Source organism: Helicobacter sp. WB40, from assembly GCF_027859275.1.
Classification (GTDB): domain Bacteria; phylum Campylobacterota; class Campylobacteria; order Campylobacterales; family Helicobacteraceae; genus Helicobacter_D; species Helicobacter_D ibis.
Window position 1 is genome coordinate 1 of sequence record NZ_JAQHXS010000001.1, and the last position, 56,789, is coordinate 56,789.

Consider the following 56,789-nt stretch of genomic DNA (forward strand, 5'->3'; position numbering starts at 1 on the left):
TTTCTTATAAGCTATAAATGCCTATTTAATAGAGTTTCTTTCCAAATTATTAATTATTCCTTAAAAAAGTATATAATATTTGTATATTTTATTTGTTAAGGAGTTAATATGCTTTTAGATTCTAATTTACAAGAAGCAAAAGAAGGTAAGAGAATAAGTGCTAAAGGCTATGCAGTTGCACATAAGAGTGATACTTTTAAGCCTTTTTCTTTCTCACGCCACGCAATGGGGGAGAGTGATATTTTAATTGAAATTTTATATGCTGGAATCTGCCATAGTGATATCCACTCTGCTAGAAGTGAGTGGAGAGAGGGAATCTATCCAATGGTGCCAGGGCATGAGATAGCAGGAAGAGTAGTTGCAGTGGGTAAAAAGGTAAGCAAGTTTAAAGTGGGGGATTATGCAGGAGTTGGTTGCATGGTGAATTCTTGTGGAGAATGCGAGGCATGCAAGGCTAGTAATGAGCAATTTTGCGAAAATGGCAAGGTAGTTTTTACTTATGATTGCAAAGATTGCTTCCATAATAATGAGCCTACTTTTGGAGGGTATTCTAATAATATCGTGGTGAGTGAAAAGTTTGCTATTAATGTCCCACAAGATGCACCGCTTGATAAAGTTGCACCTCTTCTTTGTGCTGGGATTACAACTTATTCTCCGCTTAAATTTAGTGGGGTCAAAAAGGGAGATAAAGTCGCAGTAGCTGGATTTGGCGGACTTGGTGTAATGGCTGTAAAATATGCTTTGCAAATGGGTGCAGAAGTTTATGTCTTTGCAAGAAATAAAAACAAAGAAGAAGAAGCAAGAGAACTTGGAGTAGCAAAGCTTTATGATTCTACACAAAATGTAAGTGAGAGATTTGATCTAATTATCTCAACTATTCCTACAAGATACGATCCTATGGAATATGTAAATTTACTAAAAAATGGCGGTGAGTTAGCAATAGTTGGGCTTCCACCTGTTGGAGAGACAATTCCAACTGATCTTACAAGACTTGTATTTGCTGCAAATAAGAAGGTATATGGCTCACTAATTGGCGGAATCAAAGAAACACAAGAGATGATGGATTTTTCTTTGAAACATAAAATATATCCAGAGACAGAAATTATAAACATTACGCAAATCAATGAAGCTTATGAAAACTTAACAAATGGCAAGGCGAAATTTCGCTATGTCATTGATATGAAGAGTTTGGAGGGCTAAAGTTTTGTTATAATCAATAAAAATAAATTTAACAAAGGAAGTATTATGCCACTATTAGATAGTTTTAAAGTTGATCATAAAAAAATGCCAGCTCCTGCAGTTAGGCTAGGGAAGGTTATGCACACTCCAAAAGGAGATGAGATTAGTGTATTTGATTTGAGATTTTGTAAGCCAAATGTTGAAATTTTAAGTCAAGAGGGGATACATACATTAGAGCATTTATTTGCAGGGTTTATGAGAGATCATTTAAATAGCGATAGTGTCGAGATTATCGATATTTCTCCTATGGGTTGTAGAACAGGATTTTATATGAGCTTAATAGGTAAGCCAACAGCAGAATCTGTAAAAAAAGCATGGGAAGATAGTATGAGAGATATTTTGAAGGTAAATGAGATTCCAGAGGCAAATGAATTACAATGTGGAACTTATAAAATGCATTCACTGCAAGCTGCAAAAGATATTGCACAAGATACGCTAAATAAAGGAATAGGGATTATGGATAATGAAGCCCTAAAATTAAACATCGCATAAGCGGTGTTTAAAAATATTTTTTAGATATATTTTTTATTTTTAAAAACACTTCTTCAAAATCTACTCCATAAGCTCTTGAATCTGCAATTGTTGTAAAAAAGTTAGTATCACTACCAAACCTTGGAACTAGATGCAAATGTATGTGTTCTGGGATTCCAGCACCGCCCTCTTTGTTTAGATTCATGCCAATATTAATTCCACTAGCACCAAATTCTTTTAATACACTAATACCTTTTTTGGCAAATAGATTCATAGCAATCCAAATATCTTCATCTATTGTTTCAGGTGAGTTTGTATGTGCATGTGGGATTATTAAAAAATGTCCTGGAGAATATGGGTATTTATTCATTACGCAAAATATTTGTTTATTTCTAAAGAAGACATGATTTTTATCATCTTGTTCAGAATCTTTGGAAATATTACAAAATACACAACTGCATTCTTTTTTGGAGAAATAATCACTTCTCCAAGGTGCATATACATATTCCATATCGCTTCCTAGATATAGCTTGGTGCATCATTTGCAAATAATATCAAATCACCAGCTTTCGTTGTTGATTTTAATATATTTTCAATATGGTTTTTATCTTTTATTATTATTTTTTGTGCTTTTGTTATGTTTTCTTTTAGTATTTGGGAGTTTAACTCCCCAGTAATAATTGCTACATCAAATACATCATTAATTGCTTGTGCTAGTTTTATATTTGATTCTTCATTGCTCTCTATCAAGCCCGGTGTTACTATTATTTTTTTGTTATCGTGTAATGAAGATAGTCTAATTGCCTCTAACATACCATCTAGATTTCCATTGTAACTATCATCTAATATTAGCTTGTCATTAACCATGATTTTGCTAAGTCTGTGGTTAATTGCTTCTAGTTTTTGCACTTTTTTGATTATTTTTTCATCGCTTAGACCAAAGTCATGTGCAATAGCAATTGCAGCACCTATATTTATTATATTAAACTCCCCAAGAATCCTGGTTTCAAAGTTTAGTTTATTGTATCCTACATCTAGGCTAAATTTTGTCCCATTTAGCGTAGCTTCTACATTTGTAGGATTGTTTGGGAAATTTATTATATTGTGTAATTCTATTTCTGGTTGTATATTGCCACTATATATGTAGGCTTTTTCTAATCTTTTGCTTGTCAATATTTCATATTTTGTTTTATAGATTGTTTCTATATTTTTAAAATACTCAATATGTGCTTCTCCAACTTTGCCAACCACTACTATTTGTGGTTCTATTAAATCTACTATTTCTTTTATATCACCAACTCCTCTAGCACCAGCTTCAACTATGTATATATCTGTTAGAGGGGATAGGTTTTGGTTTATATCAGCTATGATTCCTGTTAGAGTATTTACACTCCTTGGTGTTGCATATACTTTAAAGTCATCATGTAATAGTTGTGCTATGTAATTTTTTAGACTAGTTTTACCATAGCTACCTGTTATTGCTATTATTTTTAGATTCTGCATATTTTTTAGAGTATCTTGTGCTAATTTTTTATATCTATTAAGCAGAATCTTTTCTACTAGAGATGATAGGAATATTGATATAAAAAGCGGTAAAAGATAGACTACTTGTATTAATTTAGAGTTTTCATTAATGCTTAATAATAATAATTCATTAAACATAATAAAAGCTATGTATATCCCAAAGAATCTTAAGATTCTAGCAGTTACAATTAGCTTTTTACTTAAGTTGAAAGCCCAAATGATTAATGCTACTACATACACATAAAGTGCTACATAATAGTAAATATCATTTGGGATTAATACAAAAAATATAATTGGTATTATAAAATAAAATAAATGCCATCTTTGCTTATGGTGCTTAAATAAAACTCTAAGAATCTTGTAGTGATACCATTGTAGATTTGTTATTACATAATAACCAAGAGCAATTAGAAATACCCATCTAGTAGCCATAATGAAAAAATCAATGCTATTCAAAATATAACCTTAAAACTCAAAAATAAATAAAGATTCTATCAAAAAATAAATTACTAAGAGATTAACAATCTAGCACTTTTTGTATTTTGTTAGCTTGTTGTAAAAAGAAGAAATGATCGCCATCTAGCTCAATAAATTTAGAATCTTTTATTTTAGAATGTATTATCTTGCCTGAAGTTAGTGGTGTTATTAAGTCATCTCTGCCCCAAAAGATAAAGGTCTTATTTGTAAAATTTTCAAAAATATCGCTAAAGTCCTCATCTACTACATTTTTAAATGTTTGGTATAAATTTTCATCTGCATTATAGACATCTTTTGAGCGGAGAGAATTTTTAAAGATTTTAGCTAGATTTGGTGCAATTTTATTTAGTATTTTTGTAACTGCTATTTTACTTCTTACTTTTATGCTTTTTTGTGTCTTTATTCCTGCACTACTTAGCAATACTAGAATCTTTGGGTTTAAGAGTGTGGCTACTTTACCACCAAAGCTATGACCTATTATCATATTTGGGGTTATTTCTAGCGAGTTTAGTAGTTCTTGTATTATTGTTGCATATTGTATTGTGTGTAGCGATATTGGTAAGTTTGACTTCCCAAAGCCCGGCATATCTACATATAAATGGCAATAATCATTTAAAGTATTTTTAAAAGCTTGTTTCATTATGTCCTTATTTGAGCCCCAACCATGCAAAAATATTATAGTATTTGATTTGTTGTTTATGTTTGTAAGTTCGTATGAGATTTCAAACTCTGCTTGTAATGCTTTTATAACTTTTTGTGCCACTATTTACCTTTTGCAACTTTGATTTCATTTAAAAATTTATATGTTGCTTTTATGTTATTTGGTTTTGGTAGGCTTGTTGAGATTTTATTTAGTGTTGTAGGGAAGTCAGCAAAAAGATAGTTTGCTAGGCTTCCGGGTATTGGATTTATTTCATTTAGATAGCATGTATTGTTGTGTATAAAAAAATCACATCTAATAACAGCGCCTTCAAATAAATTAGTATATATCTTAGAGAAATTATCCTTTAGCATATTTTCTACTTCGGTAGTTATGTCGGCTTGTTGTGTATTTGTGGTTCGTGAAAAGTCTAGATATTTTTTATTGAAGTCCAAAAATTCATCTTTTTTTGGTTCTTCTACAAATGAAAAGTGTAACTCTTTATTTGCGAAAAATCCCGCTAGATTATATTCTTTAATATTTGGTATAAAAGATTCAATTATGACTTTTTTGTCATATTCAAATGCCTTATCAAGTGAGTATTCTAATTCTTCTTTATTTTTTACAATAGAGATTCCTAGAGAGCTACCAAGTCTAGCCGGTTTTATTATGACTGGGAAATTTTCTACTTCTATTTTAGAATCTTGAAATACAACTTGGTAATCAAGTACATTTACACCTCTGTGATTTGCTAACATTTTTGTTAATTCTTTATCATAGCTTAAAATACAAGCTTCTTTTCTTGGGCCTATGTATGGGATTTCATAAAAGTCTAATAATGAAGCAATTGCACCATCTTCTCCATCGCCACCGTGTATTAAGTTTATAATTGTTGGTATTTGAATTTGTTTTTCACCAAAAAGTGTTCTTGTGAAGAATCCATTTTTTTTAGGATAAATTTTTGGCTCTTTTAAGTAGCTTTTGCTACTAAAAAATACTGATTTCATATTTTCTTTTTTAATTAAATAAAATTCATGGTTATCATCTAAAAATATAAAAATATCAGTATTTGCCAATATTTTTTTTAGAGCTATTGCACTGACAATACTTATTTCGTGTTCAAACGATTTGCCACCAAATAAAATAGAAAACTTCATCTTAGATCCCTTAAGCAAAAATAAAGTCTAAATTATACGATTTTTTTTGGAATATTTGCGTGTAAGTGGGATAAAATTTCATAAGGAATTGTTGAAAATGCACTAGTCCATGTTGTTGCATCATCAAAAATACATACTTCATCTAGCGTGGATTCTATGCTTATACAATCCATTGACGCTACTTGAAATATAGAAAATCCTTCTTTTGTTGTTAGATTGATGTCTTTTTTTATCCTAAATAGCCCATCTCCATAGCCTATATCATAGGTGCTAATTGTTAAATCTCTATCTAGCTTTGATACACCGCCATAGCCTATGGTAGAACCTTTTTTTAATGTTTTGCTTGATATTTTCTTAGCCCAAAGAGATGCGACTGGTTTTAATTTTATATTGTAGATTTCACTTGTGCAGTAGCCATAAAGTGCAATACCGATTCTAAAGATTGAATCTTGTAGTTCTTGTGGCAGGGAGCTATTTAGACTAGCACCTCTAAAAGCACCAGATGAGGCTAGTGAGTGGAATCTTGGAATTTGTATTTGATTGTCTTTGCATAGTTTTATAATTTCTTTTTTGATTTCTGTAAAATAATGGAATTGTCCATAAAATTCACTTCCAATTTCATCGGCAAATCCATTATGTGTAAATACGCCAAATAAACGCAGATTTTTGGATTTTATTATTTTTATTGCTTCTTTTATCTCATCTTTTGATATTCCATTTCTATGCATACCACTATCTATTTTTAATTCTATTGTCTTGTTATTTTGCGTTTTTTTTAATGTCTCTAAACTTGTAATTGAAATATACATATTATCTTCTGTTGCATTATCAAAATTTGGGTATAAGATTGTTATATGCTTAAATAGATGTTTTATTGAGTGTGCTTCTACTTCACTCTTTACAAAACAAGAAGTAATCCCATATTTATTTGCTAGTGTAGCCATTTCTATTAATCCATGACCATAAGCATTGTCTTTTAGGACTATGGCTATATTGTTTATTGTAGAATTAGTTTGACTAACTATTGTGTGTAAATTATGAGAAAAACTTTTTGAATCTAATTTTATATAAGGCATTGTGGTAACCCCCAAAGAGTGTTTAGGGGGTAGAAATTATTTTTTAGGTAATTTTGAAATATAATCTGCTACTGCCTCGATGTCCGCTTCAGTAAAACCTTTCACTTGAGCATACATAATAGCTTTAGCTCCGCCGTTATCAGCAGTTCCAGCTACATACCCTTTTAGTTGTGTTACTAATTCAGCTTTATCCATACCACCAATAGTAACATTGCCTTTTGAGCCCGGAGCTACTTTTTCACCATTTACACCATGACAAGCGATACATTTTTTATAAATTGCAGCACCATCAGCAGCCATCATACAGCCAGTTGCTAAAACGAAACCTAACAAAATCTTTTTCATATTCAAACTCCTTGATTAGAATTTAGTGTCTTAAGTTTAAAAACTCGAATATAATACACTTTGTATTATAAAACAACAATTAATTTTATGATTGTTAGAATGCTAGTTTTTAAAATTATTTTTTATGGTTAGATAAATGGAAAAAACGAGAATATTTAGCACACTTGGAGCAAAGACAAGAATCTTAGTTTTTAATATCGCTTCTGGTTTATTGTCTTTAGCCGGGATTTCTTATATATTTTATTCAAGCTTGACATATGATTATAATGCTTTTTTTACTCAATATAATCAGTCTATTTTGTATTTAGAAAAAATAAGAAGAATAACAAAAACGCAACAATATTATTTTCATCAAAAAACAGAAGAAGAGTTATCAGCAGTATATGATGAGGTACACAATTTGTGGAATAAGTATGCAAATTTACAAAGTGATTTAATGGATCAAAATAAAATTGCAAAACTAACTTTGGGGATTTATGAGCATTTAGTTGGTATTGATAGGAATTTAGAGAATTTAGAGATATTGGAAAATAGCCAACATAATTTTTATGCCATAGAATCCAAAGTTAATGAATTTTTAATTGAACTAGATAGAATCGCAAATGGTGGGTTTAATCATGATAGGCTAAATGACATTATTGATTTGCTTGATGAACAAATATATTTATCAATAGATAGCACATTGCAACTTATAGAAATAAGGCATGATAGAAGCAGTTATGTATATGATGCATTGCATAAAATAGTGATTGTTATTATGTGCTTAATTATGATTCTTACCTTAATGCTTAGTTTTTTGATATTACGAAACATAAAATCATTACATAATGCCTTAGAATTAAAAGTAGCAGAAAAGACACAAGAACTTCAAAGATTAAACGAATCTCTAAAAGAAATGGTAGAAAAAGAGGTGCTAGATAGCAGAAAAAAAGATCAAATCATGTATCAGCAATCAAGACTTGCAAGCATGGGTGAAATGATAGGAAATATAGCACATCAATGGAGGCAACCACTAAATGCACTAACATTACTGATACAGACATTTAAAGTTAAAGTAAATAATGGAAAGCTAACAAAAGAATTTGTTGAATCTCAAGTAGAAGAGGGCTTAAAAATTGCTAAAAGCATGTCTAGGACGATAGATGATTTTAGAGGATTCTTTTATGCATCATATCAAAAGGAAAGATTTAATTTAAAATCATCTATTAATGAATCTGTATCGCTGATTTCTACATTTTTAAAGCAAAAAGAAATAGATTTGCAAGTTATTTGTGATGATAGTATAGAAATTTATGGTTATAAAAGTGCTTTTTCACAAGTTGTGCTAAATTTTATAAAAAACTCTGAAGATGTATTTAGCGAGAGAGATATAAAAAACTCACATATAAGAATAATGGCTAAACTTGATAAAAGTGATGTTTTTGTGGGTGAAGATGTAGAATGTGTTAAAATATCGTTTGTAGATAATGGTGGTGGAATTAGGCTAGATGATATAAATAAAGTGTTTGAGCCTTATTTTACAACCAAGCATAAATCTGTTGGGACTGGGATTGGACTTTATATGTCAAAGCAAATAATAGAAAAGCAAATGCATGGGATAATTGAAGTTAGAAATGTAAATTGGGTTGACGATTTTGATTTTGAAAGTATTGCATGTGGCATTTCTATACCGCTAGATTTCGTAAATGGTGCGGAATTTATAGTCACAATCCCATTAAAAAGCGAATAGGAGAGGTTAGTGATTCCAAAAAGTAGTGAAAAAATGCTAAAAAAATTAAGAGTGTTATATGTCGAGGATGAGGAAGATATACTAAAGTTTGCTTCCATGGTTTTGGAAGATTATGTGGAGCATTTATATGTAGCACGAAATGGTAGAGAAGCATTAGAGATTCTAGGAAAAGTACCTATAGACTTGGTGGTGACAGATATTTTGATGCCAAAAATGAATGGAATAGAGCTAATTAGGGAGATTAAGAAAAACAGCAATTGGGACATTTCAGTAATAGTGGCTACGGCACATACAGAAACTAACTATCTGCTAGAGTGTATAGAGCTTAGAGTTGATGGATATATACTAAAACCAATTGATGTTGAAGAGTTATTAAAATGTATTTTAAGATCTGTTTTGGTGAAGATTCAAGCAAGCGAAATTGAATCTAAAAATATTTTATTTAATGCTATTTCTGTGTTTGTCGGTGGCAAAAAGATAGAAATAATAAAATATCTAATGGAAAATAGCAATGAAGATAATATTTTTTATGGCTCATATGAAGATATAGTACAAGATGTTGGGGTGAGCAAGCCAACCGTTGTTAAAACATTTAAGCAGTTAATTGATACTGGATTGTTAGTTAGATTGAAAAACAAGGTTTATAAGTTTCAGCCAAATATCTCAAAGTATAAAGACAATCAGAAGTAAAATCTTTAGGGTTTCATATGGAAGATACACAAACACAAGCTTTAGCACTGCGATATAGACCTATTAACTTTGATGAGTTAGTAGGGCAAGAATCTGTTAGCAGAACTCTATCTTTAGCTTTAGGGGGAAAGAGGCTTTCTCATGCTTATTTATTTTCTGGATTAAGAGGTAGTGGTAAGACTTCTAGTGCAAGAATCTTTGCTAGATGTTTGGAATGCGATAATGGTCCTACCTCAAAACCATGTGGAGTGTGTAAAAATTGTGAAGCAGCAAATCCTCATAAAATGCGACATATAGATATAATAGAACTAGATGGTGCTTCAAATAGAAAAATAGATGACATTAGAGATCTAATAGAACAGACAAAATACCATCCAGCAATGGGGAGATTTAAAATATTTATCATAGATGAAGTGCATATGCTAACTAAAGAGGCATTTAATGCACTATTGAAAACCCTAGAAGAGCCACCACCTTATGTGAAATTTATACTTGCTACAACTGATCCATTAAAGTTACCAGCCACTATTTTAAGCAGGACACAACACTTTAGATTCAAAAGAATCTCTGATAGAAGCATTTTGGAGCATTTAAGATTCATATTACACAAAGAAAATATAGAATATGAAGAAGAAGCACTCTTAATGTTAATAAGAAGTGGTGCAGGATCACTTAGAGATACTCTAACACTACTAGATCAAGTAATAATATATTCAAACTATAACATAACAATAAATGCCTGTGCTAGTATGCTAGGACTTATTAATCCGCAAAGCTTAAGCGAATTATTTGATTTGATTTTTCAAGCAAATAAAGAAGAGGTATTACAAAGACTAAGTGGATTTTTTGATTATGAAACTGAAATGTTGCTTGATGAGATGAGTGTGTTCATAAAAGATAAGTTGATAAAAGGTGATGATAGTAGGTATAGTGTAATTATTGTTGATAGATTCTTTAGAATCATTTCTCAAGCTAAGCAATTATTGTTTTTAGGCAGTGATGATAGTTTTGTTCTAACTTTGGTTGTTTTTAAAATGATTGAATCTCTAAAGATTCAAGAAATAGATAAGGCAATAGAAAGTCTAGAAAATAGTGTGTTGTTAAAACAAGAAACAAAAGTGTCATCAAAACAAGAATCTAACCATGAGCTACAAGATACTACACATATGCAACATATGCAAATAACCTCTAATGATTTGTTTGTGCTTTTAGTTGAGAAAATTTATGAAAGAAATTATGACTTAGGTGAGATCTTTGAAAAAAATATTAAGTTTGTTAGTTTTGAAAATGGAATCTTAGAGTGGGCAAGTAGTGCAATAGATGATGATAAAGATAGACTATCTAAGAGTTATGGAGCTGTAATTAAGCCGCTTATCTTGGAAATCTTTGGAGAAAATACAACTTTAAAAGTTGCCAAAGAAGAAATAAAACAAGAAGAAAATAAGGTGGTGCAAGATACAAAAACAACAATAAAAGAAGAAATAGAAAAAGAGGTTAAAGATATTTTAAATACGCCACTTCTTAAGGATATGCAAGACATCTTTGGCGTAACTACAATCAATGTAAATCCTCTTCCAAATAAGGAATGAAATGATTCTTAATGAAAATGAGTTAAGTATTTTGTGTGATGAGCTTAGGCTAAAAGATAGCAGAGGGATTTACTTGCTTAGTGGTGATTTGGCAAGTGGAAAGACGACTTTGGTTAAAGAAATGGTGAAATATCTTGGAAGTTCAAATTTAGTTACTTCTCCGACATATCTCCTATCTCATGTTTATGGAGATTGTATTTTTCACTATGATATTTATATGCGAGATGTTTTAGAGCTTTTGGAGCTTGGATTTTTAGAAGAGCTAGAAAAAGATGGTTGGCACTTTGTAGAGTGGGGAGATAAAAAATTAGCTACAATACTAACTAAAGTTGGGATTAAATACATAAGCATAGAAATAAAACCAAAAGAATGTGGTAGGGAATATATAGTATGCACAAATTAGAAGCAAAGAAACTAACAAAAATAATCAAAAAGACAAATATCATACAAAATATATCTTTAGAGGTAAAAAGTGGTGAAGTTGTAGGGTTACTTGGACCAAATGGTGCCGGGAAGACAACCAGTTTTTATATTATTTGTGGTCTTTTGTTTCCTACAAAAGGGAAAGTTTGTTTTGATAATAAGGATATAACAAAGCTTAGTTTGCATAAAAGAGCAAGACTTGGAATAGGATATTTGCCACAGGAATCTAGTGTATTTAAGGATTTGAGTGTTGAGGATAATTTACTTCTTGCTGCTGAAGTGTGTATAGAAAAAGAAAAAGATAGAATAAAAGTTGTAGATGATTTATTAGAAGAATTTAATATAAATCCTATACGTCATAGAAAGGGAGTTAGTCTAAGTGGTGGGGAGCGAAGAAGGGTTGAGATAGCAAGAGTGCTAGTTAAAAAGCCAAAGTTTATATTGCTTGATGAGCCTTTTGCTGGGGTTGATCCTATCGCTGTTATAGATATTCAAAATATTATTAAAAAGCTACTAAGCTTTAATATTGGAGTGCTAATTACAGACCATAATGTAAGAGAGACATTGAGTGTATGTGATAGAGCATATGTTATAAATAAAGGTGAGCTTCTAGCGAGTGGATATTCGCAAGAAATATACAATAATGATCTAGTTAGGAAGCATTATTTGGGAGAGAATTTTAAAGTATGAAGCTAAAAACTCAAAATACCACTTCATTAAAAACAAAGTTATCATCAACGCTAAAGAGTTGGTTACCTTTGTTACAAAGTGGTATTAATGAGCTAGAAGAAACACTGGATTCTATTTCAAAAGATAATCCATATTTTGATGTGAGATCAAATATAGCTACAAACTTCTCGTCTCATAAAAGAAAAAGAGAGGTAGCTAGGGGTAATAGAGGGTTTGATGGTGATGTTTTAGAGAATTTTTGTATCGCAGAATGTGGGCTAGAGGAGGTGTTATTAGAACAAATTGTGCCACCATTATTCCCAACACAAAAATCACAAGAAATAGCAAAAGCAATAATAGAAAATTTAGATGAATATGGATATTTTGAAGGTGATTGTGAGAGTTTGGCAAAGTCTTTAGAATGCAGTATTAGTGAAGTAGAAAAAATACGAAAGCGATTTGCATATTTAGAGCCAGCAGGTATTGGAGCTAGAGATTTGCTTGAATCATTTTACTTTCAGCTTGATAATTTAGATGTAGATGATGGTGTATATGACTTGTGTTGTGAGATTTTAGATGATTTAGAAAAGCATGGCAAATATAAAAATGAGCCACTATATAAAGATGCAATGAGAGTTATATCAAGCTTTAAAAATCCACCTGCTATTGATTATTTAGAAGAAGAAAATGTAATAATACCTGATATTTTAGTCTTACAAGATTCTAGTAGTATTCAAGTGCAAATTAATGATAAATATTATCCAAGCATAGAAATAAACACTGATAAAAAATCCACTAAAGATGAATTTATAAAAACAAAAATCAAAGAAGCTAGGGATTTAGTTGATGCATTAGAGATGAGGAAGGCTACATTATATAAAATAGGGCTTATGCTTGTTGAGTATCAATATGAATTCTTTCAAGGTGGAGAGATAAAGCCTATGAAATTAAGAGATTTAGCTGAAGAATTTGGGCATGCACAAAGCACAATTTCTAGAGCTATACAAAACAAATATCTAGAGTGTAATAGAGGAATCTTTCCTTTAAAAAATTTCTTTGCTACTGCTATTGATGAGGATACTTCAAATGCAGCAATAAAAGAATTTGTAGCTGATTTAGTAAAGAATGAAAATAAGCAAAAACCACTAAGTGATAATAAAATTTTGGAGTTAATAGAAGAAAAATTTAATATAAAAATAGTTCGACGAACAATTACAAAATATCGCACACAGCTAAATATAGCTAGTTCAAGTGAGAGAAAGAAGTTGTATAAAATTTCTATAAATTAACATTTAATTCACATTTAATTTATAATATTTTTATCACATTTAGAATAAGGAGCAAGTTGTGAATAGGCTATTTAATATTCTGCTTATAAGTGGAGTTATGGTTTCAGTGGTATTGGCTAATGATTTTTCTAAAATTAGTGATAGAGAGTTAATCAATATAGCATGAAAAATTAAAGCAAGTGAAGTGCAAGGTTATAGAATTACAGTTCATAGTAAAATGAATAATATGAAAATGAAAGATGCTAGAGAGTTTAGAGAAAAAATATGCAAAAATAAAAGATTAGCTATGGATAATATGACTATGAAAGAATATAGAGCATATAGGCTTCAAGCAAGAGAGGCTGGATCGTTTGGCTATGGTGGTTACAAGCATGCTAGTGCTTTAGACATTAATTGTAATTCTAATTATAGACAAAGATTGATAAGTAGTGTGTTATGGCTAAAATAATGCTTTTAGAAGATGATATTACACTACAAGAGATAATATCAGAATCTCTAGTTGAAGAAGGCTATGAAGTTACGTGTTGTAGCGATGGCTTGGAGGCTACTAGCATGATTTATGAAAATCATTTTGATGTTTTGCTGCTTGATGTTATGGTGCCAAATATGAGTGGTTTTGAGGCTTTAAAATATATAAGAGATTCTGGTGATATGACGCCAGCAATTTTTATTACTTCATTGCAAAGTATTGAAGATTTGGAAGTTGGCTTTAATAGCGGTTGTGATGATTATATAAAAAAACCATTTGAGATTAAGGAATTGTTGCTTAGGATTCAATGTATTTTGAAGCGAACAAATAGTTCTTGTGTTGTTGATTTCCATAATGGATATAGCTTTGATATGTCAGATGGAATCTTGTATCTAAATGGAAATGCACAAAAAATGCCTCTAAAAGAGAGAGAGCTTTTAAAGTTACTTTTGCAACATAAGCAACATTTTGTATCACTAAATGATATCTATGAGACGCTTTGGGGAGATGATGAGCCAAGTGAGCTTAGCTTAAGGGTTTATATTAAGAATCTAAGACAAATAGTTGGCAAAGAAAGAATAGTTACATATAGAGGCGAAGGGTATTGTTATAGCAATGAATGAGGTAAAGAAAGTCGCTTTAAATATTAGTCTTTTATATGCTTTGACAAGTTTTGTTTTTTTGCTGTTAGTGTTTTATATATTTTATGAACAACAAGAAAGGGATTTACTTGAGCGTAGGACACTAGAAGTGAGAGATGTATTGCGTGAGCTTGAGGGTTCTTTACATGATAATTATGAAAACTTTACAGAGATTATTGATTTGTTTTCAAAAGAAAATAATATAAAAGTTGCAATCACTAGAGAAGACGGCAAGATTGTTTATAATAATACATTTTTAGCTAGAGAAAAGATTCAAGACTTTATTTATAAAGATACTGGAAATTTAGTGCTATACAAAGGTAGAAGTAAGCTGGTTATAAGTGGTGATAATGCACTTTTGATAACTCATAGATTCGAAAAAGGGTTTAATGAATATTTAAAGATGCACTATGGTATAAATAAAAATGGCAACTTTTTTATAGTTGTTGTAAGTGGTGGAATAAAAAGTGAGTTTATACAATTATTTAGTGTGCTTTTAGTTTCTTTTCTTATATCTCTTGTGATGATAGGATTCGTGGCGTATTTGTTGGTTAAATTTAGCTTAAAACCACTTGGAGATAAAATAGAGACATTAAATAAGTTCATAAGAGACTCAACGCATGAACTAAATACGCCTCTTAGTGCTATATTAATGAGTGTAGAAAGGATTAAAGTAGATAAGCTAGATAAGCAAGATTTAATAAAGCTAGAGAGAATAAAGACGGCTGCTAAGAGCCTTGAGAATATGTATCAAGATTTGATTTTTTATAGTTTTCCGCATTTGCAAGATAAGAATCTTGAAGACATAAACATGGAGATTCTAATAAAAGAGAGAGTGGAGTATTTTAGGGTATTTTTTGAAAAGAAAAATATAAACCTTTCTTTAGAGGCTTCACAAAGTTTTCTAAAGGCACATAAAAGTGGCATAGTAAGAGTGATTGATAATTTGCTTGATAATGCTTTAAAATATACCTCAAGTGGTGGGAATGTTAGTGTAAAACTAGCAAATAATACTTTAGAAATTAGTGATAATGGTTGTGGGATTGATGAAGAGTTGATACCTAGAATCTTTGAGAGATATTATAGGGCAAATGGTCATCAAGGTGGATTTGGAATTGGACTATCTTTGGTTATGGATATTTGCAACAAATATAATATAAAAATAATCTGTAATAGCATTAAGGGAAATGGCACTACTTTTAAGCTAAATTGGAACGCTTTTTAGATATAATTTAGGGCTTTTTATTAATTTTGTGGGGAAATTATGATTCAGGTTATTAAAGACGCGTTTATACAGACTTTTGAGGATACTCTAGGAAAGACACCGAAGTTTGTTTCGGGCAAGATGCTAGAGGGGTATCTCTCAAGTATAGATATAGTTTTAGAAGATGGTAGCACAAATACTATTACATTTGTGAGTTCAAAGGGATTTTTAGAGACTTTTGGAGAGGGTATGTTGGGAGAAGATTCTTTTGATGATTTAGCGTTAATTGATCTCTCGCAAGAGTTAGCAAATCTAACAATTGGTCTAGCAAAAGTGCAAGCAATACATAGAGGGCTAAACTTTAAAATAAAAACACCAAATACCTATGGTTTTGGTGATTTTAAAGATGATGGATATGTTGCGTTGCAGTTTGATTTAGAAGGGAATTTGTGTTCGCTATTTATACATAACTAAATAAGGATAAAAATGCCAGCAGATGAATTTACATTAGCTAGAATTCAAGCACCAAGACAAGAGGATTTAGCAAGATACCTTGAAGGTATTATGAATAATTATAGTGGTCTTTTGGATATGGAGGTTGTGTTTAAGTCAGAATTAGGTGCAGCCAAGATTCCATTAAATGAGATTTTGAAATTTGAAAAAGGCTCTATTATTGATTTACAAAAGCCTGCTGGTGAGAGTGTAGAGATTTTTATTAATGGCAGAATCATAGGTAAAGGTGAGGTTATGGTATATGAGAAGAATCTCGCAATTCGTGTTAATGAAATATTAGATTCAAATGCTATTATTTATTATCTAACTAGAGAAAGTATTAGCGTTGTATGAAGCTTGTTGTTTTATTTTGTCTATTTTGTAGCTTATTGTTTGGAGAGAGTAATAGCACAAAAGAATTTCCATTTGAAATGGCAAAATCACCATTAGAATCCATAAATTTATTTCAGTATTTTGGCGTTATTTTAGTTTTAGTTGGATTGTTGGTATTTTTGGTATATATTAAACGCAGGATAAATAATGAGAATTCTTTTAGATTCTTTAAGCCACAGGATAAAGAAGAAGTAAAGGTAATATCTACAACGCAACTTTGCATAGGTAGCAAGTTGGTTATTTTTGAGAGTAACAATACTAGATATTTGGTTGTATTTTCTCAAAATGGTGCATTGCTTGTAGATAAGTATGATGTGAGTCATTTTGGAGATATGTTGCAACAACAACAAAATGAAAAATAATTTAATATCGCTTTTTCTATCTCTCTTATTACACATTATTATATTTCTGCTTATTTTTGTTCAGTTTAGAGATACTTTGTATATACCGCCTAAGGCAGGAAGTAAAGATGGCACAACTAGAATCTCAATTAAGGATTTTAAATTCATTCCAAGTGAAGTTAAGCAAACTAAAAACCAGCTTGTAGAAAATAATATAAATACTCCAAAACCACAAAAACTAGCAAAGCAAGATAGCAAACAAGAAGTAGAAAAAAAGGAGATAAAACAAGAAAAAAAGGCTATAAAAGATTCTAAAATAAAAAAACAATCAGAGCCACAAAAAGAGCAAGAAAGACAAATCAAACAAGCACAAAAACAACCAGCAAATAATGAGCTATCTAAAAGTCTAGCACAAGTGCAAAAACCAACACAACATAGAGAATCCCCATCTATTTATAGCTTTGGAACTAATACTAAAAAAGAGGTTTTAGAATTATATGGAGATGAAATATATTCTCTAAACCTTGATGAGCGAAAGTTTATAGAGGATAATTTAAGTAGTATAGGCAGGATTACACAGAGGTATTTACGATATCCTCAAGTAGCGGGTAGAATGGGGCAGAGTGGATATAATGTAGTTGAGTTTTATTTATACCCAAATGGTGATATTAGTGATTTAAAGATACTAAAAGATAGTGGATATACTATGCTTGATGAAAATAGTATCCACACAATTCAGATTGCTTATAAAGACTACCCATATCCAAAGGTCAAAACAAAAATAAGAATAAGGGTTATGTATAGATTGTATTAGCCTTTGTGTTTTAAGATTCTCTAAATTCTTTGTATTCTAGCGGTATTAAACAATCGTTCACATCTAATGGTGTATTGTAAAATCCAAAGTCATATCCAATTTTAAATAGTGTATTTATCGAATCTAGTTGAATATTATTTAGTGTTATTGAATTATTGTTTGCGTATAAATTCAAATAATGCTCCAACTTTTTATCGTCAACTCTTACAAGATTCCTATCTAGTAGCATTTTTGATAGAATCTTTTTTCCATCTATTGCTATTTGGACTGCTTTTGTTAGTGCTTCTTCGCATTTTATTGCACTATTTAGTGGAATTGATCTTCTAATTGACATTCCACCAAGCGGAAGAGGTAAGTTGTTTTTGTTTAAATCTTGCCAAATATCCCATATCTCACACTCAACTTCTAAACTATCATCAAAGTCTAAAATAGATTCATGTATTAACACTCCTGCATGTGCCTCACCGCTTAAGACGGCACTCTCTATATCTAGGAAGTTTTTATATATTATTCTTGCATTTTTGTATTTTGTCTTGAATATTAGAGCATTTGTCGTGTGTGCCCCGCTTAGTGCTACTATGAAGTTATCTTTTAGTTTTGTTCCCTTTTTTTTAATTAGCTTTGGTCCATATCCTTCGCCAAAGCTAACTCCAGTTCTTAGCAGACATTGTTCTTTTGCTATTAGAGGATATAGGGCAAATGATATTGCTGATATATCTAGTTCATTTTTTAGTGCCATTTCGTTTAGCTTTTGTATATCAAATGCGTAATTTTCAAAAACAAATTCACTGCTTATCCAGCCAAATTTAATAGCATAATACATAAAAATATCATCAGCATCAGGAGAATGTCCCACTTTTATTGTTCTTTTTAGCACTTTTTACCCTTATGTTTTTGTGATTGATTTTATTTTTTCTATTATAAATTTTGGCTTTAAATCCCTCATGCAAGAGTGATAGTTTAAATCTTTTAATGGGCAGATTCTTTTTTTACATGGTTGGCATTCTAGTTTATATCCTAGTGTTTTTAGTGAGATTATGTGCGAGTTTTGTGAAAATGGAAAAGTCTCTCTATCATTTGTGGGACCAAAAATTGCAACACTTGGGATATTAAATGCAGCTGCAATGTGCATAGGACCACTATCATTTGTGATAAATAAATCTAGCTTTGAAATATATGTTATTAGCTCTTCTAGCGTTGTTTGCCCTGCTAGGTTTAGGATTTTATCTTTGCACATGGATTCTATATTATTTGCTATATTTATTTCATTATTTGAGCCAAAGAGCAAGATACTATAATTATTGTCTAAAAGATAGTTTGCAACCTCTGCAAAATAAGATTCTTCCCATCGCTTCGCACTGCCAAAGGCTGCACCAGCATTTATACCAGCTAACTTTCCTTGTGGTAGGTTTATAGGTTTATTTGGGTTTTGTAAATATAGTTTTGGTTGTATATTCTCTACCATATCTTTTACTAGATCATAATAGACAAAGACCTCATGAATTCCTTTTTGCTTGATTTTTGCATGTGTTAGGAGGAATTGTCTTAGTTCATTTTTATAGCCTATTTTTATTTTTGCATTATTGAAGCTTAAAAATAATGCTGATAGAAAATTATTTTGAAAAGTTATGGCAATATCGCTTCTTGGGATACTTTTGGCAATTTTATATAGTTTTAGGATTCTGCATTTAGAATCTTTACTATCATCTTCTATTAATGTTGTATTTTTGTGGTTTTTAAATATTTGTATCGAGACTTTAGAGCCAACAAGAAAGAAGTTTGAATCTTTATATGTTTTATATAAGGATTCTATGGCAAAGGTTGCCATTATCACATCTCCTAGCCAGTTTGGAAGCCGTATTAGTATATTCATATTTTTAAAATTACCTCTAAAGTTTTGTTTATATGAGTGTCCATATCCAAGTTTTGCACGGAATTAAAGCATGATTGTTGGATTGTTTTTAGATGAGTTTCATCTTGTAGTAGCCTCTCTAGCATGTTAGAGCCACTTTGTATATCATTATAAGAATCCAAAATATATTCTTTATTAAATATTTCTCCTGCACCATTTGTTTTGGTTGTGATTATCGCGTTTTTATAGCTTGCAGCTTCTAGTGTTGCGTTTGAACATGGTTCATATATTGTTGGGAAGAGAAAAATATCACTAGCTAAGTAAAATAAATAAGCATCATCTCTAGCCCCTAGAAAATGCACTTTATTGTCTATTTTTAGGGATTTGGCTAGATTTTTGTAGAGTTGTAGTTTCTTTTCCTTTCCTATTACTATAAAACAATAATCACTCTTTAGTCCATCTAGCATTAAGAGTGCTTCTTTTAGTCCTTTTCTAGCATATCCGCTACCTACAAAAAGTATGATGTTTGTATTTTTTATATTTAGCATTTTTATGATTTGTTCTTTTGCTTCTTGTTTATTTATGCTTTGTGGTAGGTTTATGCCATTGTGGATTACTTTTATTTTATCTGTGTTTATTTTGTAGTATTTATGTATTGAATCTTTTATCATATTTGAGTTTGCAATAATTATTTTTGCGTTTTTAAAAAGTCTTTTTTCTATGTTTGTGTATATGGGATTCATTGGGTTAAAGTAGCTTTTTGTTTTTTTAATAAAATTGTCATTTTTTATCTCTAGCCATTCTTTATGCACACCATCACCAGCACGATAAATATCGCAATTAAGCACTCTCTCGAGGCTAAAGTATATATTGTTTGGGTTTTGTTTTTTGTAATTTTCATATTTGTATAAAAAGATTAAAAATCTAACAAATGAAGGTAAAAATTTTGTGATTTTGATTTGTATTGTTTGTTTTTCTTTATATGTGTTTGTTGATAGTATTTGTGAATCTTTTAGTTTAGTGCATATTTTATTTAAGTAATTTTCAGCACCACCGACTTTAGAGTTTTTGAATCTTATAAAAATTATATTTTTCATATTTTTTGTAATATCTCTTGTGTTATTTCTTGTGGAGTTTTATTGGCATTGATTATAAAATGGCAAGAGGATTTATATATTTCTTGTCGTTGCTCATATAGTAATTTTGCCTTTTTGGTATCGCTAAAGAGAGGTCTATTTTTTGAATCTTTAAGTCTATTTTCAATCTCCTTAAATGGCAAATCTAAAAAAAATACCTTGCCAATATCCTTTACATTACATACACTTGGCATGCCACCACCTGTGGATATTATTGAATTTTTTACATTGTCTTTTATGAAGTTACAAAATTCTAATTCTAATTTTCTAAAATACTCTTCTCCATATTTTAAGAATATGTCTTTAACATCTAAGTTCTCATTGTTAGAAAGTATAATATCGCTATCTAGGATTATCTTTTTTGTGTGTTGGTATAAGCACCTAGCAATCGTGCTTTTCCCACTACCCATGAATCCTATTAGGACGATATTATTGGAATTCAATAGTAATTTCCTTGCCTTTTTGGTCTAGTTTATAATTGTATTGACCATCTAAGTTTAATGTAATTCTAAAGAAGTCCAAATGTGTTTGGATTGTTGCATCTGTTATTACAGGTAGATTTGTTGAGATTCCTTCTTCAAATTCTTTTTTTGTTGGGTTTTTAAAATCAAGCACCAATCTAGTAGGAGATGCAAGGGTGAAATTCCTTAGCAAAGTATATGGAGTTTGTAGATTTAGTGTTTGTTCATTTATTTTAAACTTGAATTTCTCTCCTAAAGTGAAATTACTATTTGTTGGTTTTTCTGTAACTTTTGGTTGCAAGTCTTGTTTTAGCACAAGTGGAAAATGCCAGTCTATATCTCCATCTATTTCTTTTTCTATGCTTGTAATTGAGCCATTAAGGTTTTGGTACTCTATTGTGATTTTTTTTAGCTTCCTTGCTGTTGATGGCAGATTTAATTCTGCTTTGCTAAACAAATTTAGATTCGGTGCATTTGATATTTGACCACTTTCTTTTGGTGTTATTTGACTTTGGAATGGGTCTCTTTTGTTTGCATTTTGTGTTATTTCTTGTGTGTTTGGCGTGGCTTCTTTTGATATTTCAGGGATTAAAGGAGTATTTAGAGAATTATTTATAGGTTGCATTGTTGTGTTATTGTCATTGTTTTGTATTGTTGGTATTTGTGGTAGTGTTTGCGGTTCATTAGCAAATGCAAATGAAGTTATTAGTAATAAAGCAATTTTTTTCATTTTGGTTCTAGCCCCTTTAGTTCAAAGAATTCTTTTTGTAGATTTGCATTTTGTTCTGTTAGACTCCTAACTTCTTCTTGCATTTTTTGTTCCTTTTGGTGTAGCTCAAGGAGAATACTTAAAGAGTTAGCGCCAAACATCAAGTTTGCAAAATACACACCAATAATACACACTATCAATGCAAGACTAAGATATGGCAGGAGTTTATAAAACCCACCATTTACATATTTGTTACTCATCTTTTAAACAAACTGCTTCCTAGATATATCGGATTATGTAGTTCTTTTTCAATACTTAGCAGTCTATTATATTTTGCCATTCTCTCACTTCTTGCTGTTGAGCCTGTTTTTATCTCTCCAGTATTTAGTGCAACTGCAAAATCAGCAATAAAGCTATCCTCGCTCTCACCACTTCTATGGCTCATAATACACTTATAATTGTTTCTTTGTGCTAGTTGTATTGCTTGTATTGTTTGGCTTACTGTTCCTATTTGGTTTGGCTTTATTAAAATTGCATTTGCAATTTTCTTATCTATACCTTCTTGTAATATTTTTGAATTTGTAACAAATAAATCATCCCCTACAAGCTGAATCTTGTCTCCTAGCTTTTCTGTAAGGAGTTTCCAGCCCTCCCAGTCATCTTCGCTTAGACCATCTTCAATTGATACTATTGGATATTTGTTAATTAGTTTTTCGTAATATTCTACTAATTCTTGTGAGCTAAGCTCTCTTCCTTCACCCTTTAGAGAATAGATTCCTTTATCATTTACAAATTCGCTACTTGCTACATCTAGTGCAATTGCAATCTCTTCTCCTTCTTTGTATCCTGCTTTTTTGACTGCTTCTAGTATTATTTGGATTGGTTCTTCATTTGTTTTTAAATTTGGTGCAAACCCACCTTCATCTCCTATGCTTGTTATATGTTTAGAATCTTTTAGAATCTTTTTTAAGTGTTGATAGATTTCTGCACTAGCTCTCATAGCCTCGCTAAAGCATTCAAATCCAACAGGCATAATCATATACTCTTGAAAATCAACCGTGTTATCTGCGTGGCTACCACCATTTATGATATTTAGCATAGGAGTTGGAAGGGTTAATGCACTAGCTCCACCTAAATATCTATAAAGAGGGATTCTTAGGCTACTTGCTGCGGCTCTTGCAGTAGCCATCGATACGCCTAGTGTTGCATTTGCCCCAAGCCTAGAGAAGTTATCACTTCCATCTAGTTCTATCATTAGGCTATCTATTTTGTTTTGGTCAAATGGGCTTAGACCAACTAGTGTTTCATAAATCTCTGTGTGTATATTTTCACATGCTTTTAATACGCCTTTACCTAAGAATCTAGAATCATTATCTCTTAGCTCTAGTGCTTCTCTTTTGCCAGTGCTAGCACCACTTGGTACTATGGCACTGCCTATGCTACCATCACTTAGTGTTACACTTGCTTTTATTGTTGGATTCCCTCTGCTATCTAGCACTTCTTGTGCTTCTATATTGTCTATAAAAATCATTACTTAACTCCTATTCTTCTACATCATCACTAGCTGATAAATCATCTGCAATAGAAATTGATGCTTTTATTTTTTCTTCTATTTCTTGTGCTATTTCTGGGTTTTCTTTTAGGAATATTTTTGCATTTTCTTTGCCTTGTCCTAGCTTTTTATCCCCATAGCTAAGCCATGCACCACTTTTATCTACAATATCAAGCTTTACACCATAATCAATTAGCTCACCTTCCTTGCTTATCCCTTCACCAAACATAATATCAAACTCTGCCCCTCTAAAAGGCGGTGCAACTTTGTTTTTGACTACTTTTACTTTTACTCTGTTTCCTATATTTTGGTCACCTTGTTTTAGAGTGGCTACTCTTCTTACATCAACCCTTACACTTGCATAGAATTTAAGTGCGTTTCCACCTGTGGTAGTCTCTGGGCTACCATATCCCATGACACCTATTTTCATACGAATCTGGTTTATAAAAATAACCGTTGTGTTCATTTTATGTATGACACCTGTTACTTTACGCAATGCTTGACTCATAAGTCTTGCTTGAAGTCCTACATGTTGGTCGCCCATATCGCCTTCAATCTCACTCTTTGGCGTTAGAGCCGCAACTGAATCTATAATAACTAAATCAATGCCACCACTTCTTGTAAGCGTCTCTAAAATCTCTAATGCTTGTTCTCCAAAGTCTGGTTGAGATACTAGTAGATTTTCTATATCTACTCCAAGATTTTTAGCATATGTTACATCTAGTGCGTGTTCTGCATCGATAAATGCACATATACCACCATTTTTCTGACATTCTGCTACTATTTGTAGAGCTAGAGTTGTCTTACCAGAGCTTTCAGGTCCATAAATTTCTATTATTCTTCCTTTTGGGATTCCTCCTATGCCTAGAGCTATATCAAGCCCTAGTGAGCCAGTGCTAATGCTATCTATTTTTTCTACAGGTTTATCGCCAAGCCTTATTAATGCGCCCTTACCAAAAGCTTTATCTATTTGTTTTATAGCTAAATCTATTGCTTTTTGCTTGTTTTCATCAAGTGCCATTATTACTCCATTTAGCAAATTAAAACTTTGATTTTATCCAAAAAAATTTTAAAATTTTGAAAAACAAAGAGGTGTATTTGGAAAATAGTTTTATGCTTTTAAAATTTTTAAAAAACAGCGGATATTTAAAAAATCCTCCACATAAATTATGGTGGCCTAATACTGGAGAGTTTGAAGTAATACTTGGTGCAATTTTGGTTCAAAATACTCGCTGGGAACAAGCATTTATCGCTATTGATAAGCTAAGAAATAATAAGCTTTTATCATTAGAAAAAATAGCAAATATGAAAGAAACAGAATTACAAACTTACATAAATAATGTAGGATTTTATAAGCGAAAATCAACAAGAATAATTGCTATTTGTCAAAATATTTTGGAAACTTTTGGTGATTTTGATTGTTTTTGTGTGAATGTTAGCAGAGAGTGGCTTTTAGCACAAAAGGGCATTGGTTGTGAGAGTGCTGATTCTATCCTTTGTTATGGTGCTTTAAGAGATGAAATGGTGGCAGATAACTATACATACAAGCTTTTAAGATTCTATGGCTATGAGCTAGATAATTATGAGGATATAAAAGAGTGGCTAGTTAGTGGATTGTTAGAAAACTATGAATCTGTATGTAAGTTGTATAATAAAGAGATAGGATTAAATGAGCTATATGCTAGATTCCACGGAAAGATTGTTGATTATTGTAAAGATCATAAGGAGGTTTTATGTCAAAAATAGAAATAGATTCTTTTGAGCCATTAAAGGTATTTTTAGAGATATGTAATATTCCTCATGCTAGTGGAGAGTGTGAATCTCTAAGAGAGTGGATTAAAAATAAGGCATTAGAATATGGAGCTAGTGTAACTATCGATAGTGCTGGCAATTTGTTAGCTAAGAAGGGTAAGCCAAAGGTGTGTTTGCAAGGGCATATAGATATGGTTTATGTAAGTGAGAGTGAATCTTTTGGCATAGAGCCATATATTAAAGATGGATTTTTAAAGGCTAAGCATTCTAGTCTTGGAGCTGATAATGGAGCTGCACTAGCTTGCATGATATTAGCTTTAAGGGATTTTGATAATTTAGAATGCTTGTTTACCATAGATGAAGAAATAGGTATGATAGGGGCAAAAAACATTACTCTAGATATAGAATCTAAAGTTATGATTAATTGTGATAGCGAAGATATTGATGAGATTGTTTGTAGTTGTGCTGGTGGATATGATTTAGAGTGTAAAATAAAGTTAGAGCAAATAGAGATTCCAAGTGATTATAAGATAGTTGAAATATCAACCAATAAAGATAGATTTATAGGAGGACATAGTGGGATTGAGATACATAAAGATATACAAAATGCAATCTTATCCATATGCTATGTTGCACAAAAGTTAATTGATGATGGTGGGATATTAGTTGGACTTAGTGGTGGAGAGAAGCGAAATTCAATACCGACTAATGCTACTTTAGAGATTGCATTAAGGAATGATTATATCTTGGATATTGATACTTCACTTTTTGAGGTTAAGAATGTGGAGTTTAACAATATGGCATTTGTTGCAAATAATTTAATAAATGGTCTATTAAGTGTGAAAAATGGCGTTATAGATAGTGATGATAGTGGGGTTATTCTATCAAGCAATGTAGGAATCTTAAGGCAAATTGATGATGAGGTTTATGTTTATATTATGGGTCGTGGCAATAAAGAAAATAGCATGAAAGAAAATATACAAAACACACAAGAGATTCTAGGTAGTTTTGGTTTTGCTAGTAATGTAGTTGATTTATATAATCCATGGGAGAGGGAAGATAGTGAGTTTTTAAACCATGTATATAGGGTATTTAAAATCCATAACAACAAAGTTAAGATAAAAAGTATTCATGCAGGGCTAGAATGTGGAATCTTAAAAGAGAAATATCCTAATATTAGCTTTTTATCAATAGGTCCTAGTATATTTCATCCGCATTCTCTTGGAGAAAAAATGGATATAGAGAGTTTTAGGAAATTTTGGGCTGTTTTGTGTGATATTTTAAAAACAATTTGATAGAATTATGTAAATTAAGACTTTTATAGGAAATGGTGGAAGTATGAAAAAAAGTTTATTAGCTTTAGTTTTTAGCGGATTTTTGTTGAGTGAGCCTGCACTTGTAAATGGTATTGCATTCTATGTAAATGGTTCTCCAGTGACTATTTTAGAACTACTTAGAGTGCAACAAAGAGATAAGGTATCGCAAGATATAGCAGTAGATAGACTTATAAATCAAAGACTACATAAAGAAGAAATGGAAAAAAGAAAGATAGTAGTAACAGAGCTAGATATAGAAGATGAAATAAAATTATTAGCCAAGAAAAATAATATCACGCCAGATAAGATTAAAAGCTTCATAGAAGGTAAAGGTATAAATTGGGAAAGCTACAAAAATGAAATAAAATCATCAATAGAGGAAAGAAAGCTATATCAGGCAATTTCAAGCGAGAGCCTAAAGATGGTAAGCGATCAGGATTTGAGAAATTATTATGAAGAAAATAAAAATGAATTCTCCATACCGCAAAGCATTGATGTTGTGAAGTTTTATAGCTATGATAATGTTGCATTAGAACAAATTCTAATTAGCAATGGTAAGAATATACCTAAAAATGTAAAAAGAGAAAATGAAATCTTGCAAACAATGGCTTTAAATCCTCAAATTGTCTCTGCATTCACACAGACAAAAATTGGTGCTTTTACCCCTATTTTCCCTATTGGAGATGAGTATGTTACATTTTTAATAAAGGCTAAAAATAATCCAACTTTACTACCATTTGAAAATGTAAAAGAGGTAGTTAGGCAAAAAATGCTAGTTAGCAAGGAAGATTATTTAATATATGAGTATTTTGAAAAATTGCGTTCAAATGCAAAAGTAGATATTGTAAGATTAAAATAAAGGAAAAAAATGAAAAATATAGTTGTAAGTTTGGCAGTTGTAGGTGCGGTTATGTTTAGTGGTTGTTCGTTAAAAAGTGATTTAAAACAAGATGAGGCGTCTGTGAATAATGTAGGGCAATATAATTTTGATGAAATCTTAAAACAAAAGGAAAAATGGAAAATAGATACTTATAAAGTTGGTGATAAGACTACATTTTTAAATTATAAAAATAGTGAAGATTTTTATTTGTCTTTTAAAGAAGGAAAAGTTGTTGGCAAGGCAGGATGTAATCATTTTTTTGCAGAATATAAAATAGAAGGTAATAAATTTGAAGTATCTCATGCAGGAATGACTAGAATGATGTGTGAGGAAAAGTTAGTTCAAATAGAAAATGAAATAGTGGGTAATTTAACAAACAATACTAGCGTTATAGAGAAGCTAAATGACGGCGGTATTTCATTTAAAAATGAAAAATTGTATTTAGAGATAAAATAGGAGGCTAGCATGTGGCTAACTAAGTCCTATGAAGAGAAGATTCAGCAAGAATATAAAATTAAAAACAAAATAACAGAAGTAACTGGAGAGAAGCATACTTTAGAGCTTTTTGATTCGGAGTTTTTTGGGAATATAGCTTTTATAGATGGTTATGTGATGCTACAAAGCACACTTAGCATTCAAAGTGAGCTTTTAGCACATATTGCGGCTTGTTCTCATAAGAATCCAAAAAGAGCTTTGATTGTCGGTGGATTCAACATTGAAATAGCACATGAGCTAACAAAGCATGAAGGGCTTAGTGTTGATTTCTTGCAACAAGATTTAGATGTGCTAGAGACTTTAATTAGCTTTTTTCCGCATTATCAGAGTATTTTTAAGAATAATAGGTTCTCCCACATATCTCAAGATAAAGAAATGTTTATAAAAAAGAGTGTTGAAGATTCTAGCTTGTATGATATTGTTATTTCGCTAAACTCCGATGTAGCCTCATATAAGGAAGTATTGAGTGATGATGGAATCTTAATTTCGCATATGCCACATTTAATGCTTGAGTTTGATAAGGCTGAAGAGTTTTTGAGAGGTTTTGGTGATTTTAGGATTCTTATGCCTTTTATCGCTCCTTTGTCTTTGAGTTTGAAAGATTGCTACATGTTTGCCTCAAAGAAGTATCACCCAACTGCTGATATTATGCTACAAAGGGCAGATATGTTAGATGATTTGGAATATTATTGTGCAAACTTGCATCTTAGCTCTTTTGTAATTCCAAAATCAATCAAAAATAAGCTCTATGGTATTGTAAAAAATTGAAATTCAAATATGCAATAGCGCTAACTGGTGGAATTGGTAGCGGTAAAAGCACGACTTCATCGCTACTTAAGCTATATGGATATAGTGTCATTTGTGCTGATAGAATCTCGCATGAGGTTTTGGAGGATAATTCTTGGTTGGTTGTTGAGAGGTTTGGCAGTGAGATTCTAAGTTATGGCAAGGTAGATAGAAGAAAGCTTGGTGAGATTGTCTTTTCTAATAAAGATGTAAAAAAAGAGCTAGAATCCATACTTCACCCGCTAATAAAAAATAAAATAGAGATTCTAGCTTCTAGCTTAGAAGAGAAGAAATTCCCTTATTTTATAGATATACCGCTATTTTATGAGACAAGAAATTACGATATTTCTAATGTAGTGCTTGTGTATGCTAGTTTAGATGTTCGCTTAAATAGGATTATGCTTAGAGATAATATAAATGATTCTATGGCATTAAAGAAGATAGAATCTCAAATGTCATTAGATGATAAAAAAAACCTTGCTAGTTATGTAATTTACAATAATGGCACATTAGAAGAATTACAAAGTGAAGTAGAAAAATATATAAAAACTATAAATTAGCTTTATAGAATTTTAATAGAGATTTCCATATAATAAACGCTTATACTTTTTAAGAGGGGTGTTAGCTCAGCTGGGAGAGCGCAACGCTGGCAGCGTTGAGGTCAGGGGTTCGATCCCCCTACACTCCACCATATGCGTCCGTAGCTCAGCTGGATAGAGCAACAGGTTGCGGTCCTGTAGGTCGGGGATTCGAATTCCTCCGGGCGTACCACTTTCTCTGTTTTTAGGAATTCTATGAAAAACACAATAATCATTAGACTTGAGGGATCTGTAGTATCGCAGATAGGTTTTGTTGCATTATATAAATATCTAACAGATAAAGGATATGATGTTAAATTTGATACAGTTACAAATTCGTTTAGAAAAGTAAATAATGAAGCTACTTATTGCTATGATTCATTGTTGAGATTTATTTTTCCAAACTTAGTTTTTAACTATGCAACAAAAGAAGAGATAAATGAGTTTCAGCAATATAAAATAGAACTAATCACAAAGGAATCTATATATACACTAAAAGCACCTCTATATATTGTTGGATATGGTGATATGATGCCTTTAATTTTGATATATAGAGACTTTTTGATTGCTAACTTTAAAGCTAACAATGAATCATTAATGCAGTCTATATCTTTAGATTCTAATTCTTGTGCGTTTTATATAGATGATACTTTAAACTTGTATCATGGGAGTTATGGTAGAAAGTTATCTACTGATTTTATAGCTAAGTCAATGTATGTTATGAACTCGCTAAGCAGTAATATAAAATTTCATTTTTTAGTTCATGATTATGGATATTTTTCTCAATATATTGTGCCTTTTTTAGAAAAATTACCATTCATATCTGAGTTTTTTGTAACTTCATTAGAAGAGGCATTGTATTTTTCAATGCATACTGGCGGAATAATCTCAACTACTCCACTTGGTGCATTAGCAAGGATTCTATCTAATAAGTGTCAATATGCTATTTTTAGGGATTATAATAAAGAAATATTTGATAATTTTTCTAATTGTATTTTGATTAATGATAATGGTGGTAGATAATGGCAAAAACTAAAAAAACACAACAGATAAGTAAGAAAAAAATAAAATTGAGAATTGTTGATTGGTGGAATGTAGAGACTGAAGAGAATTTTTGGAAAGATGGAATTATAAAGAAAATTAATGAAAAGTTTGAAGTGGAGTACTCAAATGAACCTGATTTTTTAATATATGGTCCATATGGATATAGACATATCAACTTCTCTTGTCCTAGAATTTTTGTAACTTATGAGAATGTTCGGACAAATTGGAATATAGCTGATTATGGTATCGATTTTGATTATATGAGCTTTGGCGATAGACATGAGAGAATATGTTATATAGGTGCTTTAGGAGAGGAACAAAGGATTGTCTTAAATCCAAAGCTAAAGAGAAATTACAAAAAGACTAAGTTTTGTGGATTCATGGCTACAAATAGTGGCTGGGGCATTGTAGGATTAGAGAGAGATAAGGCATTTGATGAGATTAGTAAGTATAAACAAGTAGATTCTGGTGGGAATTGGAGAAATAATATTGGTGGTGCAGTTGGTAATAGATGGGGAGATGATGTATTTACTTCTAAGATTAATTGGCTAAAAGATTATAAATTTAATTTGTGTTTTGAGAATTCTAGCTATGCTGGATATACTACCGAGCGTATTTTTGATGCATTTATTGCTGGGTGCATACCTATTTATTGGGGAGATCCTGTTATTAGTGGGTTTGGCGATGATAGGAAGAGTGATTTTGTGATTAATCCAAAAGCTTTTATAAATGCTTTAAATTATCCAACTCTAAAAGATATGGTCGAAGATATAAAGAGGATTGATAGTGATGATAAATTATTTAAAGAAATGATAAATGAACCTATATTTTTAGAAGTAGAATCTTATGAATATTATAATAATAGAATCTATGATTTTATCTTTAAAATACTAGACCAAGATCCAAAAGATGCGTATAGAAGAGGGGAAGGTCAATTTTTGTATATGCATGAAAACTTCTATAAAAAAGCAATAGAAGAAAAGAGTATTGCAATGTATGTTTCAAAGTATAAAAGTGAAGAATTTTTAAAGTGAGGAGATATTATGAATAAGAATGATATTTTAACCATAAAAGTTGGTAGTGTGAGTTATAAGATGTATTTACCAAACAAAGAGGTAGATGCAATCCAAAAGATACTTTATGCAGAAAATAGACCTTTTGAGCATGTATTATTAGAGGATATGGTAAGTAGGTTAGATAAGGATTCGTATGTGCTTGATGTGGGTTTAAATATAGGGAATCATGCGATGTATCTAGCCGCACATGGCATAAATGTAATAGGATTTGAAGCAAATAAGAAACTATTTTGTATAGCACAAGAGAGTGTTAAGCTAAATAAATTTGAAAAAAGAGTTAAGATACATAATTGTGGAATTTCAAATAAGGAACATAAGGCTTATTTTGATGTAGAGTATGTGGAAAATATGGGTGCTATGTCATTAAGCATGGGCGAAAAAGAAGGTAGAGAATCTATACAATGCAAAACATTAGATAGCTTTAATATAAAAGAAAAGATATCTGCAATTAAGATTGATGTTGAAGGTATGGAAGCAGAAGTAGTCGGGGGGGGGGGCGATTTGATAGCTAAAAATAGACCTATAATTTATTTAGAGGCAAATTTTGCTCCAGATTTTGTAAGAATAGATAGAGTTATGAGAGATCTAAAATATGTTCATTGGGATTTGTGGTCTGCTTTTCAGAGTGAGTTTATACCAGCTCATTTGTATTTACCATTAGAGAGCGTTAGTGAAAAGGAGCTAATTGCAAGAAGTATCTCACAATCTGCTTTGTTAAATTTCTACAACACAACTAGAAAAGAAAATACATTTACCAACTTTGCATTAGATACTATTTATAAAGAGATACAAGAATTAAAGGGAGCTATATATGGCAATAGACTTTAAAATTAGGCAATCGTTAATTTTACCTGAAGTATATATAATTGAGCCAAATAAATTTAGTGATTTACGGGGTGATATTTGGAGTGCCTTTATGGAAGAATCTTTAAAAAGTTTAGTTAAAGGCACTAGATTTTGCCATGATAAATTTATTAATTCCCATTTTAATGTTTTAAGGGGGATTCATGGTGATAGCAATACATGGAAGTTTGTGACATGTGTTTATGGTGAAGTTATGCAAGTTGTTGTAGATTGTAGGGAGGATAGTCCAAATTTTGGTAAATACGAGGGATTTATTATAAATACAAAAAACCAAAAAATGATTCTTATCCCACCAAATTTTGGTAATGCGCATTATGTAAGAAGCAAAGAAGCTGTGTATTACTATAAGCTTGCATATAACGGAGAATATACTGATTTTGATAGGCAATTTACATATCCATGGAATGATAAGAGATTCAATATAAAATGGGGAGATATAGATCCAATATTGTCAGATAGAGATATTGAAGCAAAGGGTAGATAATGAAAAAAGATTCTAAGATTTTTGTCGCCGGTGGATATGGATTAACTGGAAGTGCAATAGTTAGAGAGTTAGAAAATAAGGGTTATACAAACATAGTTAGAAAAGCACATAAAGAGCTTGATTTAATAAATCAGAAAGATACTTTTGAGTTTTTTACAAGAGAGAAATTTGACTATGTGTTTTTGTGTGCTGCAAAAGTTGGTGGAATCTTGGCAAACAACACTTATAGGGCTGATTTTATATATGAAAATTTAAGTATTCAAAACAACGTTATTCATGCTTCATATTTAACTGGTGTAACAAAGTTGCTGTTTTTAGGAACCACTTGCATATATCCAAAAGAATCAAAACAACCAATAAAAGAAGAATATCTATTAACAGATGAGCTAGAATACACAAATGAACCATATGCAATAGCCAAAATTGCAGGGCTAAAAATGTGCGAATCTTATAACTTGCAATATGGGACAAATTTTATTTCTGTAATGCCTACTGGAATTTATGGTGAAAATGATTCTTTTGATTTTGAAAATGCACATGTTTTGCCAACATTAGTTAGGAAGTTTCATTTAGCTAAGCTTTTGGAATTAGAAAAGTATAATGAAGTATGCCAAGATTTGGGTGTAGAAGATATATATAATGCAAATGTAATTTTAGAAAAAATAGGAATCTATAAAGATAAAGTAACACTATGGGGAAGTGGGAATCCTAGACGAGAATTTATGCACTCAAGTGATATGGCTAAGGCATGTATTTTTGTTATGGATAATATTAATTTTAGCGATGTATCAAAGAATCTAAAAGAAGTTAGGAACACTCATATAAATATAGGTATTGGTGAAGATGTATCAATAAATGAATTAGCTCTTATGATTAAAGAAATTGTTGGGTTTAGCGGCGGAATTGTATTTGATTCTTCTAAGCCTGATGGGACATTTAGAAAGCTGCCTGATTGCTCAAAACTTCATTCTTATGGATTTAAGCATACTATAGAGTTAAAAGACGGAATAGAGATGATGTATGAATGGTATAAAAGCACAAAGGCTAAAAGATGTTAGATAGAAAAAAGTATGTAGAAGATAGAATCTTGCAAGGTGGTAAGGGCGAAAAATTTGAGGATTATTATAATTTTCCTAGATTTATAAATTTAGAAACTACAAATAATTGCACTGCTAGATGTGTGATGTGTGGTATTGAAGAATGGCGTAAAAATATAAGAAAGCCATATATGGACGATGCATTATTTGACAAAATAAGTAATGAGATAATATATAATAGAGAGTGGGTCCAAAAGGTGGCTATGTTTGTTGGAAATGAGCCATTGATGGACAAAAAATTAGCACAAAGAATAGAAAAAATATCTAAAAGTGGTATAAGAGTCAGTATCACAACAAATGCTTCGCTTATGGATAAAGAAAAAGCTATTGAAATATTAAATAGTGGTATAGATAGAATTAATTTCTCTATTGATAGTTTGTGTAAAAAAACTTATGAGAATATAAGGGTTGGATTGAAATTTGAAGAAGTATTAGGGAATATCTTGCAGTTTATAAAGCTTAGAGATAGTCTAAAGAAAAATGTATCTGTGCGTATTAGCGTAATAAAGAGTGAAGTAACCAAAAATGACATACCTTATATTTTGAGTTTTTGGGAGAAGTTTTTAGATTCTAGTTTTGGAGATGGTATTAAGGTTGATGATTTATCTCTTTCTATGACAGATAAGGTTAGAGACAAGGGAGTAGATTTACTTGTTAGCGATACTGTAGATAATGAGTATAATGCTATAAGGGATATACCATGTTATGTGCTTTTTAATACTATGGTTATTAAAGCTGATGGTCAAGTTGCACTTTGCTGTGTAGATCAGTGTAGAAATGTGGTCTTAGGCGATCTAGATACACAAAGCATTAAGGAAGTGTGGCAAGAATCTAAAAAATTACAAAGCATAAGAGAGATTCATTTACAAAAAGGCAGAGGTGCTATGAGTGTTTGTGATGGTTGTTTTGCTTGGATTGATACACCAAATGTTATATAGAGTGTTTTAAAAGTTTTTTTGTTAGAATCTTAACTTTTTAAAGGTTTTATATGAAAAAAGCACTGATTTTTGGGACAGGTAGGAGAGGCAGACAAATTTTGCTTCAGTTAAGATTTGATTATGAAGTGTTGGGATTTGTTGATAATAGGTATGAAGGCGGGGATTCTAAGCTAGAGATAAATGGAGTAAAATACAATGTCTATTCTCCAAGCGATTTGAAGAATTTGGAGTTTGATAAGATATTTTTAGGCACTTTTGAGAGAGAAGAAGCATTAGATGAGTTGTGTAGTGTTGGTATAAAAGATGGTGTAATTGATAAGGAATATGCACATTTTAGCGTGAGGGTTGATTTTCTATCTAGTTTGAGCAATATTTTTCATAAAAATAATATTAGCGGTAGTGTGGCCGAAATAGGTGTTTATAAGGGTGAATTTGCAAAATATATTAACTTACTTTTCCCTGAGTCTAAGTTTTATCTTTTAGATTCATTTGAAGGTTTTAGCGAGGATGATTGTAAAATAGATAAAGATATGGGATTTTCTAATTCTACTTCTAGTGATTTTAGCGATACTTCCATAAATTTAGTAAAGTCAAAATTAACAAACTTGAGAAATTGTTATTTCATAAAAGGTTATTTTCCGGATACCGCAAAAGAGATTCCACAAAATGAGAAATTTTGTTTTGTAAATTTGGATACAGATTTGTATGCTCCAATTAAAGAAGGATGTGAGTTTTTCTACCCACGATTAGTAGGGGGGGGGGGTGCTTTTAGTAGATGATTATTTTCATTTAAGATATACTGGAGTTAGAGAAGCTGTAGATGAGTTTGCAAAGAATAATGGAATAGTTCCTATGCCAATTGGTGATGGAAAAGATGCATTTTTATTGAAAATATAAGGAGTGGTTATGAATGTTTTAGTAACTGGAGGAGCTGGGTATATAGGTTCAATGCTTGTGCCGACATTGTTAGAGAAGGGATATAGTGTAAGTGTTATAGATAATCTATCATTCAGACAAGATTCATTGCTTTCTTGTGCTAGATATGAGAAGTTTAATTTTATCTTGGGAGATGTTTTGGATACTTCTTTGATTAAAAGAGAAGTAGCAAAAGCAGATGTTTTAATACCGCTTGCAGCATTAGTTGGAGCACCATTATGTAAAAAGAATCCGACGCTAGCTAGAATGATTAATTTTGAGGCTATTAAGACTATGGCTGATATTGCTTCTTCTTCACAACTTTTTATATATCCAAATACGAATAGTGGTTATGGAATTGGTGATAAAGATAAAGAATGTGATGAAAATTCTCCACTAAACCCTATTTCTGAATATGGAATTGATAAGGTTGAAGCTGAAATGTATTTGTTAAATAAAGGAAATGCAGTTACTTTTAGACTTGCAACAGTGTTTGGAATCTCTCCTAGAATGAGACTTGATTTGCTTGTAAATGATTTTACTTATCGAGCCTATAAAGATCGTGTTTTGGTTCTTTTTGAAGAGCATTTTAGAAGAAATTATATTCATGTAAGGGATGTTGTAAAGGGATTTTTATGGGGGATAGAGAATTATTCTAAAATGAAAGGTGAAGCATATAATATGGGGCTTAGTAGTGCGAATCTAACAAAAAGACAATTAGCAGAAAAGATAAAAGAATATGTGCCTTCACTTTATATACATTCTGCTTGTATAGGGGAAGATCCTGACAAAAGGGATTATCTGGTTAGTAATAAAAAGTTAGAAAGCACAGGTTGGAGTCCTGATGTATCTCTAGATGATGGAATTAAGGAGCTTTTAAGAGCGTTTCCTTTGATGCATGTCAATAAGTATGCAAATGTCTGAAATAATTCGTACAAAAACACCATTAAGATTGGGACTGGCAGGTGGTGGAACTGATATAAATTTGTATTGCGATAAGTATGTAGGTAGTGTGCTAAATGCTACAATATCTCTATATGTGCATTGCACACTGATTGCTAGAGATGATAAAAGAATAGTCTTTGAATCTTCTGATTTGGATATTTGCTGTGTTTATGATTCTGATATACACTTAGAGTATGATGGCAAGATAGATATTTATAAAGCAATTTATAATAGATTAATAAAGGATTATATAAAAAAACCTCTTAGCTTTTCTATTTACACATATTCTGATGTGCCAAGTGGTAGTGGTCTTGGAGGAAGTTCTACTTTGGTGGTTGGAATTTTGGGTGCATTTGCAGAGTGGCTTAATATACCTCTTGGAGAGTATGAAATTGCAAAATTAGCATATGAGATAGAAAGAGAAGATTTAGGTATAGTTGGTGGTGCTCAAGATCAGTATGCAGCTACTTTTGGTGGGTTTAATTTTATGGAGTTTTATGATAACAAAAGGGTGGTGGTTAATCCTCTAAGAATTAGAAACTGGATAGTAGCTGAATTAGAAGAAAGAATTGTGCTGTATTTCACAAATATAACAAGAGAGGCAAAAGATGTAGAGGAGCATAAAAAAGGCTCTCTTGGGAATTCTAATTCACTAGAGGCTATGCATAGAATAAAGAAAGATTCAATAGAGATGAAAGAGGCGTTATTTAAGGCAGACTTCAAGCATCTTGGTGAAATACTTGGTAGATCTTGGGAAAGTAAAAAAGAGCTGTCAAATATAGTTAGCAATGATGAGCTAGATAGAATCTATAATCTAGCAATCAACAATGGTGCTTATAGTGGTAAAACAAGTGGTGCTGGTGCTGGTGGTTTTATGTTTTTCTTAGTTGATCCTATAAAAAAACATAAATTAATACAAAAACTAAATAAAGAGCAAGGTTATGTCCAAGAATTCCACTTTATAAAAGATGGACTTATTAGCTGGAGAGTTTAAATTGAAAGAAGTAATAATCCTAGCAGGTGGACTTGGAACTAGGCTAAGAGATGTAGTAAAAGATGTTCCAAAACCAATGGCAGATATAAATGGTAAGCCATTTTTACACTACATTTTTAAATATCTTAAAGCACAAGGTGTTCTAAGAGTAATACTGGCTGTATCTTACAAAAAAGAATTTATAGTTGATTACTTTAGAGATAAATATTTGGGTATCGAAGTGAAATATAGCATAGAAAATTCGCCATTAGGTACAGGTGGGGCTATAAAAAAAGCATTAGAATATATAACTAGTAGCGAATGCTATGTGATAAATGGAGATACTTACTTTACTCCTTCTTTAGATGATATTCGACTTTTAGATTCTAGTATTTCTTTATCTTTAAAGTATATGACTAATTTTGATAGATATGGTTCTGTTGTTATAAATAATGGGTATATAGAGAGCTTTTTAGAAAAAAAATATTTTAAAGAGGGCTATATAAATGCTGGAATCTATAAAATAAAAAAAGATATTTTTAATGGGTTTGTTTTAGATTCTAGGTTTTCTTTTGAAACTTTTTTAGAGATTCATTTTAGAGAGCTTAATGCAACTGGAATTGTATTTGATAATACATTTATAGACATAGGAATCAAGGAAGACTATGAGCTTTGTAAAAAACTTTTGCAAAATAATTAACATATAAGAGTTATTGAGTTAGAATAGACAATTAACTTAATTTTTAGGCTGTAATGATGAAATTTTTGTGTGGATTTTCTAAGGCTATTAGTATAGCTTTGATGTTTTCGGTTTTGTTTGTTTTTCCTGTTTTGGCCAATGATGATGAATCTAGATTAGAAGCTTATAATAAGCTAAGAAAAGTGATTGGCACTATTGAGAAGTATTATGTTGATGAATTAACTTTAAATGAAATTGTTGATAAGGCAATAAATGGTCTTATGTCAAATTTAGATGCACATTCTGCGTATTTGAATGAGGACAAATATGATGATTTAAAGATTCAAACAGATGGAGAGTTTGGTGGGATAGGTATAACAATATCACTAAAAGATGGTGGAATTACTATTGTGGCACCAATTGAAGGCACTCCTGGCGATAAGGTTGGTTTAAAAAGTGGAGATATTATCCTAAAGATAAATGATGAAAGCACATTAAATATGGATATAGATGATGCTGTTAGTAAAATGCGTGGAAAGCCTAGAACAAAAGTAAAGCTAACAATAGTCAGAAAAAATGAACCAAAACCTTTAGTATTTGATATCGTAAGAGATAACATTCAAGTTGAATCTGTGTATGCAAGGACAATAGAAGATACTAATTATGCTTATGTGCGTGTAACTTCATTTGATAAAAAAGTAAGCCAAAGAGTAGAAGAGGAGCTTAAGAAATTTAAAAAATTAGATGGAATCATTTTGGATTTACGAAATAATCCAGGAGGATTACTAAATCAAGCAGTTGAGCTTAGTGATTTATTTATTAAAGATGGTGTAATTGTATCTCAAAAGGGTAGGATTAAAGATGAAAATATAGTTTATAAAGCTACAAAAAGGACGCCTTACGCTAACACTCCTTTGGTTGTATTGACAAACAATGGAAGTGCTAGTGCAAGCGAGATTGTAGCTGGAGCTATACAGGACAATAAAAGAGGGATAATAGTAGGAGAGAGCACATTTGGCAAAGGTAGTGTGCAAGTTATATTACCAACCGAAAAGAAGGAGGCATTAAGACTTACAATTGCTAGATATTATCTCCCTAGTGGCAGAACAATACAGGCAGTAGGTGTAACTCCTGATATAAAAGTAGAGCCGGGTGTTGTGCCACATAGTGATAATCTCTTTAGCATAAAAGAGGCTGATTTGCAAAAACATTTAGAGGGTGAGTTAGAAAAGGTGGAGAATACTAAAGCTAAGAATAAAAAAGATGATAAGTCAAAAAACACAATAACACAAAAACAAGTGCTACAAGATATACAATTAAAAAGTGCAATAGATGCACTAAAGATATTTTCTGTGATATAGGAGTTGTATATGGAAAAGTTAGAACAATTATATGAAGGTAAAGGTAAAAAGCTATACAAGACTAGTGATTCTAAGTTGGTTATTTCAGAATTTAAAGATGATTTGACTGCGTTTAATGCTGAAAAAAGAGGTAGTGAGAGTGGCAAAGGTGCATTAAATTGCAAAATTTCATCTGAAATTTTTAAACTTTTGGAAAAAAATGGTATCAAAACACATTATGTAGAAACATTAGACGATAATTTGATGCTTTGTAAGCTCGTAGAGATAATCCCTATTGAAGTTGTTGTTAGAAATATAGCAACAGGTTCTTTAAGTAAGAGGTTGGGTATTAAAGAAGGCGAAGTATTGCCATTTACTTTGGTTGAATTTTATTATAAAGATGATTCTCTTGGTGATCCTATTATAAATGATGAGCATGCGTTGATTTTAAAATGCGTTAGTTCATTAGAGGTACTAGATAAATTAAGAGAGATAGGTAGAAAAGTCAATGATGTATTAAGACCATTTTTTGATAGCAAGAATCTTAATTTGATTGATTTTAAGTTAGAGTTTGGAATGTGTGATGGTGAGATATTGTTAGCAGATGAGATTACTCCTGATTCTTGTAGATTCTGGGATAAAGATACAAATGAAAAGCTAGATAAAGATAGATTTAGACAAGATTTAGGTAATGTCAAAATGGCTTATGAAGAAGTCTTAAAGCGTATTTTAGGCTAATAGGAGTTTATGTGATAGTTGAAGTAAAAGTAAGATTAAGAAGTGGAATCTTAGACCCTCAAGGTAAAGCTATACACCATGCATTGCTATCATTGGGACATAATAGCGTAAGCGATGTTAGCGTTGGCAAAATAATTACACTTAACATAAATAGTGATGATAAAGAAAAGGTTAGGCAAGAAGTTACAGAGATGTGCGAGAGTTTGTTGGCTAATGTAGTTATAGAAGATTATGAGATATTGTTATGAGTGTAGCTATTTTACAATTTTTGGGCACTAATTGTGAATATGATATGGAGTATGCATATTCTTTACTTGGGGTAAAGACAAAGATAATTTGGCATAAAGAAGAATCTTTACCAAGTGATACTAAGCTTGTCGTAATTCCGGGTGGCTTTAGCTATGGTGATTATTTGAGAAGTGGTGCTATTGCTAGGTTTTCTCCGATTATGAAGAGTGTTATTAAGTTTGCCAATGATGGTGGATATGTGCTTGGGATTTGCAATGGTTTTCAGATATTGCTTGAGAGTGGATTATTAGATGGTGCTATGAAGAGGAATGAGAATCTACACTTCATATCAAAGAGTGTAGATTTAGAAGTGGTGGATAATAATAATGCATTTTTATCAAACTTCAATACAGGTGATATGGTTAATGTCCCTATAGCCCATGCTGATGGTAATTATTATATTGATAATGTAGAAGAATTAGAAAAAAATAATCAAGTGATATTAAGGTATAAAGATAATATAAATGGTTCTATTAACAATATAGCAGGAATCTGCAACAAGCAAAAAAATGTTTTTGGTCTTATGCCACATCCAGAAAGAGCGGTGGATAGTCTTCTTGGCAATGATGCTGGACTTAAAATGTTACATGGGTTTGTAAAGTCTAGGATTCTATGAAAATTTTTATATATTTTCTATTTTCACTATTATTGTATGCACAAAGTGATGTGTCATTAGATTCTAGCTTGACTAGGACTAATGATACAAGAGAACAACAAGAAGCCATACAATCAAACGAGCTAACAAAAGAAATCAAAGAATTAATCTACAATAGTAGCAATCAAAACAATATAACAAGTGAGGCAAATAGCACTACAAGCATTCAAAATAATGCTGTTATTACAAAACATATTTACTTAAATGTGGTTAATTTTTCTAATGATATTTTGTATGTAAATCAAATAATTCCTATTGATTTTAAGATGTTAGTTTTTGGAGATTATTCCACGATAAAGACGGAATTTATTGTAGAAAATGATAGTGTTGCTATTTTAAATCCGCAGGAAAATTGGATATTAGAACCAGATTCTAGCTTGAAAAATACATTTTATTTTCAAATAAAGCAGACAAGCTATTCAATACCTAAGCTAAAAGTTACGATAAATACAAGCGATGGAGAATTCACAGAAAGCACGGATTTTATGCGTGGTAAAGCAATCAAGCTTGATAGAAAGGGTAGATATTCTCAAGTTATTGCAAATGATTTAAGAATATTAGATACAAAAATTACAACTTATGATTCTGAAAATAATCTAGCTGTTTTTCAACTTGCTAGTAAAGTTGGTAATTTGTTTGATTTTTACTTAGATAATTATTCTCAACAGGGCATTGAAAGCAAAGATGGAAATTACAAAGAATCTGTAGCATTTTATTATGTAATAGTGCCAAAGTCTTTAGGTGTTATTTCTTTTGATTATTTTAATACACAGCAATCAAAATATGTTGAATTACAAGTTGAAAATATCCCTCATGATGAGAGGGTTAGCACTCAAAGCGATATAAAGCCAAAAAACAATTTGCAATTTTTTAAAGTATCTATAATTTTATTTTTATTACTGATTTTTATTGGACTTTATTTTTATAAGAGGAAAGTTATTTTTATTGTTGCATTTGTAGCATTGCTTGTAGTTTTGTTTGTGGTTTTATCTTCTAGGAGTGAAGCGGTGTTAAAGGCAAATATACCAATTAGGATTCAGCCTACCTTTAACTCTACAATAATTATGACAACAAATAATGTATTAGAAGTTAAGATTTTAGATGATAAGAGAGGATATTACAAGGTTTTATTAGATGATGATAGAATAGGGTGGGTTAAGAAGAATGATGTCCAAAATTAGAGCCTTTAATGCTGTAGTATATGTGCTAGTTGTTGTGCCTTTTGCTATTTTGTTTATGTATATGTTTGGGCGATATAATAGGGTTATTAGGCGATTTGTTGCTAAAATATTTTTAAAGATATTTTGTGTGAAATATGAGGAGATTGGTAGCATAGATAAAGAAGCACAAATTTTAGTAATGAATCATCAAAGTTTCATGGATGTAATAGTATTAGAGGCTATATGTCCTCTTAATTTATGTTGGATTGCTAAAAAGGAGTTAGGTGAAGCTTTCTTGTATGGACATGCACTAAAGGCACCAAAAATGATACTTATAAATAGAGAGAGTAAAAGAGAGATAATAAGGCTACTTAAAGAAGCAGAAGATAGATTGCATAACAATAGAGTGCTATGTATCTTCCCAGAAGGCACTAGATCAAAAGGAGGAGAGAAGCTATTACCTTTCAAGCAAGGAGCTAAGGTTTTGATAGATAACTTTAAGTTAAAGGTGCAACCGATAGTGTTTTGTGGAACTAGGGCTAATTTAGATGTTGGTGCATTTAAGTTTGATAATTCCAATTTTACAATTAAATACTTAGAATCTTTTATTCCTAGTGGAGATGATTGGTATAACGAACTTAAAGAATTAATGCAAGATGAATATACAAAAATTTATACAAAGAGTGATATATGCATGGGCGAATAGTCAGATATTTAAGCAGTAATGGCAAGGGGGTAGTTATAAACTCTTCTAAAATGCTTTTTGAATTCACAAAAGAGACATGGCATGATATGAAGGTTATGCCTATGGTGGGTATGTATGTTGAATTTAGGTGCAATAATGACAATGTGATTACTGATTGTAGGGTATCTAAGTTTCAAGAATTTGGTGGAAATACTCTAATTAGTGAATATGATTTTTGGCATAATGATACTGATGAACAATTAGAAACGCTCCAAAGCAACATAAGAGCACAAATGGTGCAAAAGATATATAAGCAAACAAACTACGATAACATCACAACTATACCACTTACTATCAGGCTTGTAGATTCAATTAAGTGTTATTTTAAAGAAGAATTTTTAGCAATTTCATTTTTAAATGATTTGCATTTATCAGATGGTGAGTTTTTGTATGATTATTTTTATGTGAAAAAATTTGTTCCAAAGGCACTTGATAATTTATTAAACATAGATAAAACAATAAAAAAAGATGATTTTATGGAAGAGCTAAGTGTTGTTGCTAGACTTGAGACAGCATTTAGGGAGTTTGAGAGGAATCAAAACTTGAATGTCAAGTATATCTTTGAGCAGTTTTTTCTATCGCAACAATGTCATTTTCAGGCATTACTTGCAGCAATAGATAATGCTAGAGATTCAAAGGCATTTGCTACAAAAAGGATTGCTAGTATTAAAAGTGAAGTATCATTGCTAAATAGGCGTATTGAGAGTAAACTAAATGTAAGTGAAAGCAAGGCAAAAAAAGAAAAACTAGAATCTGAAATGAATCACCTGCTAAGTGAAGAGCAAAAGTTAGAGCATAAATTTACAACACTAATGTCATTAAAAGAGCAGTTTGAAAAGCATTATTTTGAAGAATTTCAAAGCTTGTTTGCAAAGACATATCAAAGGATTTATAAAAAGATAAAAAGCGGACTTGATATTTGCTTTAGCATTTTAGATGATAAAATTTATAGCAAAGCACTGCATTCTGTGTCTTTTGAAAAAATCTATTTTAAAAACCCAGAAAATGAAATGGTTCCAATTACAACATACTATATAGAACAATATTTAGATAGGCTAAATAAACATAAACTAAATGAATATGACAACTTGCTCTATCATCATATAAACAAGTTAAAAAAGCAACATAAGAGATATTATCTAATAGTTACTTCAGATGAAAAAGAAGCTATGGAAATGAAGCTAAAGATTCTTGCACAAAATAAGTTTAATTGTGTTAAGACTGCATATAAGCATACTATGTATTTTGCATATATGAGTGAGACAAAATTTGACAAGATATATGTTGATAAAAATAATATTTGGAAGGATATAAACTCCCTAATTAAAGAGGGCAGAATGCTAAAAACCAATGAAAAAACTCCATTTTTATTGATTGCAAAACAATCCAAAGAAAATCGCTTTGGGTTTGCAGATTGATAAATGTGATATAATTTGGGCTTTTTCGAGGATATAATGAAAACTACTAAAGATAATAAAAACGGATTTGAAATTTTTGGATTTAAAAAAAATATTTTAAGAGGTATTAAGGAAGCTGGGTTTAGTGAGCCAAGCCCAATACAACAAGAAGCAATACCTATAATACTAGATGGATTAGATGTAATAGCACAAGCACAAACAGGCACTGGTAAGACTGCTGCATTTGGACTTCCTCTTTTGCAAAAGATGAAAAACAATGGTGAAATTGAAGCATTAATTATAACTCCAACTAGAGAATTAGCTATGCAAATTAGCGATGAGATTTTTAGGCTTGGGAAGTTTAATAATGTAAAGACGGTCTCATTATATGGCGGACAACCAATAAAAAGACAAATAGAGCTTTTGGGCAAAAAACCACAAGTAGTAATTGCAACTCCCGGTAGGCTATTAGATCATTTGCGTAATGATAGATTAAAGAATTTTTGTCCTAGATTTGTTGTTTTGGATGAATCTGATGAAATGCTTGATATGGGATTTTTAGATGATATTGAAGAGATTTTTGAGTTTTTATCAAATGATAGGCAGACACTTTTGTTCTCTGCGACAATGCCAACGCCAATAAAGCACCTTGCACAGAAGATTTTGGATAATCCAAAGTTAATAAAAATAACGCCTGATAACACAACAAATACTGATATTTCTCAAAGGTATTACATAATTAATGAAAACGAGAGAGAAGAAGCTATTGTTAGGCTTATTGATAGTGAGATTCCAAATAAGGCAATAATTTTTACGCGAACTAAAAAAGAAGCAGATATTTTATGTGAAAGATTGCTTGATAGGGGTTATAACGCACTAGCATTGCATGGGGATATGGAGCAAAAAGATAGATTAAAATCCATAAAAAGTTTCAAAGAATCTAAAATTAATATCTTGGTTGCAACAGATATTGCAGCAAGGGGGCTTGATATTAGTGGGGTTAGCCATGTGTTTAACTTCCATATACCGCTAAACTCTGAAAGTTATGTGCATAGGATAGGTAGAACCGGCAGAGCTGGTAAAAAGGGGGTTGCAATCACTCTTGCTACTCCTTTAGAGTTTAAAGAAATAAGAAAGATAAAAGAAAGCACAAAGGCAAAAATAGAGCTATATGAGATTCCATGCATACAAGATGTTTTGCATAATAAAGAATCAAAAATGATAGAAAATATACTAAAACAAGATATAAGCGATGAATCTTTGCGACTTTATGAGCAACTTAGAGGCAATGTAGATATAGCACAATTAGTTTGCAAATTATTATCCATGATACTAAAAGAAAGCATAGTCATAGGACCAAATAAAATAGGTTATAAGAAAGAGGATTTAATAAGATTCAATAATGAGCTAGAATCCATAAAGAAAAAAAAGCAACCTAGAAGCAGAAATCATAGAGATAGAAAAGATACTAGAAACAAAAGGGATTCTGGGGGTAAAAACACAAAACAAACGGATAGCAAAAATCATAAAAGGAGAAAATGATGGATTTTCAACCATATCCTTTTGAAAAATTAAATGATTTAATAAAAGAGATTCCAAAAAAAGATGGCTTAATATCACTTGGCATTGGTGAGCCACAATTTGATACTCCAGAGTTTATCTGTAATGCTGTTTGTGAAGATGTAAAGTTATTTAATAAATACCCAAAAACTGCAGGTGAAGACTTTTTAAATAACGCCATTATCGAATATGTGAAAAATAGATTCAATATAGAGATTGCTAGAGATGAAATAGTCTCAACATTTGGCACTAGAGAAGTTTTGTTTAATTTGCCTCAATTTTTACTTTTTAATAAACAAAATCCTACAATAGCTCACCCAAATCCATTTTATCAGATATATGAGGGAGCTACTATTGCCTCTAAGGCAAATAGTATATATATGAATCTAACAAAAGAAAATGGGTATAAACCAACATTATCTAAAGAAGATATGGAGAAATGTGATGTTGTAATACTTAACTCTCCAAATAATCCAACTGGAATCTCTCTTAGCATAGATGAGTTACAAGAGTGGGTTGAAAATGCACTGACATATAACTTCGTGCTTATAAATGATGAGTGTTATAGTGATATATATTCTCTAAATCCACCATGCTCTATCCTTGAAGCAAGTATTAAGGCAAATAATAAAAGCTTCAAAAACATCTTAGCTATAAATTCTATCTCCAAAAGATCTAGTGCTCCTTCTTTAAGAAGTGGATTTGTAGCAGGAGATAGAGAAATACTACAAAAATATGCAAGATATAGAACATATGTTGGAGCAGCTTCTCCAAGCCCACTGCAAAGGGCGGCTTCACTTGCATGGCGTGATATAAAAAGTGTAGAAGAAAATAGGCAAAAATATAAAGAGAATCTGCAATTAGCAAGTGAGATTCTTAGCATTAGTGTGCCTAGTGAGACATTTTATGTTTGGCTTTATGTTGGTGATGATTTGCAATGGACTAAGGAGTTGTTATTAAGAGAGAATATATTAGTTTTACCGGGTAGCTTTCTATCTAGGTGTGATAATGGTATAAATCCGGGCAAAGGATATGTAAGATTGGCATTGGTTTATACGCAAGATATAATAAAAACTGCATTACATGGGATAAAAAAGTGTCTATAAAAAAGATTCATTTTATCGGTATAGGTGGTATTGGTATATCAGCACTTGCTAGATATATGCAAAGTAAGGGGATTAGCATTACTGGTTCTGATGTGAGCGAAGGGGTGATTACTAAGCAATTAAAAGAGGCTGGAATAATAGTTCAAATCCCGCATGATTCAAGCATTATAAATGACCAAGATTTAATAATACACTCAAGTATTATTAAAAGTGATAATGTGGAATTGCAAAAGGCTAGGGAAAAAAATATCAAAATAATGTCAAGAAAAGAATCTCTAAAATGGATACTAAAAGATACACAAGTATATGCAGTAGCAGGAGCACATGGGAAAAGCACGACAAGTGCAATACTATCTTCTATAATGCAACATGCAAACTCTCTAATAGGGGCTTTAAGCAAAGAGTTTGATTCAAATGTTAGAGTTGTGTGTGATGATAGGGCATGTGATAATGTTGTTGTTTTTGAAGCTGATGAATCTGATAAGAGTTTTTTAAACTGCAATCCATATTGTGCGATTGTAACAAACGCAGAACCAGAACATATGGAGACTTATGAGCATAATTTAGAGTTGTTTTATGGAGCTTATAGAGAGTTTTTGCTTCTAGCAAAAAAAAGAGTGATTAATGCAGAAGATAGTTTTTTGGGGAGTTTAGATATCCCATGTATAAAGCTATATCCAAGCAAAGATATAAGCGATGTTAGCTATATTTTGGATAATAATATCCCTAAGACCAAATTTAGATTAACACATAAAGATATAGATTATGGATATTTTGAATGCTATGGAATAGGAAAACATATAGCATTAGATGCGTCTTTAGCGATACTTAGTGTTGTGGATTGTATTGGGTTAGATGAGATTAGAGAAAATATAAAAAAGTTTGTAGGAATCAAAAAAAGATTCGATATTTTATGCAATAAATCTTGTGTGATTATTGATGATTATGCACATCACCCAACTGAAATTTCTACAACTATAAAGGCTTTAAAGATATATCAAAATTTAATAAAAGCAGATTCTTTATGCGGTATATGGCAGCCACATAAATATTCTAGGTTGTGCGATAATTTAGATTCTTTTGTTGAGTGTTTTTATGGGCTTGATAGACTAATTATTCTACCTGTGTATTGTGTGGGAGAAGAACGAAGAGAGATTGATTTTGAAAAGTTATTTGCAAAGTATAATCCTATTTTTGCTGACTATGTAAAGAGGGTTGGAGATAGCTTAGAGATATATAAAGATAATAAAAAGATTCTAGGTCTTAATAGCGGGATTATAGCTGGGTTTAATGCAGGAGATTTGACTTATCAGTTAAGAGGTGGAATTTGATGCATTATTGGCTAATTGTAATTTTAGTTGTATTGGTTATTTTGTTAATTGTGCAATTACTTGTTAGGTTTGAGATTCTAAGTGCTAATGCTAGGTTTGTTGTTGGTGGAGTGTTGTTGTTTGTTGCAATTTGTATTGGTATTTTTACTTCTATGCAAGATAAAAATGAAAGCTACATAAGGCAATTATCAGAAGTTTTCTTGCAAGGTAGAAATATCACATGCAAGTTAAATGGTGATAATATTGATGTTAATAATACGAAGTTTAATTTTGTAAGTGGCACACTTAGTGTGATAGGCAAGGAGGGGGAGTATTATAAAGTTAATATTCCTCTTAAGAATTGCCATAAAGAGTAAGTATGGAGTTAGTTAAAAAGCTTGATTTAGAAGAGTATATATCACTTTTTGAGACCTTTTTAGCACGAAAGAAGGATATAAAGCTAGAGGGTGATAGCAAGATTCACCTAAGCTACATAAAAGAGCTAGAAGACATAGACTTTACTTCGCCAAAAGAGGTTAAAAATTTAGATAAAGAATTGCAACTTTTGCGTAAATTTGGGCATTTGCACCTAGATGATATTTTTGAATTTGTAAAAATTATCAAATATTTTTTATATCTAAAGTCATTAAAGTCAATTTTAGATACCAAAAGCCTTTTAGATAAGTGGATTAGCGGGATTAATATCCCATCACCAATACTTGAGATTACAAAGACCTTTAAAGATAATGGCAAGATAAAAGAGGGTGTATATTTAGAGCTAGATTCTGTGTGTGAGAGCATAAGGATTATAAAAAGAGATATACAAAACATCTTAAGAGAATATCTGCAAAAGGAAAGTTTAATACCATATTTGGTTGATAGTCAGATACATTTGGTAGATGATGAGGACTGCCTATTACTTAGGGCTGGGTTTAATAATGTATTAAAAGGAAGCATAATTAATAGGTCTAAGTTTGGGTTTTTTTATGTTGTGCCAAGTCAGATTGCGTCCATGAGGGATAAATTAAGCACTCTTGCAAACAAAAAAGAAGAATTAATTTTTGAAATTGCTAGGGACATATCACAAACTTTTACTAAGAATCTATTGTTTTTGAAATTCATAAATAGGGAGTTTGATAGATTTGATAACTATCAAGCAAGGCTAAATTTTGCTAGGGTTAAAAATTTAGAATTCTTACTTACAAAAGATTCTAAGAATCTTAAAATATGTGAATTTAAACATCCGGCATTAAAAAATCCAAAGTCCATAAGCATTAATTTTAGTGGCGATATACTTATGATTACAGGTGTAAATGCAGGTGGTAAAACAATGCTACTAAAGTCTATTTTAAGTGTTGTGTTTTTGTCAAAATACCTAATTCCTATGCCTATTAATGCATCTAAATCAGCAATTGGTAATTTTAAATTTATCGATTTAATATTAGATGACCCACAAAGTAGCAAAAATGATATTTCCACATTTGCAGGACGAATGCTAGCATTTAGTGAGATTTTAAAGAAAACAGAAGGAATAATTGGAGTAGATGAAATAGAGTTAGGAACTGATAGTGATGAGGCAGCTTCGTTATTTCAGATTCTACTTGATAATTTAGCAAGTAAGGGAAATAAAATAATTCTAACAACTCATCATAAGCGTCTAGCTTCACTAATGGCTGGGGATAGTAGAGTGCAGTTATTAGCTACATTGTATGATGAAAGAAAAGAGATTCCAACTTATGAATTTTTAGATGGAACAATAGGCAAAAGCTATGCATTTGAGACTGCTATTAGATATGGCATACCAAAAATGCTAATAAATAAAGCAAGAGAGTTGCATGGAGCAGATAAAGAAAGATTAAATGAATTAATAGAAAACTCTGCCAAACTAGAAATGAAGCTACAAAATAAAATAAGAAATGAAAATTTAAAACTACAAGAGCTAGATAATAAGCTACAGAATCTAAAACACAAAGAAGAAGCATTGCAAAATGAATTTGAAGCTAAAAAGCGTGAGTTAGAGAGAATCTACAATAATGCAATTAATGAAGCCAAAGAAGCAGTCAAGCTAAAAAGCTCACAAGAGATTCATAGAAAATTAAATACAGCAAACAACATACTAAAAGCAATTAAAGAGCAAAAGGCTATAAAAAGTATAGAGGTAAAGGAATTTAAAATAGGAGATAGTGTAAAATACGGCAACTCTAAGGGGGTTATTTTGCAATTGCAAAAAAATGTAGCTTTGGTGCAAATGACCGATGGCATGAAGCTTAGAGTAGGGATTGATAAACTAAAGCATACTCAAATCCAACAGACAAAGCAAAGTAGCTTCAATGTAGAAACTCCAAAGAATGCAAATGTAATGCTTGATTTGCATGGTATGAGGGGAGAAGAAGCGCTTGAAGCGTTAGATGAGTTTATATCAAATAGTCTAATAGCAGGGTTTGATGAGGTTTTGGTATATCATGGAATTGGAACTGGTAGGCTTTCATCTTTGGTTAGGGATTTTTTGCAATCTCACCCAAAGGTGGTAGAGTTTGTAGATGCCCCACAGAAATCTGGTGGATTTGGCGCAAAAATCATAAAACTATAAAGGAAAAATATGAAAAAGTTTTTATTTTTATTAGGAATTATTGCTTCAATTTTTGTTATTAGTGGTTGTGATAAGCCAGATTATCAGCACCCAGCAAACAGAACTAGCAAGTAATGTTAAGAGGAGAATAAATAAAGTTTATCTATCTCCTCTGCGCTAAAGCCTGCTTTGATCCTTGCTTCTTTGTTTAGATGAGTGTTTGCTTTTGGGAGTTTGAAATTGTATTTGCTTAGAATTTCAATATATTTAGTTGGTCTTTCTTTTATTTGTATATGATTTATATCGCATAGATAGTTAAACCACACGCTACCCTTGCTTACATGACTTATTTCTTCGTTAAAAATTAGATACAAAACATCTAAAATTTCATTTTGTAATTTATGTTTGCTTTTTTGTATTTTTGTTGTTAGAAATGGATTTACATCTAAGCCGACAGCTTCCATGCCTCTAGGCACTAGGGCTATTCTATCTAGGTGGTTTTTGCAAATTTTTAATGCTTGAAATAAAGTATCATGCACTTTAAAATCTCCATATTTAAAACCTAGAGTTTCTAATAAACCATGCAATTTTTCATAATGAGTTACTTCCTCTTTTGCTACTTCTATCCAATCATAATAGTATTGTTTTGGCATGTTTCTAAAGCGATATGCACTATCTAGGGCTAAATCTATTGCAGAAAATTCTATATGCACTATTGAGTGCAATAAGTAAGCTAGATGAATATCTTGCTTTAAAATCTTTCCTTGTGGCACTTCCTTTGGGCTTACTACTTGGCAGAAGTTTGCAAATGTTGGCTTTAATAGTGGCAAAATCTCTGCTTCTTTATCTGTGTATAAATCTTCAAAATTTTTCCATATTTCTTTTACTAGGTTGCATTTTTCATCTGCAGTTTTTGCATTTAGTGCGTCATATAATTTACTAAAAATATCACACCTCGATTATTGATTGGATACCAATTATTATCATTTTTACCCCAATAGCCATTATGAAAATTAGGGCAATCCTTGATAGCACATGTAAGACTAGCTTTCCTAAAACCCTCTCTATAGTAGCAGCAAAATGAAATAATATAAACATAAACAAAAAACTAGCAATTACAGCATATAAAGTTGTCATAAGCCCACTTACTTCAATTAATATTATTATAGTCGATAGCGTTCCAGGACCTACAAGCATTGGGAATGCCATTGGCACTATTGACTGACTTAGTAGCTCTGATTTTGTTAGGTTTGTTTGTGCTTTAGAGTTGTGTCTTTGTGTAAATAATAGGCTTTTTAAACTTACTAATATCAAAAGTAATCCACCAGCGATTCGTAAGTCGTTTAAATCTACCTTGAATAAATACTTCATAATAAAAGGACCTATAAATATAAAAATAATCACAATTATAAATGAGGTAAAAAGAATATTTCTAAATAGATATTGTTTGACTTGAGATTCTAACTCTTCTGTCATGGATATAAACTGTGGGAGATTTCCAAAAGGATTCATAACAGAAAGAATAGTAACAGATGCTACTAATATTGCATATAGTTGCGATTCTATTGTGTCAAACATTTATTCAACTCTTTCTCTTATGAACACTGGGAATCTTGGGACATTATTTTTTGTTAGTCCATTGTATTTGTATGTGATTATGCTATTTATTTTTGGTGGATTTGCCCTGTCTTTTTTGCTTAGACCAGAACCTATGCTAAGTATTATTTCTGTATCCTTGATTATTGTTTTGCACACTAATGCACCAACTAATCCTTCATACTTTCCTTTACCTTCTTTATAACCTATAACTTGACATTCATTATCATAGTATGGCTTATATTTGTAGGCTATGTTTGGATTTTTATTTTCTCTTATTATTAGCCCTTCGCCACCATTTTTTACTATATTATCAAAATATGCTTCTAATTCATCTTCACTTGCTATTATATGTTGTGGGATTATTCTTATGTTTTCATTTGGATTTTCTTGTAAGTATTTGGTTAATAAGTCTAGTCTTTCTAAAAGTGTACAAGAATCGCAAATATTTGGTGCATCAAATACATTGTATGTAACTTCTCTCCAATCATCTATGCTTGATTTTGAGTTTCTAACAATACTCGATATTTGCTCAAAAGAATTTCTTTTTATCCATAATTCACCATCAAGCATAAATGGCGGAAAGTTTTTTGTCCATTCTTTTGGAGCTTTTATTTCATTGTTATTTCTAGTTAATAAGGAGGTGCCATTCCACACTCCTCTTATACCATCTAACTTTTCACTCATTAGATATTCTGTATTGCTGAAGCTTAGAGAATCTTTTTGATATATTTTAAATTCAATAGCATTTGCACTGATTAAAATAAAGCAAAATAAAAATATTACTCTTACTATAAAAGCCATTAGATTCCTTTAGATTCCTTGTTCTATCATTGCATTTGCTACTTTTCTAAAGCCTGCTATATTTGCACCTAAGACTAAGTTTGTAGGTTCTCCAAATTCTTTTGCAGTCTCACTTGCACTTATATATATATTTTTCATTATATTGTGTAATTTTGTATCTACTTCTTCAAAGCTCCATGAGGTCATTGAAGCATTTTGACTCATCTCCAATCCGCTTGTAGCTACACCACCAGCATTAGCAGCCTTGCCTGGACCATAGCATATTTTAGCATCTAAGAATTTATGCACAGCTTCTATGGTTGATGGCATATTAGCACCCTCGCTTACACATTTGCAACCATTTTTTATTAGAATCTCTGCGTCTTTTTTGTTGATTTCATTTTGAGTTGCACTAGGGAATGCAGCAAAGCAAGGTATGCTCCAAATTGGGTTTGAATCTTTTGGATAGTCATTTGCACTTGTGTATTTTGCACTCTTTTTTTCTTTAGCATAGGATTCTAGGCTTTCTCTTCTTACTTCTTTTATTTCCTTTAATAATGCTAGGTCAATACCGCTTTCATCATATATAAAGCCTTTTGAATCGCTAATTGTAACTGGCTTTGCACCTAGTTGTTGTAGTTTTTCTATTGTGTATATTGCTACATTTCCGCTACCTGATACTAGACATGTTTGACCTGCTAGAGAGCCAAAGTTGCTATTATTTAACATTTCTTGAGCGAAATACACACTACCATATCCTGTAGCCTCTGTCCTAACCAAGCTTCCGCCCCATAATAGGGATTTACCTGTCAAAACACCATCGAATCTGTTGGTTAGTTTTTTATATTGTCCAAACAAATATCCTATCTCTCTTCCTCCTACACCTATATCTCCTGCTGGAACATCGGTAGTAGCTCCTATGTGTCTATATAATTCATTCATAAAGCTTTGGCAAAATCTCATAATCTCTCTATCGCTTTTGCCTTTTGGGTCAAAGTCACTTCCACCTTTACCGCCTCCCATAGAAAGTCCTGTTAATGCGTTTTTGAAGATTTGCTCAAATCCTAAAAACTTAATGATACCCTCTGTAACACTAGGGTGGAATCTTAGACCTCCTTTATATGGTCCTAAGGCACTGCTAAATTCGATTCTATATCCTCTATTTACTTGAATCTCTCCATTATCATCTTCCCATGTTACTCTGAAGTTTATTTGTCTTTCTGGTATTACGATTCTTTCTAGTATCTTATGAGATTCGTATCTTTTGTCTTTTTGTAGTGCAGGTTGTATGGATTCTAATACTTCTTTTACTGCTTGGTGAAATTCTACTTGGTCTGGGTATAGGGATTCTACTTTTTGTATTATTTTTTGTGTATAGCTCATGTGTTCTCCTTTGTTGTTTTTAAAAGTTTTTGATTATATTAAACTTATCTTTATATAAACATAACACATTATTTGCATAACGCATATTTATTTAGCTAATATTTCAAAAATTAACATATCAATATCTTAGGAGTTTAATATGGCAGAAGAAGAACAAGAAAGTAAGGAATCTAAACTATCAGCATTAAAGCAGAACAAAATGATACTTTTTGTTATCATCGGTGTTGTTGTTTTGCTTTTGATAGTTCTTATTTTGGTAGCTGTATTGATATTTAGCGGTGGAAATGAAGAAGAAATGCAAGCACAAGCTACAGCTCCGACAGAACAATTACAAAGTGCGTCAAATAGAGGAAGTGCAGCAAATCCAAATAGCAGTTTGCTCAGTATTGGAACTATGTATCCTGTGGATCAATTTATAGTTAATCTAATGTCTTCTGGTGGTGGCAAAAGATATTTAAAAACTTCCATAGCATTGGAGCTTAGCGTCTCTGAAATGACTGCAGAGCTAGATACAAAGAGGGATATTATAAGAGATGTTTTAATTACAATTCTTAGCTCAAAAACTTTTGAAGAAGTGCAAACTAGCAAGGGCAAGCAAAAACTAAAAGAAGAGATCATAGAGAGATTAAACGAGTTTTTAGTTGATGGTAGAGTTGCTAATGTATTCTTTACAGAGTTTGTGGTGCAATAAGTTTTGAATATAGAAATTGGAATTGATTTAGTTTCAATAGAGAGAATGAGGGCATTTGTTGAAAAGTTTGGAGACAAAGGCAAGGCTAGATTCTTGAGTGATAGTGAAATGATAATGGCTAAAAGTCCGCAGAGTATAGCTGGGATTTGGGCTGCTAAAGAAGCAGTCTCAAAAGCCCTTAAATGCGGAATCTCAAAGGAATTAACATTTCGCGATATAGAAATCTTCAAATTAGATAGTGGAGCACCCAGTATAAGGCTAAGTAGTAGGGTGCAAGAGACTTTTAAAATACAATCTACCAGTTTATCTATAACGCATGATAGTGGCTTTGCTGTTGCTGCAGTAATTATTTTAAAAGAAGATTAAAATTTTGATATAATTGAAGCTTTTATTTTGAAGTTGATGCAAAGATATCCTATGAATACAACTATGGTTAGTGTTATGATAGCCACTTCATTGGTTATAGGACTAATAGGTCTTATAGCTTTTGTTTGGGGCTTGAAGAATGGGCAGTTTGATGATGAAAAGAAAATGATGCAAGGTGTGTTGTTTGATAGTGAAGATGATTTGCGTCATGTAGCTAGTAAAACTACAAAGAAAGGTAAAGATAAATGAAAGATATATATGAAGTTGCTATTATTGGTGGTGGTCCTGGTGGTATCGCGTCTGCGGTTGAATCTGTTGTCTTGGGAATCAAAGATGTTATTTTGTTTGAAAAGGGCGATGGACATTCTACTACTATTAGGAAGTTTTATAAGGATAGAAAAAGAGTTGATAAGGATTATAGGGGTCAAAAAATAGAACTTGATGGTAATATTTATTTTTGCGATGGAACAAAAGAGAGCACACTAGATTTGTTTGACAACATTATTAAAGATAACCATTTTGAGGCAAGATTCAACACAGAAGTAGAATCTATAACAAAAGATGGTGAAAATTTTGTCATACATACTACTGATAATTTGACCATTAAAGCTAAATTTATAATAATATCAATAGGTAAAATGGGGCAACCAAATAAGCCTTCATATCAATTGCCAAGCACTTTGCGCAAGATTATCAACTTCAATGCTAATGAAGTGCAAGAAGGAGAAAAGGTTTTAGTGGTTGGCGGTGGGAATTCTGCTGTTGAATATGCTTGTGTGTTAAGTGAAACAAATGAAGTAATTTTAAATTATAGAAAAACAGAATTTTCAAGAATTAATGATGTTAATAAGGAAAATTTGGATAGTTGTCTAAATAAACAATCAATTACACCTAAGTT

The 56,789-nt window shown here is 31.4% G+C and carries 66 protein-coding genes and 2 tRNA genes (1 of these 68 running past the window's edge); 50 read left to right on the plus strand and 18 right to left on the minus strand.

Features of this window, described 5'->3' with window-relative positions:
• Positions 1-108 precede the first annotated feature (108 nt).
• Complete coding sequence (locus PF022_RS00005) at positions 109-1,200, plus strand: NAD(P)-dependent alcohol dehydrogenase (RefSeq protein WP_271022358.1); 1,092 nt, start codon at positions 109-111, stop codon at positions 1,198-1,200.
• Positions 1,201-1,245: 45 nt separating this feature from the next.
• A complete protein-coding gene (gene luxS / locus PF022_RS00010; protein ID WP_271021331.1) occupies positions 1,246-1,731 on the plus strand; it encodes an S-ribosylhomocysteine lyase in 486 nt (161 codons plus the stop codon).
• A 7-nt stretch (positions 1,732-1,738) separates the two neighbouring features.
• On the opposite strand, the gene PF022_RS00015 is transcribed toward luxS, so the two are convergent.
• From PF022_RS00015 to PF022_RS00040, 6 genes are all read right to left on the minus strand, one after another.
• Positions 1,739-2,221: an HIT family protein gene (locus PF022_RS00015; protein WP_271021330.1), complete on the minus strand. Its 483-nt coding sequence runs from the start codon at positions 2,219-2,221 to the stop codon at positions 1,739-1,741.
• Positions 2,222-2,229: 8 nt separating this feature from the next.
• The gene (locus PF022_RS00020; protein ID WP_271022361.1) at positions 2,230-3,690 is read right to left on the minus strand and encodes a Mur ligase family protein; all 1,461 of its coding nucleotides are present in this window, start codon (positions 3,688-3,690) and stop codon (positions 2,230-2,232) included.
• Between the two features lie 61 nt (positions 3,691-3,751).
• Positions 3,752-4,474: an alpha/beta fold hydrolase gene (locus tag PF022_RS00025; protein ID WP_271021328.1), complete on the minus strand. Its 723-nt coding sequence runs from the start codon at positions 4,472-4,474 to the stop codon at positions 3,752-3,754.
• A complete protein-coding gene (locus tag PF022_RS00030; protein ID WP_271022363.1) occupies positions 4,474-5,508 on the minus strand; it encodes a D-alanine--D-alanine ligase in 1,035 nt (344 codons plus the stop codon). Before PF022_RS00030 ends, PF022_RS00025 begins: the two co-directional genes overlap by 1 nt.
• A gap of 32 nt (positions 5,509-5,540) precedes the next feature.
• Entirely contained in the window at positions 5,541-6,584 is a 1,044-nt protein-coding gene (locus tag PF022_RS00035; protein WP_271021326.1) for an alanine racemase, read from the minus strand.
• A 36-nt stretch (positions 6,585-6,620) separates the two neighbouring features.
• Positions 6,621-6,929 (minus strand): c-type cytochrome, encoded by a 309-nt coding sequence (locus PF022_RS00040; protein WP_271021324.1) that lies wholly within the window; start codon positions 6,927-6,929, stop codon positions 6,621-6,623.
• 136 nt (positions 6,930-7,065) lie between these two features.
• Between PF022_RS00040 and PF022_RS00045 the strand changes: the two genes are divergently transcribed.
• The 13 genes from PF022_RS00045 to PF022_RS00105 all read left to right on the plus strand — a co-directional run bounded on the left by PF022_RS00045 (position 7,066) and on the right by PF022_RS00105 (position 17,672).
• On the plus strand, positions 7,066-8,658 hold the full coding sequence (locus tag PF022_RS00045; protein WP_271021323.1) for a sensor histidine kinase: 1,593 nt from the start codon (positions 7,066-7,068) through the stop codon (positions 8,656-8,658).
• Positions 8,659-8,691: 33 nt separating this feature from the next.
• Positions 8,692-9,348 (plus strand): response regulator, encoded by a 657-nt coding sequence (locus PF022_RS00050; protein ID WP_442908566.1) that lies wholly within the window; start codon positions 8,692-8,694, stop codon positions 9,346-9,348.
• Positions 9,349-9,365: 17 nt separating this feature from the next.
• Positions 9,366-10,937 carry a DNA polymerase III subunit gamma/tau gene (locus PF022_RS00055; RefSeq protein WP_271022366.1) on the plus strand — a complete coding sequence of 524 codons (1,572 nt, stop codon included), beginning with the start codon at positions 9,366-9,368 and terminating at the stop codon, positions 10,935-10,937.
• 1 nt (position 10,938) lies between these two features.
• Positions 10,939-11,340, plus strand: coding sequence for a tRNA (adenosine(37)-N6)-threonylcarbamoyltransferase complex ATPase subunit type 1 TsaE (gene tsaE / locus PF022_RS00060; RefSeq protein ID WP_271022368.1), 402 nt, complete (start codon positions 10,939-10,941; stop codon positions 11,338-11,340).
• Complete coding sequence (gene lptB / locus PF022_RS00065) at positions 11,328-12,050, plus strand: LPS export ABC transporter ATP-binding protein (protein ID WP_271021319.1); 723 nt, start codon at positions 11,328-11,330, stop codon at positions 12,048-12,050. Before tsaE ends, lptB begins: the two co-directional genes overlap by 13 nt.
• Positions 12,047-13,318 (plus strand): RNA polymerase factor sigma-54, encoded by a 1,272-nt coding sequence (locus tag PF022_RS00070; protein ID WP_271022370.1) that lies wholly within the window; start codon positions 12,047-12,049, stop codon positions 13,316-13,318. The genes lptB and PF022_RS00070 overlap by 4 nt, the downstream gene beginning before the upstream one ends.
• Positions 13,319-13,487: 169 nt before the next feature.
• The gene (locus PF022_RS00075) at positions 13,488-13,766 is read left to right on the plus strand and encodes a DUF1104 domain-containing protein (RefSeq protein ID WP_320415071.1); all 279 of its coding nucleotides are present in this window, start codon (positions 13,488-13,490) and stop codon (positions 13,764-13,766) included.
• A complete protein-coding gene (locus tag PF022_RS00080; protein WP_271022372.1) occupies positions 13,754-14,410 on the plus strand; it encodes a response regulator transcription factor in 657 nt (218 codons plus the stop codon). The genes PF022_RS00075 and PF022_RS00080 overlap by 13 nt, the downstream gene beginning before the upstream one ends.
• Positions 14,403-15,653: a sensor histidine kinase gene (locus PF022_RS00085; protein ID WP_271022373.1), complete on the plus strand. Its 1,251-nt coding sequence runs from the start codon at positions 14,403-14,405 to the stop codon at positions 15,651-15,653. Before PF022_RS00080 ends, PF022_RS00085 begins: the two co-directional genes overlap by 8 nt.
• 39 nt (positions 15,654-15,692) lie before the next feature.
• Positions 15,693-16,106: a hypothetical protein gene (locus PF022_RS00090; protein ID WP_271021314.1), complete on the plus strand. Its 414-nt coding sequence runs from the start codon at positions 15,693-15,695 to the stop codon at positions 16,104-16,106.
• Between the two features lie 12 nt (positions 16,107-16,118).
• Positions 16,119-16,478: a flagellar motor switch protein FliN gene (gene fliN, locus PF022_RS00095; protein ID WP_271021313.1), complete on the plus strand. Its 360-nt coding sequence runs from the start codon at positions 16,119-16,121 to the stop codon at positions 16,476-16,478.
• A complete protein-coding gene (locus tag PF022_RS00100) occupies positions 16,475-16,879 on the plus strand; it encodes a hypothetical protein (RefSeq protein WP_271022375.1) in 405 nt (134 codons plus the stop codon). Before fliN ends, PF022_RS00100 begins: the two co-directional genes overlap by 4 nt.
• Positions 16,869-17,672 (plus strand): energy transducer TonB, encoded by an 804-nt coding sequence (locus tag PF022_RS00105; RefSeq protein WP_271021311.1) that lies wholly within the window; start codon positions 16,869-16,871, stop codon positions 17,670-17,672. Before PF022_RS00100 ends, PF022_RS00105 begins: the two co-directional genes overlap by 11 nt.
• Positions 17,673-17,682: 10 nt before the next feature.
• Here the strand turns inward: PF022_RS00105 and PF022_RS00110 are convergent, their stop codons facing one another.
• Genes PF022_RS00110 through recA form a run of 8 tightly spaced genes read right to left on the minus strand, consistent with a single transcriptional unit; the run spans position 17,683 to position 24,403 of the window.
• Positions 17,683-18,549, minus strand: coding sequence for a menaquinone biosynthesis family protein (locus tag PF022_RS00110; RefSeq protein WP_271021310.1), 867 nt, complete (start codon positions 18,547-18,549; stop codon positions 17,683-17,685).
• A gap of 9 nt (positions 18,550-18,558) precedes the next feature.
• Positions 18,559-19,545: a lipopolysaccharide heptosyltransferase II gene (gene waaF / locus PF022_RS00115; RefSeq protein ID WP_271022376.1), complete on the minus strand. Its 987-nt coding sequence runs from the start codon at positions 19,543-19,545 to the stop codon at positions 18,559-18,561.
• Positions 19,542-20,621: a glycosyltransferase family 4 protein gene (locus tag PF022_RS00120; RefSeq protein ID WP_271022377.1), complete on the minus strand. Its 1,080-nt coding sequence runs from the start codon at positions 20,619-20,621 to the stop codon at positions 19,542-19,544. Before PF022_RS00120 ends, waaF begins: the two co-directional genes overlap by 4 nt.
• Complete coding sequence (locus PF022_RS00125; RefSeq protein WP_271022378.1) at positions 20,618-21,103, minus strand: shikimate kinase; 486 nt, start codon at positions 21,101-21,103, stop codon at positions 20,618-20,620. Before PF022_RS00125 ends, PF022_RS00120 begins: the two co-directional genes overlap by 4 nt.
• Positions 21,090-21,851: an AMIN domain-containing protein gene (locus PF022_RS00130; protein ID WP_271022380.1), complete on the minus strand. Its 762-nt coding sequence runs from the start codon at positions 21,849-21,851 to the stop codon at positions 21,090-21,092. Before PF022_RS00130 ends, PF022_RS00125 begins: the two co-directional genes overlap by 14 nt.
• Complete coding sequence (locus tag PF022_RS00135) at positions 21,848-22,090, minus strand: hypothetical protein (protein WP_271022381.1); 243 nt, start codon at positions 22,088-22,090, stop codon at positions 21,848-21,850. The genes PF022_RS00130 and PF022_RS00135 overlap by 4 nt, the downstream gene beginning before the upstream one ends.
• Positions 22,087-23,361, minus strand: coding sequence for a phosphopyruvate hydratase (gene eno / locus PF022_RS00140; RefSeq protein ID WP_271022382.1), 1,275 nt, complete (start codon positions 23,359-23,361; stop codon positions 22,087-22,089). The genes PF022_RS00135 and eno overlap by 4 nt, the downstream gene beginning before the upstream one ends.
• A 10-nt stretch (positions 23,362-23,371) precedes the next feature.
• Positions 23,372-24,403: a recombinase RecA gene (recA, locus tag PF022_RS00145; RefSeq protein WP_271021301.1), complete on the minus strand. Its 1,032-nt coding sequence runs from the start codon at positions 24,401-24,403 to the stop codon at positions 23,372-23,374.
• A 71-nt stretch (positions 24,404-24,474) separates the two neighbouring features.
• Here recA and PF022_RS00150 point away from each other — a divergent pair, with 71 nt between their 5' ends.
• The 31 genes from PF022_RS00150 (at position 24,475) to PF022_RS00300 (ending at position 51,093) form a co-directional block, all read left to right on the plus strand.
• Complete coding sequence (locus PF022_RS00150) at positions 24,475-25,128, plus strand: 3-methyladenine DNA glycosylase (RefSeq protein WP_271022549.1); 654 nt, start codon at positions 24,475-24,477, stop codon at positions 25,126-25,128.
• Positions 25,116-26,429, plus strand: a complete 1,314-nt coding sequence (locus PF022_RS00155; protein WP_271021300.1) for a M20/M25/M40 family metallo-hydrolase — start codon at positions 25,116-25,118, stop codon at positions 26,427-26,429. Before PF022_RS00150 ends, PF022_RS00155 begins: the two co-directional genes overlap by 13 nt.
• Before the next feature lie 43 nt (positions 26,430-26,472).
• Entirely contained in the window at positions 26,473-27,309 is an 837-nt protein-coding gene (locus tag PF022_RS00160) for a peptidylprolyl isomerase (protein ID WP_271021299.1), read from the plus strand.
• 9 nt (positions 27,310-27,318) lie between these two features.
• The gene (locus PF022_RS00165; RefSeq protein ID WP_271021298.1) at positions 27,319-27,786 is read left to right on the plus strand and encodes an META domain-containing protein; all 468 of its coding nucleotides are present in this window, start codon (positions 27,319-27,321) and stop codon (positions 27,784-27,786) included.
• Between the two features lie 9 nt (positions 27,787-27,795).
• Complete coding sequence (locus PF022_RS00170) at positions 27,796-28,593, plus strand: spermidine synthase (RefSeq protein WP_271021297.1); 798 nt, start codon at positions 27,796-27,798, stop codon at positions 28,591-28,593.
• Positions 28,590-29,171, plus strand: coding sequence for a dephospho-CoA kinase (coaE, locus tag PF022_RS00175; RefSeq protein WP_271021296.1), 582 nt, complete (start codon positions 28,590-28,592; stop codon positions 29,169-29,171). Before PF022_RS00170 ends, coaE begins: the two co-directional genes overlap by 4 nt.
• A gap of 55 nt (positions 29,172-29,226) precedes the next feature.
• Positions 29,227-29,302: transfer RNA gene (locus PF022_RS00180), tRNA-Ala, on the plus strand.
• A gap of 3 nt (positions 29,303-29,305) precedes the next feature.
• Positions 29,306-29,382 (plus strand) — tRNA-Arg (locus PF022_RS00185).
• A 23-nt stretch (positions 29,383-29,405) separates the two neighbouring features.
• Entirely contained in the window at positions 29,406-30,212 is an 807-nt protein-coding gene (locus PF022_RS00190) for a hypothetical protein (protein ID WP_271021295.1), read from the plus strand.
• Complete coding sequence (locus PF022_RS00195; RefSeq protein WP_271021294.1) at positions 30,212-31,267, plus strand: glycosyltransferase family 10 domain-containing protein; 1,056 nt, start codon at positions 30,212-30,214, stop codon at positions 31,265-31,267. Before PF022_RS00190 ends, PF022_RS00195 begins: the two co-directional genes overlap by 1 nt.
• A gap of 9 nt (positions 31,268-31,276) precedes the next feature.
• Positions 31,277-32,137: an FkbM family methyltransferase gene (locus tag PF022_RS00200; protein ID WP_271022383.1), complete on the plus strand. Its 861-nt coding sequence runs from the start codon at positions 31,277-31,279 to the stop codon at positions 32,135-32,137.
• On the plus strand, positions 32,121-32,657 hold the full coding sequence (locus PF022_RS00205) for a dTDP-4-dehydrorhamnose 3,5-epimerase family protein (protein WP_271021291.1): 537 nt from the start codon (positions 32,121-32,123) through the stop codon (positions 32,655-32,657). The genes PF022_RS00200 and PF022_RS00205 overlap by 17 nt, the downstream gene beginning before the upstream one ends.
• Complete coding sequence (locus PF022_RS00210) at positions 32,657-33,715, plus strand: GDP-L-fucose synthase family protein (RefSeq protein WP_271022385.1); 1,059 nt, start codon at positions 32,657-32,659, stop codon at positions 33,713-33,715. Before PF022_RS00205 ends, PF022_RS00210 begins: the two co-directional genes overlap by 1 nt.
• The gene (locus PF022_RS00215; protein WP_271021289.1) at positions 33,709-34,692 is read left to right on the plus strand and encodes a radical SAM/SPASM domain-containing protein; all 984 of its coding nucleotides are present in this window, start codon (positions 33,709-33,711) and stop codon (positions 34,690-34,692) included. The genes PF022_RS00210 and PF022_RS00215 overlap by 7 nt, the downstream gene beginning before the upstream one ends.
• A gap of 50 nt (positions 34,693-34,742) precedes the next feature.
• Positions 34,743-35,471 (plus strand): TylF/MycF/NovP-related O-methyltransferase, encoded by a 729-nt coding sequence (locus tag PF022_RS00220; protein WP_271022386.1) that lies wholly within the window; start codon positions 34,743-34,745, stop codon positions 35,469-35,471.
• Positions 35,455-35,589 carry a hypothetical protein gene (locus PF022_RS00225; RefSeq protein ID WP_271022387.1) on the plus strand — a complete coding sequence of 45 codons (135 nt, stop codon included), beginning with the start codon at positions 35,455-35,457 and terminating at the stop codon, positions 35,587-35,589. The genes PF022_RS00220 and PF022_RS00225 overlap by 17 nt, the downstream gene beginning before the upstream one ends.
• Before the next feature lie 9 nt (positions 35,590-35,598).
• Positions 35,599-36,531, plus strand: coding sequence for an NAD-dependent epimerase/dehydratase family protein (locus tag PF022_RS00230; protein ID WP_442908563.1), 933 nt, complete (start codon positions 35,599-35,601; stop codon positions 36,529-36,531).
• The gene (gene hddA / locus PF022_RS00235) at positions 36,524-37,546 is read left to right on the plus strand and encodes a D-glycero-D-manno-heptose 7-phosphate kinase (protein ID WP_271021286.1); all 1,023 of its coding nucleotides are present in this window, start codon (positions 36,524-36,526) and stop codon (positions 37,544-37,546) included. Before PF022_RS00230 ends, hddA begins: the two co-directional genes overlap by 8 nt.
• A gap of 1 nt (position 37,547) precedes the next feature.
• Positions 37,548-38,225, plus strand: coding sequence for a sugar phosphate nucleotidyltransferase (locus tag PF022_RS00240; protein ID WP_271021285.1), 678 nt, complete (start codon positions 37,548-37,550; stop codon positions 38,223-38,225).
• A 101-nt stretch (positions 38,226-38,326) separates the two neighbouring features.
• Positions 38,327-39,565: a S41 family peptidase gene (locus PF022_RS00245; RefSeq protein ID WP_271022551.1), complete on the plus strand. Its 1,239-nt coding sequence runs from the start codon at positions 38,327-38,329 to the stop codon at positions 39,563-39,565.
• A 9-nt stretch (positions 39,566-39,574) separates the two neighbouring features.
• Positions 39,575-40,282 carry a phosphoribosylaminoimidazolesuccinocarboxamide synthase gene (gene purC / locus PF022_RS00250; protein ID WP_271022391.1) on the plus strand — a complete coding sequence of 236 codons (708 nt, stop codon included), beginning with the start codon at positions 39,575-39,577 and terminating at the stop codon, positions 40,280-40,282.
• 11 nt (positions 40,283-40,293) lie between these two features.
• Positions 40,294-40,530: a phosphoribosylformylglycinamidine synthase subunit PurS gene (gene purS / locus PF022_RS00255; RefSeq protein WP_271021283.1), complete on the plus strand. Its 237-nt coding sequence runs from the start codon at positions 40,294-40,296 to the stop codon at positions 40,528-40,530.
• Positions 40,527-41,186, plus strand: a complete 660-nt coding sequence (gene purQ / locus PF022_RS00260) for a phosphoribosylformylglycinamidine synthase subunit PurQ (RefSeq protein ID WP_271021282.1) — start codon at positions 40,527-40,529, stop codon at positions 41,184-41,186. Before purS ends, purQ begins: the two co-directional genes overlap by 4 nt.
• Complete coding sequence (locus PF022_RS00265) at positions 41,183-42,406, plus strand: SH3 domain-containing protein (protein ID WP_271022392.1); 1,224 nt, start codon at positions 41,183-41,185, stop codon at positions 42,404-42,406. Before purQ ends, PF022_RS00265 begins: the two co-directional genes overlap by 4 nt.
• The gene (locus PF022_RS00270) at positions 42,393-43,091 is read left to right on the plus strand and encodes a lysophospholipid acyltransferase family protein (RefSeq protein ID WP_271022394.1); all 699 of its coding nucleotides are present in this window, start codon (positions 42,393-42,395) and stop codon (positions 43,089-43,091) included. The genes PF022_RS00265 and PF022_RS00270 overlap by 14 nt, the downstream gene beginning before the upstream one ends.
• Positions 43,076-44,548: a hypothetical protein gene (locus PF022_RS00275; RefSeq protein WP_271022396.1), complete on the plus strand. Its 1,473-nt coding sequence runs from the start codon at positions 43,076-43,078 to the stop codon at positions 44,546-44,548. The genes PF022_RS00270 and PF022_RS00275 overlap by 16 nt, the downstream gene beginning before the upstream one ends.
• Positions 44,549-44,584: 36 nt before the next feature.
• On the plus strand, positions 44,585-46,069 hold the full coding sequence (locus tag PF022_RS00280; RefSeq protein WP_271021278.1) for a DEAD/DEAH box helicase: 1,485 nt from the start codon (positions 44,585-44,587) through the stop codon (positions 46,067-46,069).
• Positions 46,069-47,193, plus strand: a complete 1,125-nt coding sequence (locus tag PF022_RS00285; RefSeq protein WP_271021277.1) for a succinyldiaminopimelate transaminase — start codon at positions 46,069-46,071, stop codon at positions 47,191-47,193. Before PF022_RS00280 ends, PF022_RS00285 begins: the two co-directional genes overlap by 1 nt.
• Positions 47,190-48,524, plus strand: a complete 1,335-nt coding sequence (gene murC / locus PF022_RS00290) for a UDP-N-acetylmuramate--L-alanine ligase (RefSeq protein ID WP_271022553.1) — start codon at positions 47,190-47,192, stop codon at positions 48,522-48,524. Before PF022_RS00285 ends, murC begins: the two co-directional genes overlap by 4 nt.
• The gene (locus PF022_RS00295; protein ID WP_271022397.1) at positions 48,524-48,880 is read left to right on the plus strand and encodes a hypothetical protein; all 357 of its coding nucleotides are present in this window, start codon (positions 48,524-48,526) and stop codon (positions 48,878-48,880) included. The genes murC and PF022_RS00295 overlap by 1 nt, the downstream gene beginning before the upstream one ends.
• 2 nt (positions 48,881-48,882) lie before the next feature.
• Positions 48,883-51,093 carry an endonuclease MutS2 gene (locus PF022_RS00300; RefSeq protein WP_271021275.1) on the plus strand — a complete coding sequence of 737 codons (2,211 nt, stop codon included), beginning with the start codon at positions 48,883-48,885 and terminating at the stop codon, positions 51,091-51,093.
• A 116-nt stretch (positions 51,094-51,209) separates the two neighbouring features.
• Here the strand turns inward: PF022_RS00300 and PF022_RS00305 are convergent, their stop codons facing one another.
• The 4 genes from PF022_RS00305 to gdhA are packed head-to-tail and all read right to left on the minus strand — an operon-like array spanning position 51,210 to position 54,834.
• Positions 51,210-52,019 carry a ferritin-like domain-containing protein gene (locus tag PF022_RS00305; protein ID WP_271021489.1) on the minus strand — a complete coding sequence of 270 codons (810 nt, stop codon included), beginning with the start codon at positions 52,017-52,019 and terminating at the stop codon, positions 51,210-51,212.
• Between the two features lies 1 nt (position 52,020).
• Positions 52,021-52,650, minus strand: coding sequence for a MarC family protein (locus PF022_RS00310; protein WP_271021274.1), 630 nt, complete (start codon positions 52,648-52,650; stop codon positions 52,021-52,023).
• Positions 52,651-53,472 carry a DNA ligase gene (locus tag PF022_RS00315; RefSeq protein WP_271021273.1) on the minus strand — a complete coding sequence of 274 codons (822 nt, stop codon included), beginning with the start codon at positions 53,470-53,472 and terminating at the stop codon, positions 52,651-52,653. It lies immediately after the preceding gene.
• 9 nt (positions 53,473-53,481) lie between these two features.
• Complete coding sequence (gene gdhA, locus PF022_RS00320) at positions 53,482-54,834, minus strand: NADP-specific glutamate dehydrogenase (protein ID WP_271022398.1); 1,353 nt, start codon at positions 54,832-54,834, stop codon at positions 53,482-53,484.
• Positions 54,835-54,973: 139 nt separating this feature from the next.
• On the opposite strand from gdhA, the gene fliL reads away from it, so the two are divergent.
• The 4 genes in view from fliL to PF022_RS00340 are tightly spaced (at most 51 nt apart) and all read left to right on the plus strand, a layout consistent with a single transcriptional unit that may run on beyond the window.
• Positions 54,974-55,525, plus strand: a complete 552-nt coding sequence (gene fliL, locus PF022_RS00325) for a flagellar basal body-associated protein FliL (RefSeq protein WP_271021271.1) — start codon at positions 54,974-54,976, stop codon at positions 55,523-55,525.
• Positions 55,526-55,534: 9 nt separating this feature from the next.
• Positions 55,535-55,891 (plus strand): holo-ACP synthase, encoded by a 357-nt coding sequence (gene acpS / locus PF022_RS00330; RefSeq protein ID WP_271021488.1) that lies wholly within the window; start codon positions 55,535-55,537, stop codon positions 55,889-55,891.
• Between the two features lie 51 nt (positions 55,892-55,942).
• Positions 55,943-56,140, plus strand: coding sequence for a cbb3-type cytochrome oxidase assembly protein CcoS (ccoS, locus tag PF022_RS00335; RefSeq protein ID WP_271021270.1), 198 nt, complete (start codon positions 55,943-55,945; stop codon positions 56,138-56,140).
• Positions 56,137-56,789, plus strand: partial view of an NAD(P)-binding domain-containing protein gene (locus PF022_RS00340; RefSeq protein WP_271021269.1) — the 5' portion only. Its footprint extends 310 nt past the window's final position; 653 of the gene's 963 nt are visible here — the first part of the coding sequence; it begins with the start codon at positions 56,137-56,139; the stop codon falls past the right edge of the window. Before ccoS ends, PF022_RS00340 begins: the two co-directional genes overlap by 4 nt.

Excerpts from the sequence above, each read along its gene's own strand:
- PF022_RS00130 (WP_271022380.1), bottom strand. The coding sequence starts at position 21,851 with ATGAAAAAAATTGCTTTATTACTAATAACTTCATTTGCATTTGCTAAT.
- PF022_RS00300 (WP_271021275.1), top strand. The coding sequence starts at position 48,883 with ATGGAGTTAGTTAAAAAGCTTGATTTAGAAGAGTATATATCACTTTTT.
- recA (WP_271021301.1), bottom strand. The coding sequence starts at position 24,403 with ATGGCACTTGATGAAAACAAGCAAAAAGCAATAGATTTAGCTATAAAA.
- PF022_RS00160 (WP_271021299.1), top strand. The coding sequence starts at position 26,473 with ATGAAAAAAAGTTTATTAGCTTTAGTTTTTAGCGGATTTTTGTTGAGT.
- purQ (WP_271021282.1), top strand. The coding sequence starts at position 40,527 with ATGAGTGTAGCTATTTTACAATTTTTGGGCACTAATTGTGAATATGAT.
- PF022_RS00055 (WP_271022366.1), top strand. The coding sequence starts at position 9,366 with ATGGAAGATACACAAACACAAGCTTTAGCACTGCGATATAGACCTATT.
- PF022_RS00310 (WP_271021274.1), bottom strand. The coding sequence starts at position 52,650 with ATGTTTGACACAATAGAATCGCAACTATATGCAATATTAGTAGCATCT.
- PF022_RS00315 (WP_271021273.1), bottom strand. The coding sequence starts at position 53,472 with ATGGCTTTTATAGTAAGAGTAATATTTTTATTTTGCTTTATTTTAATC.
- PF022_RS00165 (WP_271021298.1), top strand. The coding sequence starts at position 27,319 with ATGAAAAATATAGTTGTAAGTTTGGCAGTTGTAGGTGCGGTTATGTTT.
- PF022_RS00155 (WP_271021300.1), top strand. The coding sequence starts at position 25,116 with ATGTCAAAAATAGAAATAGATTCTTTTGAGCCATTAAAGGTATTTTTA.
- PF022_RS00275 (WP_271022396.1), top strand. The coding sequence starts at position 43,076 with ATGCATGGGCGAATAGTCAGATATTTAAGCAGTAATGGCAAGGGGGTA.
- PF022_RS00285 (WP_271021277.1), top strand. The coding sequence starts at position 46,069 with ATGGATTTTCAACCATATCCTTTTGAAAAATTAAATGATTTAATAAAA.
- PF022_RS00045 (WP_271021323.1), top strand. The coding sequence starts at position 7,066 with ATGGAAAAAACGAGAATATTTAGCACACTTGGAGCAAAGACAAGAATC.
- PF022_RS00015 (WP_271021330.1), bottom strand. The coding sequence starts at position 2,221 with ATGGAATATGTATATGCACCTTGGAGAAGTGATTATTTCTCCAAAAAA.
- PF022_RS00270 (WP_271022394.1), top strand. The coding sequence starts at position 42,393 with ATGTCCAAAATTAGAGCCTTTAATGCTGTAGTATATGTGCTAGTTGTT.
- PF022_RS00120 (WP_271022377.1), bottom strand. The coding sequence starts at position 20,621 with ATGAAAAATATAATTTTTATAAGATTCAAAAACTCTAAAGTCGGTGGT.
- fliN (WP_271021313.1), top strand. The coding sequence starts at position 16,119 with ATGCCAGCAGATGAATTTACATTAGCTAGAATTCAAGCACCAAGACAA.
- PF022_RS00215 (WP_271021289.1), top strand. The coding sequence starts at position 33,709 with ATGTTAGATAGAAAAAAGTATGTAGAAGATAGAATCTTGCAAGGTGGT.
- PF022_RS00030 (WP_271022363.1), bottom strand. The coding sequence starts at position 5,508 with ATGAAGTTTTCTATTTTATTTGGTGGCAAATCGTTTGAACACGAAATA.
- PF022_RS00170 (WP_271021297.1), top strand. The coding sequence starts at position 27,796 with ATGTGGCTAACTAAGTCCTATGAAGAGAAGATTCAGCAAGAATATAAA.
- lptB (WP_271021319.1), top strand. The coding sequence starts at position 11,328 with ATGCACAAATTAGAAGCAAAGAAACTAACAAAAATAATCAAAAAGACA.
- PF022_RS00105 (WP_271021311.1), top strand. The coding sequence starts at position 16,869 with ATGAAAAATAATTTAATATCGCTTTTTCTATCTCTCTTATTACACATT.
- gdhA (WP_271022398.1), bottom strand. The coding sequence starts at position 54,834 with ATGAGCTATACACAAAAAATAATACAAAAAGTAGAATCCCTATACCCA.
- PF022_RS00195 (WP_271021294.1), top strand. The coding sequence starts at position 30,212 with ATGGCAAAAACTAAAAAAACACAACAGATAAGTAAGAAAAAAATAAAA.
- PF022_RS00085 (WP_271022373.1), top strand. The coding sequence starts at position 14,403 with ATGAATGAGGTAAAGAAAGTCGCTTTAAATATTAGTCTTTTATATGCT.
- PF022_RS00135 (WP_271022381.1), bottom strand. The coding sequence starts at position 22,090 with ATGAGTAACAAATATGTAAATGGTGGGTTTTATAAACTCCTGCCATAT.
- eno (WP_271022382.1), bottom strand. The coding sequence starts at position 23,361 with ATGATTTTTATAGACAATATAGAAGCACAAGAAGTGCTAGATAGCAGA.
- PF022_RS00035 (WP_271021326.1), bottom strand. The coding sequence starts at position 6,584 with ATGCCTTATATAAAATTAGATTCAAAAAGTTTTTCTCATAATTTACAC.
- PF022_RS00005 (WP_271022358.1), top strand. The coding sequence starts at position 109 with ATGCTTTTAGATTCTAATTTACAAGAAGCAAAAGAAGGTAAGAGAATA.
- PF022_RS00245 (WP_271022551.1), top strand. The coding sequence starts at position 38,327 with ATGTTTTCGGTTTTGTTTGTTTTTCCTGTTTTGGCCAATGATGATGAA.
- PF022_RS00230 (WP_442908563.1), top strand. The coding sequence starts at position 35,599 with ATGAATGTTTTAGTAACTGGAGGAGCTGGGTATATAGGTTCAATGCTT.
- PF022_RS00070 (WP_271022370.1), top strand. The coding sequence starts at position 12,047 with ATGAAGCTAAAAACTCAAAATACCACTTCATTAAAAACAAAGTTATCA.
- tsaE (WP_271022368.1), top strand. The coding sequence starts at position 10,939 with ATGATTCTTAATGAAAATGAGTTAAGTATTTTGTGTGATGAGCTTAGG.
- PF022_RS00210 (WP_271022385.1), top strand. The coding sequence starts at position 32,657 with ATGAAAAAAGATTCTAAGATTTTTGTCGCCGGTGGATATGGATTAACT.
- hddA (WP_271021286.1), top strand. The coding sequence starts at position 36,524 with ATGTCTGAAATAATTCGTACAAAAACACCATTAAGATTGGGACTGGCA.
- PF022_RS00050 (WP_442908566.1), top strand. The coding sequence starts at position 8,692 with ATGCTAAAAAAATTAAGAGTGTTATATGTCGAGGATGAGGAAGATATA.
- PF022_RS00220 (WP_271022386.1), top strand. The coding sequence starts at position 34,743 with ATGAAAAAAGCACTGATTTTTGGGACAGGTAGGAGAGGCAGACAAATT.
- waaF (WP_271022376.1), bottom strand. The coding sequence starts at position 19,545 with ATGAATATACTAATACGGCTTCCAAACTGGCTAGGAGATGTGATAATG.
- PF022_RS00205 (WP_271021291.1), top strand. The coding sequence starts at position 32,121 with ATGGCAATAGACTTTAAAATTAGGCAATCGTTAATTTTACCTGAAGTA.
- PF022_RS00265 (WP_271022392.1), top strand. The coding sequence starts at position 41,183 with ATGAAAATTTTTATATATTTTCTATTTTCACTATTATTGTATGCACAA.
- PF022_RS00190 (WP_271021295.1), top strand. The coding sequence starts at position 29,406 with ATGAAAAACACAATAATCATTAGACTTGAGGGATCTGTAGTATCGCAG.
- PF022_RS00200 (WP_271022383.1), top strand. The coding sequence starts at position 31,277 with ATGAATAAGAATGATATTTTAACCATAAAAGTTGGTAGTGTGAGTTAT.
- purC (WP_271022391.1), top strand. The coding sequence starts at position 39,575 with ATGGAAAAGTTAGAACAATTATATGAAGGTAAAGGTAAAAAGCTATAC.
- PF022_RS00080 (WP_271022372.1), top strand. The coding sequence starts at position 13,754 with ATGGCTAAAATAATGCTTTTAGAAGATGATATTACACTACAAGAGATA.
- PF022_RS00090 (WP_271021314.1), top strand. The coding sequence starts at position 15,693 with ATGATTCAGGTTATTAAAGACGCGTTTATACAGACTTTTGAGGATACT.
- fliL (WP_271021271.1), top strand. The coding sequence starts at position 54,974 with ATGGCAGAAGAAGAACAAGAAAGTAAGGAATCTAAACTATCAGCATTA.
- PF022_RS00295 (WP_271022397.1), top strand. The coding sequence starts at position 48,524 with ATGCATTATTGGCTAATTGTAATTTTAGTTGTATTGGTTATTTTGTTA.
- PF022_RS00040 (WP_271021324.1), bottom strand. The coding sequence starts at position 6,929 with ATGAAAAAGATTTTGTTAGGTTTCGTTTTAGCAACTGGCTGTATGATG.
- PF022_RS00100 (WP_271022375.1), top strand. The coding sequence starts at position 16,475 with ATGAAGCTTGTTGTTTTATTTTGTCTATTTTGTAGCTTATTGTTTGGA.
- luxS (WP_271021331.1), top strand. The coding sequence starts at position 1,246 with ATGCCACTATTAGATAGTTTTAAAGTTGATCATAAAAAAATGCCAGCT.
- ccoS (WP_271021270.1), top strand. The coding sequence starts at position 55,943 with ATGAATACAACTATGGTTAGTGTTATGATAGCCACTTCATTGGTTATA.
- PF022_RS00280 (WP_271021278.1), top strand. The coding sequence starts at position 44,585 with ATGAAAACTACTAAAGATAATAAAAACGGATTTGAAATTTTTGGATTT.